Genomic DNA, 57671 nt, shown 5'->3' on the forward strand with positions numbered 1-57671 from the left:
CCCGCCTCATTGAGCAGCATCCTCAACACCCCATTCTCATAGACCGCATTCCCGCAGTAATCCGTTGTTAAGGTAGTAGCACCCGTCTTGTGTACCGTACGAAGCTTCGTCCCGTCGGCAGCATACTCATACCGGATACTGTTACCGTGCAAAGCCAAGAAAGACTCCTGATAACGACGTAAATCCCCCCAAACACGGGAAAAATACCGCTTTGTCCCATTTATCACAGGAAAATAAAGGAAAAGGAAAAAAACTTCCTTTTTATCCGCTCCATTAGTAGAGAAAATATCAACCTCCATAAACCCTGCACATCTTTTGGTTGAATTGATGTAACAATAAAACATAGAACGATAAAATGAGAAAACTATATAAGGAACATACGTTACACATTATACGAGGGAGTTTATCGAAGACTTACGAATAAAACTACCCTAACATAGAGTGATAAAAGTCATATACTAGGGTAATAAGTCATTATTTTTCTATTTTACTTACATAATCTATATTAGATTATATATAGAAGCAAATATAAATCCAACTATAATCAGTATTATTTCCACGACCCAAATAGTTTTAAGCTTTAACTGTGATGCAATTAAACGATCAATTAAAAACATTATACACATTATAAGTGTAAATCCAATGATAAATAACAATCTAAATGGTATCCATCCTGGTTTATAGCATAAATGTAAAGCATATCCTATTATCGATATTGGAAAAAATAATAATATAGGAGTTAATTTTACCTTTTTCATAATATCACTTATAAATTAATTTACCTCTTGGATTATATTTAATAATTGATTTAAATGCAGTACTAGGCACAATAGACCTGCTCGTTAAGGTTGTTATAGAAAAAGATGATTCCCCGAGAGAATGATTGGAGGGTATTCTATATTGAGTGCTTTTTCTATTATATGTTTTAATACCTCCCGCTTCCAATGATTCTTGTACTACTGTAGAACAATTATTTGCAAGTAAGTCATATGATTCATTTGTACTTATATCCATAAATGTACTTCTGATTATTTCATCCTGTTCTTCAGATGTAGGGATTATATATCCTTCTGTAAAGCCATAACTGTTTATAGAAGTGTCACTACCATTACCTTCAGTATTATATTGGCTATTTAAAAAATCTTGCGGACTCTTAAATTCACCTACAGCAATATCATTAAATTTGCGCCCTCCAGTGAATTTTCCTGAAACGTAAACATTATCCCCATTTATTGAGAAATACTGCCATACCTTTTCTTTGTTTTGAATCAATATTGCCATATGTTGTTCTAATCCATATCCCAAGTTTAATACTGTTATACTATCTCCCTTATAATCTACATATCTCATCGGATTGTTGGCACAATAATTATATAAGCTGAAATTATAATATTTCTCACTCATCGGATCCACCACATGCCACCTTCCTATCGCAGCATCATACTGTCTCGCCCCATAATCATACCAGTTCAGCCCATTCTTCTGATCCAGTTCCTTACCATTATACTTGTAAGGCTGAACACTAGCTGTAGAAGTGAAAGTTCCACCAAACGGATAATACGCATTCGTTTCCTCCACATTGCCATCCTTATCCGCCACCACACGGGTATTCCCCTGATGATCCTTCAAATAGAAATGGAACTTCCTGTCCGGGAAACTCACATACCCCGCCTCATTGAGCAGCATCCTCAACACCCCGTTTTCATAGACCGTATTTCCACAGTAATCCGTTGTCAAGGTAGTAGCACCCGTCTTGTGTGTCGTGCGAAGCTTCGTCCCGTCAGCAGCATACTCATACCGGATACTGTTACCGTTCGCAAAGGTTACCTCATCAGGCAAATTTAAAAGATTATATCCGATTTTACTAATATCCTTGTTTAAATTTTTAATCAGATTACCATTTTTATCATAAGTATGTTCCGTTGTCTGATTAGTATAGTCCTTAAACCATAATCCATTATCAATTACCAAGTTCATAACAAAACTGATACCTTCATCATAAATTGTATTTTTAAGTAAGATAAGTTGTTGCATACGAAATAATACCCTGATATATATTTTCCAGTTAAGATAATTAATAGTTCGTTAAAAATTAGCCAATCCTAAGCGGCTCTGGCAGTAAATAAAATGAGTTCTTTGAAAAGTTTGTCAATAACTTGTGAGTCTGGGTTAATCCCAAACACGCAAATAAATCGTTCAAGCATATAAGCATTGTGTATGAATGACTTGCAATTGGATATTGAATATGTTATTCCGAGCCTCTTACATGCCGCTTTTGCCAAGTTGACAGCGGCGAGTGATGCATTGAAGTGAAAATCCAACTTTCTGAAGTCTGTAGACTGATAGTTGGTGATTCGAGCATGCTGCTTGCCATCTCTGAAGCAAAATTCGAGTTGGAACCTGGTTCTGTAATAATCCGGGACTTCGCGTCCATCCATCGAATCGTCTGTAGAGAAGTAAAGCTGCCACTTGTCTGATCTTCCATCCATGGGATACCAGACGGATAAGGAAACGTACCTTTTGAGAGCTTTTGCATATACCCTCAATCCGTATAGCTTTCCCTTATTCACTTCGTATTCCTTGCATCGGGTAAGATCCAGATTGGCAAAGTTAATCCTACCGTCAAACCACTTGGGATGTCCTCGTTTTCCTATTTTCTTTTCCAATGTCGGATAGTATAGGATTACATCATTCCTGAAGCGGCTGATAACATGGAAAAGTTATTCTCACACATAGGCGTAATGAAAGTTTCCTTGGAGAAGAATGCGTCTGCAACCACCGTTACGGATATGCTCTGTATCTTGTCTTTTCTACTGACAAGATAGCTGCTATACCAATCAACGAGGTTTTTGCCCATATTATCCAAGGTCTTACAATCCGGCGTCTGAATGGAACCTAGAGTCATGCATTCATGGTAGTCGATGTCAATGACTCCAATGCCCATGATTTCCAATCCACGCTTATAATCCCCGGCACAGCCTGACCAGAAGTAACCAATCCAATGTGTCTTATGACCGGACTTGGGGATATAGGAAGGGGCAATGGCGATGGCTTTTCTTTTACCTATGAGATGCTTGCTGATGATAGAACCGTTGAACGCAAACCAGTCGAATGTTTCATTCTTAAAAAGGTTACGGTATGTCTGTTCCGAAAAACATCCATACCTGCCCAATTAGAGGAAATTTACACGATCCGGGATGGTCATGAATAATTTCATGGTATCCATGAAGGTCTTTTCAAAAGGTTTGCTTGTATTTACGACTGATTTGAGAGCCGACAGGCACTCGGATTGGTATTGTATAAGGAGTGTTCTTTAGTCATAATCAGAAGAGTTGAGGGACTTCTAATTTACTAAAAAAATAACGAATTATGCAATACTATTTTCTTTATTATCAGCAGGTTAGCTCCTTTTTTAGCACATTTTTTCATGCTAAACTATTCGTTTTTGACAACATTTCAATGATTTCTTTAGTGTTTTCGAACCAGCTTTTGCCGGGTCTATTGTTTAACTTTTAAAATCTCGGTAAAAATTTACCGAAGTATTGGATAATATATATCAGGATAAAACGAAATTTTGGTTAAATCAAAGTGTTACCAAACATCGAGCCAATACATTACATAATTTTCAAATATTACTATTCCTCTGCTATATCCATGTTGCCATCCATTTGGTAAACCAACTCCTGATTTAGAAAGATAATCATTCTTAAGAAAACAACCTTCTTCTGCATTAAATATAAAAATGGTCGCATTTTTATAAAAATCAGGTACGAAATCACCCCAAGTTCTAATATTGGAAATAGGAAACATATTCGAATCCTGACAATATTGAATCGAATCAGTATTAATTATGGTACTATCCTCTTCATAATTATAAGGAATAACCATTAAACAAGAGTCAGTAAAATGATATATGGCTTTAGCCTTAAGTAAAGCATCTTTTTTTAATGTCTCAATTTCTTTGTCATTTAAAATCAACATAACATGGATATAACTTAAGTCCTGTATTTTCGGATACTTAAAAGCTGTTATAAGCACTTTTTCATGAGCAATTTCTTTCGGAAAATGAGACACCAAATCTTCTGGATATAGACTAATGATCTCTTTATAGCCTTGAACTGTTTTTTCATCAGGATACTCTTGTGAAAAACAATTGTATTGAATAAAAAACAATTCTATTAGTACTAAACTTATTAATTTCATAAACTATTATTTATATATTAACAACTTTCCTTTTCCTTCTGTAGCATTATAATAATGATTCCAATTATTATAAATATTAATTGTTCGGTAATCTTGCTTACCCGTCATTATTGTTTCCATTCCATTAAAAACAGCTCCAACAGTACTATAGACATTATCACTTGTTTTTGGCACTCTATATGATATATAATTTCTTTCTATATATTCTGTTTTTTTCCCTCCTGTTAAAAGTACATCTATCACATCTAAGGCACTATACTTTCTCTGTATTAGTGGATCAGTTTTAATTCCTATCATTTTATTTTTATCAATCGGAAATATTCCATATTTCTCATTAATAAGATCGATTTCACCAGTAACAATCACTATGTTATTTTTCCCCGTTGGATAAGATTGTTCTCTAGACTTTTCGGATTTTAATTGTTGTATTGGATTAATACTATATCCATGCTTTTGAGCTAAAGAAGCAGATTCTTCAAAATTGTATAATTTCGATAAAACATCTTTCATACTTCCAAACATATTATTATCACCAATATGAATATAAGTTTGTTCATCATATGTCATCTGTAGTCCAACTGAATCCCGATGAAAATATAAATTTCCTGTCGATTCATTCATGTACCAGTCCCGTCCATCTATATCTATGTTTTTTATTGGATTATTATTACAATAAGCATATGAATTTACATTGTAGTATTTCTCACTTAAAGGATCCACCACATGCCACCTCCCTATCGCAGCATCATACTGTCTCGCCCCATAATCATACCAGTTCAGTCCATTCTTCGCATCCAACTCCTTACCATTATACTTGTAAGGCTGAACACTATTAGTTGAAGTAAACGTTCCACCAAACGGATAATACGCATTCGTCTCCTCCACATTGCCATCCTTATCCGCCACCACACGGGTATTCCCCTGATGATCCTTCAAATAGAAATGGAACTTCCTGTCCGGGAAACTCACATACCCCGCCTCATTGAGCAGCATCCTCAACACCCCGTTCTCATAGACCGCATTCCCACAGTAATCCGTTGTCAAGGTAGTAGCACCCGTCTTGTGCACCGTACGAAGCTTCGTCCCGTCAGCAGCATACTCATACCGGATACTGTTACCGTTGGCAAAGGTTACCTCATCAGGCAAATTTAAAAGATTATATCCGATTTTACTAATATCCTTGTTTAAATCTTTAGTCAGATTGCCATTTTTATCATAAGTGTATTCCGTTGTCTGGTTACTGCCGTCTTTAAACTCCGTACCATTCCCATAGACAGAGTTTGTTGCCGCATCCTTGACTGCCTGCAACTGATTGCCGTTATACGTCAAAGCCAGATGATCGATCAGCCCGTAGCTACTTGCAGCCGTCTGCCCGTAACGCTTCAACCCCAGAATATTCCCCATCTTGTCATACCCCGTAACCTGCTCATTGAATCGGTCCGTATTAGCGGAAAGCGTAGCGCCTTCCCCGTAGAGGGCATCCTTCAACCTGGAAAGACCGTCATACGTGAAACGGTACCCTCTTGGGCTGGTTTCCGATCCCGCCTTCCACGACATGCTGCTGATATTCCCATTATAGCAGGGAGTATTCCCCGTTATCGCCTCCTGATAATTGAGCGTCTGGCTGAACAACGTTCCCGTAATACTCTTCGTCCACGAACGGACGTTATACGCATACTCTGTCTTCAGCTTCGCATTCCCGTTCCTGCTGTCCGACTTCAAACGTCCCACCTCATCATAGGTGTTATCCACGATCGTCACCGCCGCGGCATTGTCCAACTGATAGGTAGTCCTTAACAAACGTTCCGCCTGATCATACGTATGGGTATATACTTCCGTCCGTGTATCCGCCCCGACCGTATGCACCTTCCTGACTTGTGTAGGGTTCCCCGGGAAGTCATAGGCGGTAAATATCTTATCCTCTCCTCCCAAAGAATTGTTTCCCCGCTGCTGGATCAAACGTCCCCGCCCGTCGTAATACATCACAGAGTACAGGTATCCCGATACAGCTCCGCTGCTGTTCAGTTTCGCCGTCAGCGTTCCGGTGAGCAACCCTTTGACTCCCACTGTCCTGAGCTCATCATATCCCGCTACTTTCTCGTAAGCAGTGGCAGTACCCGAAGGGATGCCATTGGAACCGATAAAGTCATACCGGTCATAATAATTTACACTCAATACCGTCGGGGTAGCCAGGGTGACTTGGGAGGGAAGCGTATATCCTTTCAGGTCATTGGTCTGACTCGTTCCCTTGAGCCGGGTAGCCTTTACTACGATGTCCTTCAACGGGTCAGCCGTATAAGCCAGTGTATTCTTGCAGGTCCCCGTCAAGACGATCCTTCCAAAAGCGTCCGGTATACTGAAGGACCATTCCCCTTTGGCCCGCTGTTCGCCGTCCTGTACGAATACAGGACGGTCGGCGGCATCATACACCGTATAGACAGGATCGCACCCGGGAAGTTTCTTGTAAATGCAACGGTTCCGCCCGTCATACTTGTAGACATAGGCATACTTCTGTATCGCTTCCACAGTCTCAATCCATGAAGCGGGAGTGGTGGTAGAAGTCAGCAAGTCCGAAGCCGCCGGAGGCAATACCATCCGCAGGTTCCCGTAGCCGTCATAGACGTAATAGGTATCATGCATCACCTCCCCGTCCATTACGCGTGAAAGGAGTACCCGGTCCGTAGCCCGGTCCTTGAATTCCAATGTGGTGTGACCGTCCTCGTCGGTGGTCTGCGTACAGTCGAGGGTACCTGTCGCATAGTCCTGCCGGTAGGTGAGGCTGTCCGCAGAAAGGGAATAGATTCGCACGCTCAATTTAGGGTAGAAGGTCAGGTAATGCGCCAGCCCTTTTTGGTTCTGGTTGGTAAGGAACGAGGCCTGTACAGGATGCTCCTCCCAGTCCTTTCCGGGACCGAACTGTTGTCTGATCCGGTTCAGCGGGGAGTTCTCGTAGACGGGATGGCTCCAGGGGGCAGTGTCTTCGCCATAATAACCAGCTGCCCGGGCTATGTCACCCACCGCGTAAGGTTCCATGTATCCGCCTCCCGAAGTATTCGCGCCTACAGGCAGGTAGCGGAAAGATTCCCGGTTAAGCCCGTCATAGGTTTGCAGGTTTACCAGGTCCTCCCCGTTAGGGGAGAGGCCATGCAGGATGTTCAGGTTGGGATTACCGAAGCGGTCGTAGTATTGGATTTCACGCCGCATCTGGTTCTCACTCAGTCCGGCAAGCCCGGAGGTCTTTACCCGCGGGGTCACGGTGATGATGTGGGGGTGTCCGGCACTGGTGTGCATGTACAGGGTGTCCCGGGACTGGGCGGAAATACCGCCGGGATACAGGGACAGGACCAGGAACGGTAGGAGGGTTCCCAATGTCCGCATATTTTTGATAGTTCGTAGCGTTTTCATAATGATTCGTTATTTTATGCTGTTATTTTATACTGTTATTTTACACTGTTTTTGATTCAGTTTTTGATTCAGTTTTTGATTCAGTTTTTGGTTCTGTTTTTGGTTCTGTTTTTTGGTTCAATTTTGGATTCTTGCGTTACCCTTGTTACAGGTTTTCTTTATCAGCCATGCCAAAAGCCGCGTCCGCGTCCGGTAAAACCGTCGGCCGGTATCCGCCACAGGCATATCCGGCCTTCAGCATGACCGCTCCCCGTTATTTCTCCCCCAGGTGGTAGAGATACTGTTGCAGCAGCACCTTGTTCGAGGCCGGGTCCAGGTAATAGCTCCTTGTCAGCCGGTTGAAACCGTCGTACTCATGCCGGGTGGTGATTCCATTGGGATCGGTGACGGCTACCACCCCTTGCAACGGTTCGTATTCGCAGGTGTATACGTTCGCTTCCGGTAAAGAAGCACGCAAAAGCTGCAGGGCCTGCAGCATGGCCGGGGCAGGCACCATGTCTCCCGCCCAACCGTCTGCCCGGGCGGCATCCACTCCCATGGCGGCCAGCACCTCCGACCGTGTGGCATTCTCTATCATGGCAACCGGGAAGCGGCCCCGGTATCCCCAGAGATACGTAATGGGAGTTCCGTCCTTTCCCAGCACCTCAGCCACATTGTTATATAAGTCGTAAGCCGTATAGACCACCTCATCCCGAAATTCCGTTTCCCGGTCCGTCGCTGAAACCACCCTATCGGGCAGGCTTGTCCCTTCCCGGAAGAGGATACGGTTCTCTTTCCAGCTACCCCCTTCCGTATGCCGGTGCATCGAGAGGATTCCCGGGAATTGCCCGTCCAGATAATCATACTCGTCAATAGTGAGACCTTCATCACTGCGGACAGTAGTTATCTTACGGGGTTCCAGAGAAGTTCCCGGCAGATGGGAAAACTCATACTCGAATGTCTTATTTTCCTTGTAAGACTCAAACTCATAAGGAGGTTGCTCGCAGGGTACTTGCTCACGGATTTCTATGGTATATTCTTTTGTGAGGAATGTATACGACCCGGGATCCAGATAGAAGGTAGTCTGGGCCGGACCACCGTCTTGGGCAGGATAGAACCTGCCGGCATTGAATACGTTATCCCACGAATATGCTCCCGGATTATCGAGGCAGACATCGGAACTGACAGAGATACGGCGTACCGGAATATCGATACTGACCACACCCCCCGTACCGGCATGTTCGTACTCATACTCCGTAGTAGATAAAAAGAAGCCGTTATCCTTGTAACGGTCCACCCGCTTGAGCTTTCCCGCCAGCCATTGGTCGTCGGACATGCCGGTGTATTCGTCCGCATGCTTTCCCGGATTGTTGGGAAGGGGGCATACGAGGCCTTTCAACTCGCTGTAAGAGTGGCTTAACAGGTAATCATTCACCTGTTTCTCTTTTTGGGCATAGTCCAGCCCGGGATCGTATTGGTCCCATTCCAGCACGTTGTTGTACTCATGGAAAGGCACATGGTAGACATACTCTGTCACGAGGGTGGAGCCGCCGCCTTCGATACTTTCCCTTACATTGCTGTAGAGCACGGGGCTTCCGTTGTGGAATGTGATCTCACCGACAGGATTGTTATGGATGACCGTCATAGTCTGGAGGTTGGTCGGGGAGAAAGGTACCAGCACGCTGGTCTGGTAATCCCGTTCGGTGATGATGTGCGGAATGGCCCCGCCTCCCCAGATGACTCCCCAGCCGATGGAGCCTTCCAGCCCGTAGCTGTATCTTTTGTGCACCGTCTTTTGCTCCTCGGGGTCGTAAGTGCGGATATGCTTGACACGAAGCCCGCCGACCGGACGCAGGTACATCGCGCCTTCTTCCTCCGGGCCCGGGTAGCCCATGGCGAAAGCTGCCTGGTTTCCTTCGTATTCAAAGTGGGTTTCCAGTCCTTGCGGGTCGGTGATCTGGATCAGCATGCCAAGGCTGGTCCAGGTGGCATTGGCCTCCCGGTTGGCTCCTTTGTAATCCAGCAGCAGGCGGATTGGCTGCCCGTCCTTGCTGTAAGCCAGGATCTTGCGGAAGCTGGGGACTGTATTGACGGCATGCCGGTTTTCCGGGCCGTTGCAGAATCCCCAATGGTCTACTACCCGGGTATCGATGGAAGGGACGTTCAGCCCGCCGTTATAATGGAACTTATACGTCTTTGTCTCCACCCCGGGTGCCGAGATGCTGACGGAATCCAGTTTGGTCAGGCTGGTATGGGGGTTGTAGGTGCTGAGGTGGAAACGGATGCTGCGCACCGGCTTTCCATGTTCGTCGGTCACTTCGATGGTATCGTATGCATCGTTCCAGTAGTCAGGACCGCCTACCGAATGGTAACTGATTTTCATCGTATTGCCCAGGAAACGGATGTCGGTCAGCCGGGGGACTTCAACGTCGTTGGGAAGGATGCTGCCCGAATTGTCAATGTAGAGGCCTTCGGAATAAACGGGGCTCAATTCCGCCTTATAATCATAATAGTAAGCTTCCGGGCCTGAGTTATAATCGGGCACCAGGGCATAGTTGTGTTCCTGGAGAGGAAAATGTTCGGTCAGGTTATACCCGTCTTCGGCGGCGTTCTTGTTGATGATTACTTCTCCGAGACCCATGCAGCCTTTGTTGGTCCCGGTTGACTGGTGGGGAAGGATATCGTATTCGAAGGTTACGGACGGGGTGGTCCGGTGTGGCGACCGGATGCCGGTACAGTGCCAGCGGTTGATGGTTTGGGTATAGAAGACTTTCTCCACTACGCCGTCGAACTCATAATAGTATCCTTTATCGTCGGTGATGGTCATTTTGTCGCTTCTATCCCAGTTTACCACATCGTTGGTGCGGGGCAGGTGACCATGGGGCTGCCCTGGTAGAGCATGTAGCCGCTGCCTCCTGCGTGGGGCAGGCTGTAGGTAAAACGGTCGGGCTGGCTGTCGCGGATGCCGCGGACAACCTCGTCCATAAAGTTGATCCGGTCCATTCTCGAAGCTCCGGGAGGGGTACCGCGGTGGTAGCTGCCCTCGCGCAGCCAGCCGTAATTGCCGGTGTCGTCCGTACCGCGGATCTCACGGCTGACGGTGGGCTCGAGGCTGAGGGACCAGTTGGTGCCGGCAAGGCCGCTGCCGTCATGGGGCTTGAGGCCGGAGGCGTGGTAGGACAGGGTGACGGGGAGCGTGATGTCTCCCGCGACGATCTCATAAAGGGGGATGCGGATGTCAGGTACCCCGGTGCAATGGTCCACCGGATAGGAATGGAATTTGTCCAGAACGGCCGCTTCGGGGGAAACGGGGAAGATCTGGGGCATGTCCAGCTTGACCACCTGGCCGAAGGTCGGCACCAGGGGAAGGCATGCGAGGACAAGAAGCCGGAAGAATTGTTCGGGAAGCCGGAGCTTGTTATTTTTGGTAGGATTGGTTTTCATAAGATGTTGTTTTTTATAAATTGAATAATGGGTTGTTTAATGAATATCGGTAAACGGTCCCCCTGATGGAACAGGGCCTGTATCCACAGGGGGATGGTACCGGTGTTGGTGTCTTGAATCTGTTTACAGAATTCAATGACTTGGCCTGTTGAATGCTTGCCCTGTTAGGATGCTACAGGTTCATGGCATTGGCACCTAACGCTCCGAGCACTGCCGAAGCCACAGCGATAATCGCTTTCAGGACGATATCCCATACGGATTTTTTCATTGGCATGGTCGTACACCTCCTTTCCGGTGGTTTTTAATAGTTGTTTTAATTTACGTTCAATAGTAGTCTCCAAGAGTGTAGGATGTTCTTTTATGTTACAAATTGAGTGTACTGTTCCCCGTCATGGCGGAAGCATCCGTCATGATAAATAGATAATATGGTTATTTACAGTGGCTTATCTACTTGGTGAAGTTCTACAGTCTTCGACCGTTCAATCAAGTCATTCTTACACTTTGTGCTGGCGAATAAATCTTACAGGGACGGGAACGGGGGAGGGCGGCACTGTTGCCGATAAAGTTTCCATTGGTTCGGATGGACATTATTAAGCAAGGCATTTGCGGCAGTACGCGAATACGCCTGAATGGGCAGTGCTCCGGCTTGCCCTTTGACGGCAGGAGGCAAGGCTGGCGTTTCCTTTTTGAAGAAGGGGTGCCCGGTTGTCCTATGAATGGTTAATTTGTACATGATGTTATTATTATTAGGGTGTTTATTGTTTATAATATCTGTTTTATTTCCGGCTGTCGCCACATGGTCTTGCGCATAAGCCCGGCAGGAACGGTGCAGGCGGCCGGAATATGGAAGCCGTATAATAAGTATTACTAACGGGACCGTAAAAAATCCGATGGGAGCGGGATTTTTAACAGGATTTATTTCCGGGGCTGCCGGGCAACTCCAAGATGACGGCGGATTATGGGTCAGGTTTCATAGGGGGTCCTCCTTTCTTAATGGCTAAAATGGTTAGCATGTTAGTATATATGACTCGTATACCGGTTTGCGGATCACAGATCTATTTATTATGGACACTAACCGTACACGTTATTACAATGCAAATATACTAACTATATTGTGAATGCCAAATATAATATTAGTATTTTATACTATTTAACTAATAACTATTAGCTAAATAATAGCATACGTAAGCATAATACGCCAATAAATCTAAAGAGGTTATTGCCATAACAGGATGATTGCTAACAGAAAACTAACAATAGCGGATTGTCCGAAGCATGGGAATAAGATATTAAAGCCCGGACAGGATATTGGATGGCTGGGGAGGGGATATCTTACTATGAAGCAGCAATTAACTACGACTGCTAAGCATTATAAAACGGTTATTTTATTGTCATTTGTCACTTTTAAGTGTTATATCCCTGATAACCAACGGTAAATTGGTGACAATAGAGTGGTGACAATAGGGTGACAACAGACATTTGCAGCATTTCTATTGTCACTTTCATTTTGCTGTTTAGCAACAGGACACACTGGCAGTCATGTGTTTAAGATGCTATTATAAGAATAGGGGGATTAGGGCATCTTACAGCCATTCCATGCGTTTTTGGGGAAAATCATAGCCGTGCTATCTTTGCATTGCTTGTTTTGGGGGGAGCGGACAGACGTTTTGACTCACCATTACCCTCACTCAGAAAAAGCGGAAAGGGCCGCGGAAAGAACACGGGAGAATAGGGAAGAAGAGAACCTTGAAGAAATACATGGAAACAGATTAAGGCTAAGATAACATGAATTTAGTTCATGCCGCTATTTCATATTATAATACAAGTTTCATATATTCGAAACTATTAGTTTCACTCTTTGAAACCTTTAGTTTCTCGGTGTGAAACTATTAGTTTCACCGTATGAAACTAATAGTTCGACTATATCTTTTATACTTAGTCTTTTCTATCTTATCAGTTAGAGACATTTACTTACTATCTCTATCTAGATTGTACAGTCATTAGCAAATGAATCGGATAATTATCTTCGGCAACAGTCATTCCATTTGCTGCATAACAATCGCTTTCCGGGTCCGGCATACTCATTTGTGGCTGCAAAAACTCAGGAGATATCAGAACCGGTACTGCCTGTCTGTTTGTTTTTTCATTTTGAGTAGCCACTTTTTTTGAAGACACAAGTTTTTCTACGTTTTGAGTAGCGGTTAATACCTTCATTGGCTGCGTTTCTACTTTTTGATATACAGTATCTATCTTTTCGTGTACGACGATTACTGTATCCGTAATAGCCAACCGATTATCCAGCTGTGATTCTTGTCCACCCGAAAAAGCATAACCGATTATCCAGCCTAACAAACAGGCAGCAGTCAGCCACCAAGGGGAAATTCGCAACTTTTTCTTTTGATTTTGCTTTTCCCTGATAGACTCCATAACAAAAGAAAAAGAGACAGGAGAATAATCCACCTTTTCCTGTTCATATTGTTTCTTCGCAGAACGAATCAACCGTTGTATTTCCTGTGATTCTTCCAATCTTTCTAAATCATCATTTTTCATAATCACTTGTTTGGGGGTTATAGTTAGATAATGAATGCTGCAATATTCTTAATGTATAAAATAAACGGGATTTCACTGTTCCCTCGGGACAATGGAGCACTTGTGCAATTTCCTGGACCGAAAGTTCCTCTTCATATCGAAGAGTATACGCTGCCCGTTGCTCGTCTGTCAGGCTTGTGAGGACCTTTTTCAATTGTTCATTAAACACTTGCCGATCATAAACAGTCTCAAATTCCGGAGAAACGCAATAATCTTTTTCTTCCATATAGGACTGTTGAGACATATATTCTTCTACAATCTCACGATGTCGATATTCATTTTTACAGAGATTGTACGCCATAGAGAAAACCCATGTAGAAAAACATTTTCCTTGTTGATAACTGTCTCTTGCTTCATAAATACGAAGAAACAATTCCTGTAGAAAATCATCTGCCAAAGCTGCATTTCCGGAAAACATCCGCATGAAGAATCCCTTCAGCCGGGGAGCGTATCGCCCATAAAGCTCTTCAAAGGCTTTTTCATTCCTCCTGGTGGCAAACCGCTCCATGAGTTGCTCGTCCGTTTCGTCGCGTTTGAAAGTTCTGAACAACCTCATGGTTCCACTCCGTCTATAAGTTTCTGAAATTCGTCCCTTCTATCTACTATTTTATCAACAGCTTCTCCTTTCTCTTTCATCTCCAATTGACGGGCCATTACTGCTTCTATCATTTTCTCATCTTCAGTAGTAGCTTTAGAAGAACGAGTATGATCCAAAATACCCTGCAACAGATTCTTTAACTTCGCATATTGGTTTTTATCCCCACTTATACGATAGAATTGTAACAATGGTGCAAAGGAGATGATATAATTCCAATTAGCAGCCATAGTGTATGTAATCCCCGGATGATAGCATGACCACGGACGACGCAAATAATCTAATAAATAAACCTGCTCATAATTCTTTCTCGCAACCGCTATGTTATTATATGGCTTCAATGAATACTTTAATACTAATCCTTCGGGATATAACTTGCTCTTCAAAGCTTCTAATAGATCCTTCTGAAATACAAATTGGCTAAAATACACTGGACGTTTCTCTTTTTCCAAAAAATATTCCGCTCTGGGTGCTATCTTTTTACTATCTGAAAAGATTTTTGGATCTACACCCTGCTTCTCCCCAAACCCCTTGCCTTGTTCGGGATTCATCAAATCGATCGAAGATATGATCTCAATATCCTCAAACAAACCTAAACCATATTGAAGCAAATAATGATAAAACAAACTCGAAGCGGGTTCGGAGACAAGTACCGCATTCTTCTCCAGACCGGCTAACTCATTGTAACAATAGGAGAGAAGATCGGAAGAAAACAAACCACTTTTGTACCATTCACGAGCTAACTCTTTCATCTTTTCTATCTGATGCATCTCGTAACAATAACGTATGTCATCCAGAAAATCCCGTTCACAAGTGCGTTTTAAAGAAAGTATCTGTTGATGAATGCGTTCCTGTTCCAGAGAATCACTGTTCTGTACAAGCAAATAACGATAGTAAACGCGAGTATCAGGAATATACTTCTTCATTCTTTTTATACATGTACCCAGTTCCTTTTGAAATTCCTGTTTCTTTGAAGAATCCTCTTCCGTTTGCCACATCGCAAAACAGGCGTACGCATAGTTATCCCAGGTCTTTTCATTCCTTTTATCTTTCTTCAATTCCATTTGCCAGGCTTCCTTCTGCGTTTGATACCAGGATATCCCTAAAGGTATAGGATATCCCATCAAAGATATTTCCAGACGCTCTGTATTCTGTGCAGTTGCCACTTGCTCAAAAATGCTGAGAAAGAATAATAAGTAGATAAGTCGCCTCATATTTCTTATCGGTTTACTCAGGAATTGATACTTTTCAAATACTGCTCCCGTACTTCCTTGGTACAAGATTTCGCATCGTCGATAACAGTCCGCAGAATTGAATACAGTTTATCATAATGATTATGATCTTCGGACTCTTTGTAAAATTGCAACAGAGCTTTAAGGGCAGGGATATAATAAAGATTAAGTCCTTCATTTACTTTAGGATCAAAGGCTGACACAGCAAACGTTTGAGGATAAAAAGACTCACGTAGATAATCCATTAAATACACGTTCTCAAAGTTCCGCCGCATGACTGCCAGATTATCATAAGGTTTGGAGAAATATCTCATCAACAATCCTTCAGAATGCAAATTATCTTTAAGAGCATTTTTAGCCATTTCATCCATTGTTATCGTAAAATAAATAGGCCGATTGCTATACTTAGCAAAATGTTCTATCACTCCTTTGAGTTCTCTGGAGTAGCTTTTCATAAAGTCACCGGGCGAAGCATATGAGATTGTATCATTTTCTGCCTTTCTATATTTAGGTATCCCCAACTCTTCAGTTACTTTATCTATAGAAAAGGAGTTGGTCAAGAAAGGATACATAATAATCTTCTTATCCGCAAACTGGTCTTTTACACTCTGAAGTACCCTAACACCGTACAAATCAAAGCACCCCCCCATAAAAATAATAGCATTTTTCTCTGCCGAAGCTAACTCATTATAGGCAAAGTTCAGTTGCTGGGGAGGAAATTCTCCGGATTCATACCAACGTTTACAGATCTCTTTCAACCGTTTTTCATCTCTCAATGATACAGCCACATAAGTAGGATAATGTAAGACAGCATCAGGCCATTTCTCTATGATCTCGTCAAATGACATTCTCTGTTCACCCGGCTTAATATTCGAGTTCCGCGTAATAGCATAAGTAGCAGTATTAGGTATATTTTGCTTCATACCTTCCAGCATTTCATCCATTTCCTTTTGGATATCCGAGTCCGGAACCGGATACTTTACCGATGGTTTCATTGACTGCATCAATGAAACACTTTTAAGTATTTGAAGTACTCCCGAATATTCCAGCCATGCTCTTTCGTCTTTAGGGTTATCTTTCACTTTTTGTTTTGCTTGGTCCAGCTTATCACGCATAGTTTTTACAACCTTTGCAATTGAGTCCGGAGATAATATGTTGTCATTTAAAGCCGACTCAACTTGAGAATATGACAGTGTAGTGTAACAACAAAACAGGATAAACAACAGATATTTGATAGTTTTCATCATTTACTCTTTTTTAATTCGACATTGTTTTCAATAGAACGGTACCGACAAAGCATACACGCAAAGAAAGGAAACGTTCAAACAAAACAGTATTTTCTTTAAAAAAAAGAGAACTAACACTTAATTCGATCATCAACGCCCGATTATTATTTCGCAAACCTTATCCTGAAAAGCTCTTGCTTTAGCTGCTGAAAGCACATTCTGATTCATAATGGCAAATGCGACTTCATGACCGTTCTTCATTCTCAAATATCCTGCCAATGCATTAATAGCTGTATACGATCCGGTTTTTGCATGTACATTCTTATAAGCAACGGTTCCTTTCATTCGGTTTTGCAACGTCCCGTCAATTCCGGCAATGGGAAGTGATTTATACAACTTCTGAAAAATGTCAGTCTGAGAATAAGCATATTTCAAGAAATCTACAAGCAGGGCAGGAGAGAGATAGTCATAATTCGATAATCCGCAACCATCTGCAATCTTATAGTCTTTCGGATCGCGTCCCAATTGCTCAATCAGATTCATAATCTCAGTAATCCCGTCTTTAGCCGTTACATATTTCTTACCTGTAGCTTGCGCCCCCAGACGACAAAGAAAAGCTTCTGCATTCAAATTATCACTTTCCTTCATCAATTGATTCAAAACGTCTTGCACCGGAGTTTCCCGACTACTCATCTTTTGTACCCCAGCAAGAGGAATTTCAGCAAAACCATACGATTGGGGAACTATAATTCCACGCCCCTGAAGTCGTTCAAGAAATGCGTGCATGAAGTAACACTTTGAATCATAAACATTGACCCAGGATTTACGAATACCATCCATATTACCTTTTACAATGATATTATTCCCATTAGTAAGCCAATCACGTGAAACAGAGAACTTTCCGGCAGACGGAGTATGTGTTTTTGCCTGATTCGTCACTGTATAATAAGAGGAGATCGGTTTACAAAAGACTCTTGCCGAATCTCCCTGTTGAGCTCCTGGGGCAACTTCCACTTCAACAATACCTTTACAATACATTAACGGAGACAAATAAGGTTGATAAGCTTCCGGATTATCATCCCATGCCCAACCGCTTCCCCAATAAAGTGAGTCTTTCATGGACACATCTCCATATACCTGCCCGTTAATCACTGAGAAAGGAAAAGTGATCACATCTTCTATCAGCGAATCCATTGCCAGTTCGTCAAATTCAGGATCAAATCCTCCTACAACATATAGATTGCCTTGCAAAGTATCATGCTCTATCACACCGTCATACCACACCTCTGTACGAAAAGGATCATCAGCTTCGGGACGGGACAGAGCAGTAATTGCCGTGAGTAACTTCATTGTCGAAGCAGGACGGGAGAGTTTATCAGCACGAAAATTATATAATGGAGTCTTTGCCGTCAGATCATAAACAGATATCCCGACTTCAGAGGCTACGGGAAGCATCTTTTTGATTAATGAATCAATTTGAGAAAAGTCACTCTGTCCCCATAAGGGCAAAAAACAGATAGACAATACAACCGATATAAAAGTTTTCCTCACATAAAACTGTTTCTTCATATTTCCTCTATAATCTTCCTCAATTACTTAATATTCTGTTTCACTTTATCTAAAAGCAACCCTTCTCCATATCCCGACCACACATCTTGAATCTTTCCGTCAAGAGTAATAATACGTTTACCCGACAGCCAAAAATCATATACATCAACCTTACAATACCTCCCTGAAGATTTCACCTACAGTAGGGTGAGGGAAGACTATCTTTTTCCATTGTTCAGCCGTCAGTCCTAATTCAATGGCAGTTCCGGCAAGTGTAATAATCTCCGAAGCCGGATTCCCCATTACATGTGCACCTATAATTCGTTCTTGTTCGTCCAGAAGTATTTTACAAACTCCATTCACCCCTTCATTTTCCGCCACAAAACGACCGGAATAAGCCATCGGAAGTTTCGCAATCCGATAATTGATCCCTTTCGCCAGAGCAGATTCTTCTGTTTCGCCTACTCCCGCAATCTCCGGATTGGTATAAACCACTCCCGGAATAGCACGATAACTCATACTGTCTTTTTTGCCTAAAATAGAATGTATAGCTACTTCTGCTTCACGAACAGCAGTATGAGCCAATAAAGAAAAACCGGTCAGGTCACCGCAAACATACACATTGGGTTCGGAAGTCTGCATTTGAGCATTTATTCTAATAGCTCCACGCTCTGTTCTTTCCAGATGAAGGTTTTCAAGCCCGAAACCTTTCGTCACAGGACGGCGCCCCACACTAAGTAGTAAACGATCAGTCTCTCCAAAACTTTCTTCTGGTTGAGAAAGGCAATCTGAAGGTTCGTTCTCCAACATAGGTTTATAGGTATATCTTATCCCTTCTTGAGAGAGTGACGGGGAGAAACTTGTAACCTTCGTACTAAGCAGGAATTTAATTCCCCGCTTTGCATATTCAGCCCGCAACATGCCGGAAAGCTCTTTATCCATGCCACTCAGAATTTCATCCATCATCTCAATGACGGTCACCTCTACTCCCAGACTATTAAAGAACGAAGCAAACTCCATTCCGATCACTCCGCCACCGACGATGGCCAAAGAAGACGGTAATTCTTTATTGTTCAATGCTTCGCGATGTGTCCAATAATCTATCGACTCTACACCGGGAATAGGAGGAATAAAAGTCTCGGAACCTGTACAAAGTACCAGATTTTCTCCTTCAAATACCTCTTCACCACAACGAATTGTGTTCTTATCAATAATTTGAGCTTCACCTGATACAATAGTCACATTATTTGAAGTCAGCTTTGCCTTTACTCCCAGCACTAATTTACGTACTACTTTCGTTTTCCTTGCAATAATTTTGGGTAAATCAAAAGAGACTTCTGATATATTCACTGCATATTTTGAAGCATGTTTGGCGCTATCGAACGTTTTTGCAGAATAAAGTAATGTTTTTGTAGGAATACAACCTTCATTCAAACAGACACCACCCAAACTATTTTTCTCAATCAGCAATACATTCAAACCGGCTTTACCGGCAACTTCGGCAGCTGTATATCCTGCAGGACCTCCACCAATAATGATCACTTGGTATTTCATAGTAAATAATTTATATAAATTTTATATATGATTTATGGTTCATTGATTGAATCTTTTAGAATCAAGTTTCTCACTCAACATCCTTTTTTCAATCAACTGTATAAATTCCTGTTCTTTGACAGGCATTAGTGCCTCATATTTTCTTTCATCATATTTTATCAGCACATAACGAGTCACTGAAAACCGGCCGAATTTCATGGAACGGCATTGCTCAATAGAACCAATCTTGGAAATAGGAATGACTTTCTTACGGCTAAAACGTCCCTGATGTATAATTAGTGTTCCGTCCGAAGTTACAGTATAAACAGTATGAATAATCTGTTCTATCAATACGATCAACAATAACATCATAAACACCGCCGGCAAGATATATTTGCACCATAAAGCAGCAACAGCATTCACTGTAAACAACGCCAAAGCAAAATACTGATACCAGGCAATACGAGCATGAAATATTCGATTCATTTTGTCAGATTTTTGCGTGCAAGGTAGCAATTTTATGAATTAGTGACAACGAAAAGTACAACGAAGTGAGTTATTTTGTAGCTTTGCGGTGAGAAATAACAAAATTATGGTAAGAAAGTTCGATTTCCTCGTCATCGGCTCCGGAATTGCCGGTATGAGTTTTGCGCTGAAAGTTGCGCACAAAGGTAAAGTTGCTCTTATCTGTAAAGCCGGATTAGAAGAGGCCAATACATTTTTCGCCCAAGGCGGTATCGCTTCTGTTACTAATCTTGCAGTAGACAATTTCGACAAGCACATTGAAGATACGATGATTGCAGGTGACTGGATTAGTGACCGTACAGCAGTAGAAAAAGTAGTCCGTAACGCTCCCGAACAAATCAACGAACTGATCAAGTGGGGAGTAAACTTTGATAAGAAGGAGAACGGAGATTTCGACTTGCACAAAGAAGGCGGTCACTCTGAGTTCCGTATCCTTCACCATAAAGATAACACCGGGGCAGAGATACAGGACAGCCTGATTGAAACGGTGAAAAACCATCCGAACATTACTGTATTCGAAAACTTCTTCGCAGTAGAAATCATTACCCAACATCATTTGGGAATTATTGTAACCCGTTATACGCCCGGTATTAAATGCTACGGTGCGTATGTATTAAACGAAGCTACCGGAGAAGTAGATACCTTCCTCTCCAAAGTAACGGTAATGGCAACCGGCGGATGTGAAGCCGTTTATCGCAATACAACTAATCCGTTAGTAGCCACAGGAGATGGAATCGCTATGGTTTACCGTGCCAAAGGTGCAGTAAATGATATGGAATTTATTCAGTTCCACCCCACAGCACTTTTCCATCCGGGAGACCGCCCAAGTTTTCTCATCACGGAAGCTATGCGTGGCTATGGTGCCGTACTCCGTACACAGGATGGCAAGGAGTTTATGCAGAAATACGATTCACGCCTGTCATTAGCACCACGCGACATCGTAGCACGTGCCATCGACAATGAAATGAAACAACGCGGAGACGACCATGTTTATCTCGACGTAACACATAAAGACCCGGAAGAAACCAAAAAGCACTTCCCGAATATCTATAAAAAATGCCTTAGCCTCGGCATCGATATTACCAAAGATTATATACCGGTAGCTCCGGCCGCTCATTATCTTTGCGGAGGCATCACAGTCGATCTGGATGGCCAATCCAGTATCCGCCGCTTGTACGCACTGGGTGAATGTTCATGTACCGGTCTGCACGGTGGAAATCGTTTGGCTTCCAATTCGTTGATAGAAGCCGTGGTTTATGCTGATGCAGCTGCCAAACATGCTTTAAGCGTACTTGAACGCTATGACTTTAATGAAGACATTCCGGAGTGGAATGACGAAGGAACGATTTCTACGGAAGAACGGGTACTGATCACTCAAAGCATGAAGGAAGTCAATCAGATTATGGAATCTTATGTCGGTATCGTCCGCAGTAATCTTCGTCTGACCCGTGCTTGGAATCGTCTGGATATTCTTTATGAAGAGACGGAAAAGCTATTTAAGAGCAGTAAAGCTACCCGTGAACTTTGCGAACTTCGTAATATGATTAATGTAGGTTATCTGATTACACGTCAGGCTATGGAACGGAAAGAAAGCCGGGGACTGCATTATACGATTGATTATCCACGGAAAAAAGAATGATCAACCATCCCCCATACAGAGAGATGATGGGACTCTCCCTGGTACAAAATCAACGTTGTTGCAAAACAATGAGGTGCCCTCCAAAAGTGTGACAGATTAAAATTAATAAACATTTCTACATAAATAGGCATTTCAAAGTTTTGAAAGATTTTGTTTCTTATATAGAATAATAACAATGGAAGCGATCATCTCGTTCCATCGTTATTATTCGTTTCAATGAAGGCAGTGCTACAACCTTACAAATAAAAGAAGGAGGTCGTCTTCATATCTTGAAGCGACCTCCTATTTGTTAATAATTATTCTTATACAGTTTCTTATTTCACCTTAGTGAAATACAAACGAAGCGGAGCCGACAACATGATAGGATCTTCTCCCATATCTTTATACATTTCATAAATATCTGCCATGAAATCTGTCGGTTCGAAATCATCAATTGTACATTCCAATATTTCTTTTCCTTCCGACTGTATAATACGGAAACTGACAACAGCTTCGCGCATGTTTTTATTAGTTGCCGAGAAATTCGCATTAACAGACGGGAACTTCAACGTAGCGACTTTTACAATAACCCGAGATCCCATACCGCTTTGTTCCTCAAGTGTCTTTTCCAGTTCACCTACATAAGTCACTGTACAAGATTCTGTTCCGAAATAGTTTTTCAAATCACCACTCAAAGTCGGAATAAAGGTATATTCCTGATAAGAAGTTCCCTCAAATTTAATCTGATCAGAAGAAGTTCCGGTCGGGAAATCACTTGTATCTATGTACCATGCCGATTCATAATAATCCTTATTCACAATCTTATCAAACGCCCAAGTACCAGCCAATAGATACTGACCTTGAATGGTAATTGTAATAGTCGGATTATTACCATAACCAAACCCGTCTTTTTCTTTCAGACGTAATACCAATTTATCTTTTCCAGCTTCTTTCTTTAAAAATTTAATATTCACAGTTCCCCTATTCTTTTTTACAGGAATCGAAGCATGCTTTCCTCCTACAAATTCAAAGTGAGTACCTTCAACAGCAGTAGACGATCCATCCACTTCCACTTCCAGTTGCATTGCTTCCGTCACTAGATAAGTACCTCCCTGCAATCTCGTAAGGGCGACATTATAAGAACCGCTTTCAGTTAGCACATCGGTAGCATTGTCAAATGACATAATCACAGCATTTGAGCTCAATAACGCTACAGAAGTATAATTCAGAACTCCTATGCGAAATCCCTCGGGAGCAGTCCCCAGATTCACAACAAGTTCTTTGTCCGTTTCACCTATTGATTCTTCAATACGCGTTAATGTAATTGTAGCTTCAGTCTCACCTGCCTTTAAAGTAAAAGCTTTGGCTGAAGCATTAAAATCAGTACCTTCTACTGCTGTTCCAGCAAAGCTGACCGGTACAGATATAGTGGTTGCAGGTGCCGCATCAGCTAACAGCTTCACCTCCACACTACCTTTAGCCAATGTGTAATGAGCTTTATCCAAGTTCAATTGTACGGCTTCTTTCACGTCATCATCATCAGAAGAACAGGAAGCAAATGCTATCACACACGATACAAATAAAAAATAAACCAGTTTTTTCATTTTCTTTCCATTTTATTAAGTTATTAATTTTCTTGAGAAACACTCGCGTTATATTCTTTCTTTATTTCATTCACCTTTTCCGCTTCATCAACATTCAAGACAACAGGATCCGGTGCCCTATAATAAGCGGAAGTCACAGAAGTATTTGTCTGCTGAGGCAGTTCATCGTAATCTTCACAAGAAAAATTGATTCCGACCGATATTATCACTAACACGACTGCCATTACCCATCTGTACATACTCTTTTTCATATTCTACTCCTTTCTTCTTTACCGTTAGTTTGAAATATCCGTATAACCCTCATTCTGTATCAAACCATCTACTAATAAAATGTCATGAGCCGGAATAGGCAAGGTATACATATACTTCTTTATCATGTATTTCAACCCGTCAAACGCAACCCAATATTCCGGTGAACCGTTTCGTTTCAACTCAAAGAAACGGTCCCCTTCCAAAAACAGTTCTTTTCTACGTTCCTTCAAAATCAATCCCATCAACAGTGTTAATTCATGCCCCTCAGCGTCCTTCTTTATTAGTTCCGTACCAGATAATGAAGGTAACGTTTCTTTTGTCAGATCCGTATAATCATTAATGCGATGAGCTCGCAATTCATTGATCGATTTTAAAGCCTTATCCGCTTCTCCTAAATGATAATAGCATTCAGCCTCCACCAACTTAAACTCAGCGGAACGCATTCCACAAAAGAAGGTTTTTATCGACTGACGCCTTTTATTTACCCAAAGAGAATAGCGTATATCCGAAACTTTTTCTTCATCTGTAAACAAACTTAAAAACCGCTGACTGACCGGGCGATACTGCAGCGTACTGTTGGAACTCGAAAAATCGGATCCTCCCGTAGAACTGATAGAACGATAGGACTTCAACAACTGATTACCTGCCAAATCATAAGCAGTCTTCATCATCGTTTTATAAGCATCTCCTTCTAACAACGGATATTTCGTCAATAGTTCCTGTGCCAACGGAAGTGCTTTCGTCCATTGCTTAGTCCAAAAATACAAACGTATCTGATACCCTTTAATCACATCTTCCGTGAAACGGTAAATGTCATCCGAAGGATGGTACGATAATGCCCTTTTCAGATCACCGTCTATCAGATTAATCGTCTCCTCCAAAGTGCTCCGGACGGGCTTCTCCTCCATATCGAACGTCATCACCAAAGGTAATCCTAATTGTTCACTAAAATTCCCAGTCTCGGGTACTTCGCAGAACAAACGCATCAATTGATAATAAGCAACCGCACGCATGGCATATGCTGTGCCAAGTATAACATTCGCCTCATTGGTGCCACTTTCCTCCAATTCATTTAAAACGATATTACAATCACGAATCGTTTCATATAATGAACTATAATAGTCTCTACTCCTGGTACCAAAAGCGACATTCCCCAAATAAGTGTCTAATGTAAATCCTCCCGATGCGGTCAGACAAGTCTCAAAATCATCACCACATCCCGCATCCCATACTAATAATTGACTCGTATTTCCGACAAGTAACTTATCACTTCCAGTGTCAATGTTTTGCAAATGACTATGCAGCAAAGCTGAAAATTCTTCTGCTGTCTTAGGTATAGTCTTTCCATAAGGCTTGATGTCCAAGTAGTTGCTACATGACATACAAAGAAATGCTGACAGCCCATATATTAAAATATTCTTCTTCATATTCTTTTCTTTTTTAGAATCCGACAGATACTCCCATTGAGAATGTACGTGGAGTAGGATAAACCGCTCCCGGTGTTTCAGGATCAATACCGGAATAATTGGTTATTGTAAACAGATTGCTCATACTAATCGAAACGCCTAATGAGCTTATATGAGCTTTCTTAAGCCATTCCATACCATCAAAATTATAACTCAACATCAATGAATTAAGCTTAAAATATGACACATTCTGAAGCATTGAAGCATCGGTGATTTGACTGCTGGTTATCATATAATTGCTAAGTCCCAGGTACTTGCCATAAGCGTCAATAATACGCGGATGACCGTTAGTTATCGGATTATCCGGAGTCCAACGATTAACAGCGTCTTTCGTAACATTCAAGAAATTAACATATAAGTCATTTTCTTGAGACGGTATACTTTCCACGCGATTTCCAGAAAGATAAGTAAAGTCTACCGGACAAACAATGTTATTCTTAACCTTTCCTCCCAACGAATAAGAGCCTCCCAAACTTAAATTCAGTTTCTTATACGAGACCGAAATAGAGTATCCTCCATTGGTCGGTGCTGTACTTGTACCCAAATAAAATGCATAGTTCTTTGTAGAATTACGGTCTGCAGAGGTTTCCATCTTCGCGTCAGGACGCACTTCATAAGTATAAATACCCAACTTATTATCAATGCCTTGCACCTTTCCACTAATAATTGCTCCCAAAGGATATCCAACATAAGTATCCGTAAACATGCTTACGCCACCGTCATACTTCAGCAACTTATTACGGTTGTAAGAAAGATTGGCAGTTATTGACGCACTCCAGTCTTTCGTCTTTAGAACTTGTGCACTTACTGTTACTTCCGCTCCTTGATTCAACAACTCGGAGGTATTATATTTCTGATTACTAAAACCTGTAGTATAAGGCACAGGTACAGAAGTGACAGCATCACGAGTACGACGATCATATAATTCACCTTGCAAACGTAAACGATCATTCAAAAAGCCTATATCTAAAGATACCTTCATATCCTTCGTTTTTTCCCAACGCAATCTGGCATTCGGAGCATTCCGCAAGAATCCCATACGAAAATAATCATCATTCGTTTTACGGAACGAGTTACTGTATTCCATCACCAATTGCGGATACACCGACTTGTTAATATTTCCTGTATACCCGAAAGCCGTACGCAATGATAAACTACTGATGACAGGTTTTAACGACTGCATAAATTCCTCTTGATCAATATTCCATGCAAGTCCCAAAGAACCGGTCGGATTAAATTGTTCATCACTTCCAAAATTATTCGAACCATCCGTACGTCCGGTCAAACTTAAAATATAACGTTGTTTAAAGACATAATCGAGTGAAAAATAGAAAGAAGCAAAAGCGTCCTCTACAATACTCTGTCCGGACAAATCATCTATAATAGCCGCATAAGAAAGCAAATTGGCATATTCTATCTTTGTACCCTCCGGATAAACTGGCATAGAAGAATTGCCAGTCACCGGATCATATCCGTAACGTTTCTCATAAATACTTTTCGAATATTGCCCGCGAATCTCAGAACCTACCAATGCGCTAATGTAATGGTCTTCAGCAAAGGTATTGAAATAATGAAACTGTCCGCGTAGATTATAGTTAGTATTGTAAGCTGACGATTGAGTAATGGAACCATAAGTGCGCTTGGAAGTACTCAATGATGATCCTTCAAAAGGACGGTCTATCCATGCGGCATAAGTTTCCTTACCATTTATATTATCAGACATATTATTGACATAACCGTATGAAGCCATTCCCTCAAAAGACAAGTTATCCAAAATATTCACACTTAAATTTGCAATCAACGAAGCAGATAAATTTTTCGTTTTATTGGAAGTCTCATTTATCTCACGAAATATGTTAAACCCGTCTTCCGGTAACTTTACATCATAAGACCCATTAGCATGAGATAAACTATAATAAGTATTATCTGCCGCATACGTACCATCTTCATTATATACTTTTTCGTAAGGGTTGGCAAAATAAGCATATTTGAACGGATCGACGTTGAGCGAAGGAGAATTGGCATGTTGCATAGCCATATCAGCAGTAAAACCCAACTTCACCCGTTTATTAGGCTTCATATCTATTTTAGCACTTACATTGTAACGATCATAGTCCGTCTTCTTCACCAATCCATTGTTCTGCGAATAACCTAAAGAAATATAATAAGAATTCTTTTGCGAACCGCCTGACAAAGACAAGTAGTGACTTTGAGATACTGAATTCTGAAATAACTCCCCAAACCAATCTGTCGTATGTTCGCCCAATGACGCTATTGTCGCGTCTTGTTGTTCTTTAGTCATACCGGCATATTTCCCATAACCGGAACGAATCATACCTACAATACCAATTACCGGATAACGATCACCTGAGGCAAAACCTTCAGCTGAGAACTCATCCCATAACTCTTGTTCCCAAGCCAGCTTCTCCTTTGAATTCATCAGATCGGCATTACCCGGAGGACTCGTCACGACAGAAACATTCGTAGAATAATTGATACGCATTTTACCTTCCTGTCCCCGTTTCGTTGTCACTACGATAACGCCGCCAGCTGCGCGAGAACCATAAATAGCTGCCGCGGAAGCATCTTTCAACACTGTTACAGATTCAATATCGTTCGGATTAATACCTGCAATACCATTTGTAAAAATATCATTAAAGTCACCAGCACGAATACGATCGGTTGAGATGCTCGGTATATCCTTCTGCAAAGGAACTCCATCCACCACCCACAACGGTTCAGCATTACCCGTAATCGTATTTGTACCACGAATACGAATTTTAGCTGATTCTCCCGGGCGACCGGAAACCGCTTTAATATCCACACCGGCTATTTTACCCTGCATCAACATATCCAAATTGGCTGTCGGAGCCCCCTTCAGATCCTTAGCCGTCAATGTAGCCAGTGAACCTGTAGTACGGCGTTTGGTGGTACGTTGATATCCAGTGATCACGACCTGATCCAACTCCGCCATCTCATCTTCCAAAGTGATATATCCGGAAATTGGCTTTGTCACCCGCATCACCAAAGGCTTCATACCCACATAACTAAATTCAATCTGAGCATCTTTATCGACCCATAGTGAAACTTCACCATTTTCATTCGAAATAACTCCCTGCGCTTTTCCTGTAACTTTTACCGTAGCACCCGGCAACGGATTTTTATCCGAATCCACAATGGATACCTTAACAAGGATTGTAGCATCATTTTGCGGTTTCTGAGCAAATACACCTATAGCCATGCAGCAAAAGCAACTCAATAGAAATACTCTTAATATTCCCATACACCTCATAAGCTTTTATTTATGGTTAATAATATCAATATGTCTTTGTGAAGGCTGAAGCAGATTCTCCACAAAGTAGTAACGAATCAGGTTCTGATAATAAGGGCTCATCACCCCATGGTCTTTCCCTGGAAGAATAAACATATCAAAACGCTTATTCGCTTTAATCAAAGCATCCGCCAACCGATAGGTAGAGGAAGGAGGCACATTCTTATCTACATCACCGGTAATCAGCATCAACTTTCCTTTCAAATTACCTGCTAATTCCATATTAGTAGGAATCTTCACGGAAAAAGTCGTTTTTCCCGTCTTAGTATCTTTTTTCTCATTCAATCCATGAAATGTTTCTCCCCACCATTGAATATATATATTGTTATCATGATTGCCGGAGGCGGCTACTGCCACTTTATAAAAGTCCGGATAAGTAAGGATTGAGGCTACCGTTTGAAAAGCTCCTCCGGAATGACCGTAAATACCCACTCTATCTAAATCAATATAAGGATATTCTTTAGCCAACTGTTCTATCACATATTTGTCATCTGCCAACGGATAATCACGCAAATTACCATAGCTGAAGCAATAAAAATCATGTCCGCGCAATGGCGAGCTCCCTCTCGGGGCTACATTGATCACAATAAAACCTAACTCCGCCAAAGACTGATTACCATTATCATCAAGTACGAAAGACTGGGGAATCTGATCATCCTGAGGACCCGGATATACATTACTTATAATCGGATATTTCTTGTTCTTATCCAAATGGGAAGGCAGATACATCAATCCATATAAATCTGTCTGTCCATCGGCCGCTTTCACTTTCAACAGCGTAGGGGGCTGCCATCCGGCTTGCCGAAGATCACTGCCATCCATTTGATCTACCTTAAAATTCTTCCTGGGATTTTCAATGGACAACACATTTATCACCGGAAACATATCCATACGCGAATACTTATCTACCGCATATTTCCTATCTCCGGAAAGAGTCAGCTCATGATTGCCATTGCCGGGAGTCAGCAAAACTTGTTCCTTGCCATCCAAACGCGCTTTATAGAAAAAAGTATAATAAGGATTTATGCCTTCCTCGTTTCCGTATCCGGAAAAGACCATTTCTCTTTTCAGCGTATCCACATGGACAATGTTACCGGCTACAAGACTTTCACCTTTTGTGATACGATTCAGCAACTTCCCGTTATGATCATAGAGATAATAATTCCCTTTTCCCGTACGCTCCGACCACCAAATAAAATATTTACCTTGCTCCAATATCTTATAGTTAAACAAAGTAAGATTGATATGAGGAACACACTCTTCCGAAATCAGTTCAGTGACCGTACCGTCTTCCACATTTATCCGGCAAAGATCTATTTTGTCGGCCTTACGGCTTCTCCGGGTAATATATAATGCGGTAAGAGAGCGGAAATAATCCATTGCCACAACCTGATCCGGATACTTTTCGATAGGTAGTAGTTTCCCTTGCCCCCGATCGGCATCATACCAAAACACACGATACTGACGTACTCCCGCATCACCCGGCATAGGCATTTTAAAAGTATTCATAGTAGGACGTGAATTACCCAATGAATGAATTAAGCTTATCTCTTTCACTTCACTCATGTCCTGCATCATATATATATACCGATGTCCCAGCCAAAAACCTTTCGAATTAGTAGATACCGTATCCTTCGAATGACGATAAGTATAAGAAGCATCTTCTTTTCCGTCAAACGTGATTCGTTTTACAGACCCTGTCCGATTATCTCGCACAAACAAGTCATACTCGCTTCCTAACATACTATATAAAGAATCAGCACTATGGCAAGATTGTTTAAGATCTAAACGATTTGCCATTTTCTTTTCAACCGGGACCTCAGACAACTTACCTGTATTCATATCATAAACCATTGATTTACCTTTCTTATCGAGATAAAAACGGCTAAAATCATTATTCTTAAATTGATACCCATACAGCTGAATATCTTTTGCATCCAACGTATCTCCAGTAATCTGAGCATATTGACGGACAAACTGTTCATTATCCTTAATCATGCTCTTCCTTTTCCCATTTTCAGCATTCACCAGATAATGCCGGTTCCCATCTTGACTTTTTACGTCATAAGAAAAATAGTGGCTGCCTTTTATCCAATTGGGATAAAGAGTCCTACCTTTTATATATTGTTCCAAAGAATCAGCGGAACATTTTTCAGCCTGCGTCCAATTCGCTTCCTGAGCAAAAACAGACAGGGAAAAAATGCTTGAGAATAATATAAAGGTCAGTTTTCTCATTTCTTATATTCCATTGCTAATTTCACAGCTTGTAATGCGTCCACAATACCCCCACTCGTACAAAGTCCCTCTTCCTGCATCGGACGAACACTCTTTATTAAAATATCCTTGACCTGCGCAGCTTTTAATTTAGGGAAATATGCTCGAAGCATAGCAGCTACGGCAGTTACTACCGGAGCCGCAACACTTGTTCCCTGCGACTTCATATATTCGTTGCCGGCAGTGACTGAAGTAATATCTTCACCCGGAGCAAACACATCAACTTCCTTCCTCCCATAATTGGAGAATGAACACATTTTTCCTTGTTTATCTGATGCTCCCACTCTTAAATAATTGGAGAAAATAGCTCCCGATTTATCTTTTGCCGAAGGGAAATAAGCAATATCATCGATATCTTTCTTATTATTTCCCGCTGCCTGAACCAACAAAACATCTTTTTTTGCAGCATAGGCAATGGCTTCATTTACCATCTCCGCATTAGGAGACGTATATTTACCCAAACTCATATTAATGACCTTAGCACCATTATCTACCGCATATCGGATAGCAGTTGCTATATCCTTATCATATTCGTCGCCATCGGGTACGGCACGAAGTATCATCAACTTGGCTTCCGGATAAATCCCTGTCACTGACACATCACCCACACCTTGTCCGGCAATGACTCCAGCCACAAATGTCCCATGCTCACAACCTTCCACTTGTAGTGTAGCATTTCCGTAAAAACGGTCTTTCGGATCCGTCATATCATCTCCCATCAACAATCGCTTGTCCGTATCATGTTCAATACCATCAATACGTTTTTTCATCAAATTGAACTGTGACCTATGCGTATCCCTGATTTTTTTCCATAACGCATCTTTCCCTCCTTTATACATATCGACAAATAGAGTTTCGCAGGCCTTATTCCATTTCTCATTATCAATGGGCAAATGAGCGAGTCCGTTAATTGTCAACGTGTCTACGGATATTCCCGGTGTCACTTGCAATACGGAATCTACCAATTGATAAGCATCGTCTTTCATGGCAGTATATCCGAAAAACTTTATGTAATTCATGATACCTGCTTTCTTCTTCATCATCTCATAATAAGCATATTCTCCAACATCTTTTACAGAAGCGGAATCCATATCTTTATACTTTGGGAAAAGTCTTTTAAATTCACGATATTCTTCGGTACCGGCACTAGTCATGTTAAAAGTTCCATCCTTGGTTCCTAAAAAATTCCAACCATGTATATCATCCGCGTATCCGTTTTTATCATTATCTTTCCCGTCCCGTTTCTCTTTGCGGTTAGTCCAAAGAGCAGATTGAAGATCGACAACAGTAGTATCAATCCCCGAATCAATAATACCGACAATGATTTGCTTGCGAGGGCTCAGTTTTTTTGCTTTTAGAAAATGCAACGCATCTTCAGATCTCACCCCTTGCAATGTATTATTATACATCTTATGCCATTTCAATGAAAGAGAATCTTGGGCTATAGAAATGTTTGATACACTAAGGTAGACAAAAAAATAAGCCAATAATTTTACTTTTTTCATATATTGCTGCTTTATAGTTGCACGTTTAATAAAGCAATATGCAACCTTTTCACGCAAAAATACGATATTATACAATAATAAACAATACTGTATATTAGTTTTTTTAGCGGAAACATAAAAATAAAGAAAAAGGAATAAATATACACCTGAAAAGAGAAAGAGAAAAAACAGACAAAAGAAAATAAAGAAAGCCGCGATAGAGATCCATCGCGGCTTTCTTCTCCGTATATTACTTTTTAATAGTTTTCCTTCTTCACTTCGAAGTAAGCTTGCGGATGCAGACATGCCGGACAAACTTCAGGTGCTTCCTTACCTACAGTGATATAACCACAGTTACGACATTGCCACACCACTTCACCTTCTTTAGCAAATACAGTCATGTTCTCGATATTATTTACGAAAGCCAAATATCTTTCTTCATGACCTTTTTCAGCAATAGAGATATTACGATACATAGCAGCGATCATCGGGAAACCTTCTTGTTCCGCAACGTCTGCAAAATGAGGATAGTCCAATGACCATTCTTCGTGTTCACCAGCTGCAGCTGCGCGCAGATTTTCAAGTGTATTACCAATTACACCTGCCGGATAGCTAGCAGTAATTTCAACCATACCACCTTCAAGGAACTTAAACATACGTTTAGCATGTTCTTTTTCCTGGTCAGCTGTTTCTGTGAAAATAGCAGAGATTTGTTCGTAGCCTTCTTTTTTAGCAACACTTGCAAAATAAGTGTAACGCATTCTTGCCTGTGATTCTCCTGCGAATGAAGTTAACAGATTCTTTTCTGTCTGAGTTCCTTTAATACTTTTAGTCATAATTCTGATATAATTTAATTGATGAAAAACCAATTTATACGTAAGTTGTCGATAATTATATAATGCAAATATAAGATTTTTGTTCATAATCAGCACCTTTTTCTTTATTAATAAAAACTATCATCTCATTGATAAAACCTATCAACAGACAAATAGTATGTTCTAAAACATACTTATATGAATTATTTTATCTAATTTTGCAACCTCTACATTACAAAAGAGCAATAAATATACAAAGAACCTATAAAAAAATGAAGCTATTTGAATTTAAACCCAAACTGGTTTCTTGTCTGAAGAATTACTCAAAAGAAACATTTATGGCGGACCTGATGGCAGGTATTATCGTTGGTATTGTAGCACTTCCTTTAGCTATCGCTTTCGGTATCGCTTCGGGAGTATCGCCGGAAAAAGGTATCATTACTGCCATCATTGCCGGATTCATCATTTCTCTATTAGGAGGAAGTAAAGTACAAATTGGAGGACCAACAGGTGCTTTTATCGTCATCATTTACGGCATCATTCAGCAATATGGTGAAGCCGGACTGATAATTGCCACTTTGATGGCAGGTGTTCTTCTTATATTATTAGGAGTATTTAAACTGGGAGCTGTCATTAAATTTATTCCTTATCCTATTATTGTAGGTTTCACCAGCGGTATTGCCGTCACTATCTTTACCACACAAATTGCAGATATATTTGGTCTGACATTCGGAGGAGAAAAAGTACCGGGTGATTTCATTGGAAAATGGATCATTTATTTCCAGCATTTTGATACGGTAAACTGGTGGAATACGATTGTAAGCATTGTCAGTATCTTTATCATTGCCATTTCTCCTAAGTTTTCTAAAAAAATTCCAGGTTCATTAATTGCTATTGTGGTAGTGACGATCGCTGTATATTTAATGAAGACTTATGGCGGAATAGATTGTATTCCTACTATTGGTGATCGCTTTACGATCAATTCTGAACTTCCGGATGCTACCGTGCCAGCCTTAAATTGGGAAGCTATCAAAAATCTATTTCCGGTAGCTATTACTATTGCAGTATTGGGAGCTATCGAATCTTTGCTATCCGCTACAGTAGCAGATGGTGTGATAGGTGACCGACACGATTCTAATACAGAATTAGTCGCACAGGGTGTAGCAAACATTATAACTCCTTTATTTGGTGGTATCCCTGCAACAGGAGCTATTGCACGTACGATGACTAATATCAATAACGGAGGTAAAACCCCTGTAGCCGGAATTATCCATGCAGTAGTCCTGCTTTTGATTTTGCTATTTTTAATGCCGCTAGCACAATACATCCCTATGGCATGCCTTGCCGGAGTGCTGGTCATCGTATCTTATAATATGAGTGGATGGCGTGTATTTAAAGCGTTACTGAAAAATCCTAAGTCAGATGTTACGGTATTGTTGATTACCTTTTTCCTGACTGTTATCTTCGACCTGACAATTGCCATCGAAGTCGGGTTGGTCATAGCTTGTGTTCTTTTCATGAAGCGTGTCATGGAAACTACAGAAATCTCAGTTATCACTGATGAGATTGACCCAAACTCAGAATCTGATATCACCTTACATGAAGAACATCTGACTATCCCCCAAGGAGTAGAAGTATATGAAATCAATGGCCCTTACTTCTTTGGTATTGCTACCAAATTTGAAGAAACAATGGCACAATTGGGAGATCGACCGAAAGTACGTATCATCCGTATGCGTAAAGTTCCTTTTATTGATTCTACCGGTATTCATAATCTGACAACACTTTGTCAAATGTCTCAGAAAGAAAAAATAACTGTCATCCTTTCCGGAGTCAATGAGAAAGTGCATCATGTATTAGGTAAATCCGGTTTTTACGAATTGCTGGGAGAAGAGAATATTTGCCCCAATATTAATGTAGCGTTAGATAGAGCAAAAAACATTATTAAAAATAAGTAAGAGTTCTATAGATTATTTAGAAAAAGACCGATTACTTACTTCTTCAATGTATAAATGATCTATTTGCATAATAAAAACTGGTCCGTCCCACAGTTGTTTCCGTTGCGTCCCACATATATGGAACGAAGCGGAAACAACTGTGGGACGAAACGGAAACCTAGGTGGAACGAACCAAAACTAACAATTATGTTCTAGAATTGATGCATTCTTAACTGTTTATCCACCAATATTCCATCCTTTATCTGCCATTCAAACTTCACTTTTCGTTTTGCTTTAAACTTTAAGATGAACAGTTCTTCGGACCCTTCCAGTGATTCCTGCTTTCCTATATTAACAAATGTAGGATAAAGAGATTTCACTCCATTGGTATGTAAGCGGTCATATGTCAGGTTTTCCATCGTTTTCATATTCAACGGTTCAACACCTACAAACTCATAATCATTCTGGTCATAAGGCAAAGCAAAGCTAAACGCATTCACTGATTGTAGTTCGTTACCTTTTACATGGATTTCTACAATTTCATCTTTTTGATAGATTTGTTTTGGAGTAGTAATGGATAAAGAACCTGATACTTTTTGGACAGCTTCTTTATCAACCCCACCTTCCAGCTGTGTTGTTACTACAGAAATATCATAAGCATCAATCAGATTATTCATATTGATATCTCCTTTACTGATATATCCTTCATAATCAGAATCTCCACGACGTAATCCGGTATAATTCATATAAGAAGTCAGATCATTACGGTCTATCTTACCATCATTATTTATATCACCTTGCAAATAACTGCTGGTTCCAGGTACTTTAAATACATATATTTCACGACCTGAACCATAATTTCCAACACCTGCCGTAACAACTAGTTTAATGTATCGAGCAGAAGGATGTTCCGGGAAACTGAATACTTTTACATCTGCATTCCGTTGCCAGTCAAAAGCACCGGCTTCGGTCCAGTTCTCCTTATCCATACTATAGAATACGGTTCCCTTCAATAAGGTTCCATTTCCTGCATCCGTACGAGGTAAATAGTGGAATTTATCCAACTGATTGACTGTCTTAAGATCAATAATCAAATCCAATGGAATGGAATTGACACTATATTTTGTATGCCAAATATCTCCTGACTCAGCAAAGTCGAACAATCGGTTTACTCCGGCACCCCCTTGTGCAGCAGCAGAAGACTCACCTTCAATGCCATGTATAGCAAATTCCAACGGATTTTCTTTCGTCGTCACATGTAGTTCTGCCCAATCGGAAATACCGTCTTTATTAACAGCACGCACTTTGAAACTATAAGGTGTTTCTGCAGCCAGATCTTCAAATAACAATTCCGTATCTTTGATAGTGGTATAAAGCATACCATTAAATTCAATTTCATAATAATCAGCATTAGCTACTTTATCCCATGTTGGTTTCAAAGTATATGCTTCTCTGTTTTGTTCAGATACCTGGACATTTTGCGGAGCTGATAAAGCACCTGTTGTCACACGATAGCTGTTTGACGGTTCAAAACGGAAGCCTTCTACTTTCAACATTACCGGATTCACTGTTACATCTGTAGAAGCAAGTTTAACACGTAACTGAGGATTCTTTGTAATCACCACTTTTTCAAATTCACTTCCTTTGGTTGCAAACTTATTCAAGTTAGGAGCAGCCTCATACCAATAAACATTCTCTCCTTTGAGGAAATCATCAATAGTAGTCACTTCTGTCAATTTCACTCCTTTATTACCTATCTTTGCCACAAGTTTCTTAGGCTTTTCCGAAACATTGATACGTAATTCAGTCTTCTTTTCTTTCACCAATCCGTCAAAATCTCCTTTTACCGGATGTATGGTAATTGTTACACGATTCTTGTTATCTACATCCGATTCAATCAGGGTAGTGGCAAATCTTCCGTCTTTATATGCTTCTGTCACTCCATCATCGTCATACTCCACCATGGAAGAGTGCTGATTGGGATAGAATTCATAAATACGAAGAGAATGGTCTATTTCGGTCACATTATTATTGGGATTAGTCATCGGGATAATAGCTCCGTTTTTGACAAATACCGGTAATTTCCAGATAGGTGCATCAAAGTTATTTATAACACAGTTACCCTCATATTTCTCTCCACTAAAATAATCAATCCAGGCACCTTGGGGAAGATAGATACCATTACGAATATCATTCCCCTCTTTATCCCCTTTGGTAATTTGATAAACAGGAGCTACAAGAAAATCAGTACCATACATAAACTGGTACTGCGTTGCAGATCCATGTGTATAATCATTCGGATATTCGAGGAACATAGCCCGAATAAGAGGGAGCCCATCTACCGCTTCATTAGCATAACTATAAGCATAAGGAATCAATTCTGATTTCAGTTTCAAATACATCCGGTTGATAGATGCAGCAGGTTCTCCAAGAGCATGAGGATATTTCTCATTGGCTCCCCAACCATCCATGTTCAACTGCATCGGAGTAAATGTCTTCCACTGAAAATCACGAATATTAACCGCTTTATCCTTACCACCAAAGATTCCATCCATATCCGAACAGATATTCGGCTGGCCGGAAAGTCCGGAACCAATATATGTCGGTATATGAAAACGAATGTATTCCCAAACACCTCCGGTTTGATCACCTGTCCAGATTCCGGCATAACGTTGAGTTCCTGCCCAGCCATCCAATGAGATGATAAAAGGACGGGCATTATTTCCATAATAAGGCATGATATGACCTACATCTGCTACACCATTCAATCCGAAAGAATATCCGGAACCTACCCATGCTACATCAGTTTTCAGTACACGTACTCCTGCGTCACGAACTTCTTTAACTATATCACGTTGCAACAAAGCACTCACTCCCTCTTTAGGATGTAAATCCGATTGTGTCCATAGTCCGATTTCAACTCCATTCTCACGGGCATATTCACCTAACTTTTTCAAGTTATCAATATTTCCATCCAATGTTTCCGTTTGCCCGTAACCGGCACCGTAACCGTCATTCGGCAACAACCATCCAAGAGGCATATCCTGATTTTTATAACGATCAATTACCCCACGGGCAGAAAACTGATAGTTATTCTTTTCACCATTCAATGATTCCTTAATGCCCCCATTGTCTTTCTGACTCTCTTTATACCGTTTCCCGTCTTCAAACAAAATTCCATTCGGATCTTCTTTCCAATAGTCACGATTATAAGCATTCAAATGTCCTTCATAAAAACCAAACTTAGGAAGCAGCACCGGATTTCCTGTTAATTGATAAAAATCGTTTAACAAAGCAACAGCTCCGTCACTCACCATAAAGAAAATATCCAGATAGGGAGATTCATGAGACAATTTTACCATTCCTTTCTCTGTTGCACCAAAATCATATTCCCCTTTCTTGAAAGTATACCACATCATTCCATAACCATTCGTAGACCAATAGAAAGGAGTAGGTGAAGCTACTCCGCCATCTGTCCAACTATTTTGGTTCTCAATAGCGATTACTTTATTTTTATGAGAAAAACGTCCATTCTGCACACCTCCTCCATAAAAGTATTCTTCTGGCTTCTCTTTCAAAGTAACAGTTACTTTTTTAGGGTCAAATGCCACCGGAACCATCTCTTCAATGACGTATGCATTAGTTGCCAGATTAGCAACTTTCATTAAAGTTGTTTTCTTATCCAATTCAATACGTACTTTTCCAGTAGACACCGTAATGACATTTTCATCTCCTCCTATTTTAAACTGAGAAACTTTACGTCTGGGTTGGCCAACCAGTATCTGTGCTTCCGGAGTTGCTTCAGGATCACGAATAATACCTCCGGTAGGATCTCGAAAAATACGGAATATATTCTCTCCATAAAAATCGATTGTTATCCGTTGCTGATCGGACAACAATACTTCAAAAGTCGTAGGATTAATCTTTTTCACAGCAAGAATACCCGAAGTCTGCTGATTCTCCGTCAAAATACCATCTTTATTGTCCGTTACTGCAAATGTCTGCACTACCGGATACAAGAACAATAATACGAAGATACCTTTAAGATATCGTAAATAAGAAGAATAGGTGTTTTTCATTTTTATTATTATATAGTATAGTATCAAATATTAATAAGAAGCTGTAACCGGAATCCCCGTTTTATTTATCAATTCTACAATCCGGTCTAACTCTTCATGAGTAGCTTTCTGCAAATCATGATCCGGCGTTTCCCGATCAATTGTATAAATCATCACTTGTCGGGGGGCAATTTCTTTCACTGCCTCTAGCCAGGGAAGTACAAAATCATCTGTTGTATTATCCACATCTTTCCCAAGATAACTTCCTTTCAAAAACATAGTTTGAACAATACAATTCCCTTTGAACTCCTTCATCTTTTCAATGATCTGCCTCACTGAATATTTACCATTGGGACGATCCAATAAATGAATATACTCTTCATTTACCGTATCCAACTTCAGAATGTTATTATCTATCCTATTCAGTGCTTCGAAAACAGCCGGACGATTAATGAAGGTAGAATTACTCAATACACTTACTTTTGCATTCGGAAAATATTTATCTCTGAGAGCAAGCGTATCTTCTATAATTTCTGAAAAATGGGGATGAGCAGTCGGTTCTCCATTTCCTGCAAAAGTAAATACATCAGGAGTAGGTCCGTTTGCTTGCATATCTTTCAGCTTTTCTTCAAGAGCCGTACGAACTTCTTCACGAGTAGGAAAAGGTTTTCTTGCACGATGATCGGCATTGAAACCACATTCACAATAAATACAGTCGAATGAACAAACCTTGCCGTCTGCCGGTAATAAATTAATTCCTAAAGAAACACCCAAGCGGCGGGAATGTACAGGCCCAAAAATGGGTGAAGGATAGATAATAGTCATTTTATTTCAAATTTTGACAATTTACAGTTTGACATTTAAGCGTATATTCCCATACATCTTAACACTGCACAAAGATACTAAAACTTGATACGCAGTTGCATCTGTATATCCGCTTTTTTATTTCCACGAATTAAATCGTTACCGGAACCTATCTCATCCCGGTTTAAATAAGTAGTTTCTCCAAATTTAGTTATGAACATCCAATGCTCATTGAAGTCATAACGAAGGTGAGCAACACAACGAAATCCTTGTCCTTGAAACGAAGGAGTATAAAATGTATAAAGTAGTCCTTTCTCAGAGATATATACTCTCGAATCATAATCATCCGTATAAAAGTAACTGCCCTGAACTTCAGCAAACAGCCTGGTTCCGGACAGTCGATAAGATATCATCCCTGTAGCCTGATATCCTAGGCTAGCAGCTTTGTCCTGAGAATAAAAATGATTATATTCTAAAGTTGTACGAAAAGATAACACCTCATTTAAAGAATAGTTCAAGCGATAACGAAGTTGATGATGATAAATTGGAAGTATAATACTACCTTTAGTTCCTGACAGATCCCGCTCTTTTTGTTTATAACGGTACTTTAAATACATCGATAAATTTTTATGTGGAGAAAAGGTTGCCTGAATCAGAGCATCTATCCCATGAGAACCGGTTTTACTGATTCGATACTTTTTCCATGGAAAAGAAAATAAATCGCATGAGGCTAAAAAGTTCCAGTAACGAAAAGGGGAAGTTTCAACACCTAGATAATATCCCTGTTCATTCTGAACTGTACTTCCTTCTCCAAAAGAATGAGCAAACATCGCCCAATAATCAAACGAATAAAACCGTTGTATCAATACCAAATGAGTTCCTTCCATCAATGAATACTGAAAACGATTCAAAGAAGCCCAACCTTGTTTTCCTTTTGCCGTCTCTCCCTGAAAAGAAAAACGATGCCATTGATATGCATAATCAATACCTAAATTATAGAATTGATTACCATGAAGATTATACTTGGAATAGCCTGTTAATTCCGGTTCATAAGGATGGTTGAAAACATAGTAAATACCTGTGATTCCCAGATGAATATGGCTTTGTTGATAACTTATGTTTCCACCTGTTAATTGCAAAGTGAACAAGTTCTTTTTATCCGCTTCCTTTTGGCTTCGATGTAACCCCGCTTTATAAATAGAAGTTATCTTCCCGTCTGTTAATACTCCATCCATCGACCGATGTGAATAAAAGCCGGAAATATTAAGCTTTTCAGTAAGAGACACAGTAGCCGCCACTCCCCGGAAATAATTCATTTCATCTGTTGAAGAGTGCTTCTTGATACCCTTTCCTCTGGATGTAAATGAAGAAGCATAAACAGTCTTTCCCATCAGATAATCAGTGCTGACTACCAATCCTTGTCCAAAACTTAACCGATAGTTACCAACAGATAATGTTTTCAACCGACCGCAATTTTGTAGTAACAGATAAAATGAGTAATAATCATACCCATAGCCGTTATGTAAAGCTCCAAAAGGTTCTCCGGCATCCTTTTCTGCAACTACTCCGACATAAAGTCGATCACTATATCGAAATCCATATTTCACAGAGTTATAAACAGAAGGTCCCAGATAGGTATGTTCATAACCTTTTCGCTTATAAAACGGTATATCCATGCGAGTTAGCACTTCATGCTTTCCATACTTCAATGCATTATTCAACATACTTTTCCACTGAAAAGAAGATCTATTGTTAATTTCTTCAACACATACAAAAGGCAGTAAATATTGAATGGTTCGCTTATCCATCTCCTCTACTAACTGAAGTTCATAAAGAGTCTTCATCGAGCCATGTACATATACATAAGCCAATAAGTGTTCTATCTGCAAACCAGTTAAAAAAGGAAATTGTTCCAATTGTTCACGGGTAGCTGCATTCAGATTAACAGGTTCTTGTAAACGAACAGAAAGTTCTTCCAATTCATTTTCCCAATTCTGTTCATTAACAAAGTTATCAATATCATTATTAACAGATAAATCTTCGAGTACATCATCTAGAAGGCTCTCAGGCTGGTTTTGAGCACTACAAGCAGGAATAATAAACAGGCTGTTTATAATACTTATCAACCATAATAGTTGATTTCTTTTCATTTGAATTTATGTTTCATTTTCCTGTCGTTAGAGGAAAAAGTCCGTGAAGTTACTTTAAATAGGTTAATACCCCAATGAAAAACAAGAATAATAAAAAAGATATGAAGATAATATCTTATTTTTGTCATGTGAATAAACGACTTAACATATTATTAATGATAATGTTTGCTATGTTCTGTTCATTCCGTGTACAGGCTCAGGAAAAGCAAAGCATTAATGGATATCTGGTTCCAATGTGTATCTACGAAGGTGATACCATCCCTTGGATCCAGCTAAGACCTGTTTATATCTTCCGCCCATTAAAATTCAAAAACCAAAAAGAAGAAATAGAATATAACCGACTGGTACGAAACGTAAAAAAAGTATATCCTATCTCTAAAGAAATCCATCGTGCTATCATCGAAACTTACGAGTATCTTCAAACATTACCTAATGAGAAAGCTCGTCAAAAGCATATCAAGCGTGTTGAGAAGGGATTAAAGGAACAATATACTGCGCAAATGAAAAAATTATCTTTTTCCCAAGGAAAGCTGTTAATAAAGTTGGTAGACAGACAAAGCAATCAGACTAGTTATGAACTAGTGAAAGCTTTTATGGGACCATTCAAAGCAGGTTTTTATCAAACATTTGCTTCCTTATTTGGTGCTAGCTTGAAAAAGGAATATGATCCGTTGGGAGAAGATAAACTAACAGAAAGAATCGTCTTAATGATAGAAAGCGGACAAATTTAATGATACGTTATAAACAAGAATTATATGCTGGTTATTAAATGATTAACAGAGATATAAACCACTTATTAACCAGCTATTATCATCTTATCAACTAAGCTTTTTGAATAAATCCCAAATTACAATGCCTGTTGTCACAGAAACATTTAAAGAGTGCTTTGTACCATATTGGGGAATTTCTATACAGCCATCTGAATGGTCAATCACTTCTTGTTGAACACCTTTCACTTCATTTCCCATTACGATAGCATATTTCTTTGTTTTATCCAATTCCAATTTATCTAGCATAATACTACCTTCTGCTTGTTCGATCGAATAAACAATATATCCCTCTTTCCGAAGGTTATCAACTGCATTAACAGCGTTATTAACATACTTCCAATTTACAGTAAATTCAGCTCCTAATGCAGTTTTATGCATTTCCGGATGTGGAGGAACAGCTGTTATACCACACAAATAAATACATTCAATACGAAATGCATCTGAAGTACGAAATACAGAACCTATGTTATGCAGACTACGGATATCATCTAATACAACCACCAGAGGCAGTTTTTCAGCCTGTTTAAACTCTTCCGCAGTAATGCGGTTCAACTCAGTTATCTTTAGTTTTCTCATACAGCTATTTCATTTAATACATTCCGGTTACAAAAGTAATTCTTTTCTGTTAAGAGAGATGTTGATAACGGTTTAAAACCTGTCAAAACAATCAGCAAAGATTTTAAAAAATAATCCTTGCATTATTCAAAAGAAGATGTAGGAAGCCCCTCTTATGAACATTCCAAAAAAGTAAACTATAACTTTCTACCCCACCTTAAACATATTTTTCACCACTTTCATAGCTGTTTATATCTATAAAGTTTTTAACTTTGCAACTTATCAACAGGAAGTGAATAGCTTTTTTCTGTCTAGTCAGAGCTTTATGATAATGAAGTATATAGACAATATATTACCTATTTTTCATCCGTTCATAATGAACTAATAAAGTAGAAGCAGAAGCTAATAACTTATCTGACAAGAAAAACAGGATTTATCTTCTAACACTATTAACAGGCTATTATCACTAACAAAGGTTTTTTTTAAAAGGAAAGAAAAAAGAATATTATTATGAATGAACTAATAAAAGCTATTAACGAGCTGAAAAAAGAAAAGAATGCAATCATTCTGGGTCACTACTACCAGAAGGGTGAAATACAAGATATCGCTGATTACGTTGGCGACAGTCTGGCATTGGCTCAATGGGCAGCAAAAACGGAAGCGGACATTATTGTAATGTGCGGTGTTCATTTCATGGGAGAAACGGCAAAAGTGCTCTGTCCTGAAAAGAAAGTGTTGGTGCCCGACATGAATGCGGGTTGTTCACTAGCAGACAGTTGTCCGGCTGACAAGTTTGCACAGTTTGTCAAAGAGCATCCGGGGTACACTGTTATCTCGTATGTCAATACGACGGCTGCTGTGAAAGCGGTAACAGATGTAGTGGTAACTTCCACCAATGCCAAGCAGATTGTGGAAAGCTTTCCCAAAGATGAGAAAATAATCTTTGGACCGGATCGGAATTTGGGTAATTATATCAACTCAGTTACGAACCGTGATATGTTACTTTGGGACGGTGCTTGCCATGTGCATGAACAATTCTCTGTGGAAAAGATTGTAGAACTGAAAACGGAGCATCCTGATGCAATCGTATTGGCTCATCCCGAATGCAAAAGTACAGTGTTGAAACTGGCTGATGTAGTAGGTTCTACAGCTGCTTTATTAAAATATGCAGTAAACCATCCGGAAAAGAAGTATATTGTTGCTACTGAATCGGGTATTCTACATGAGATGCAAAAGAGGTGTCCGCAGACTACATTTATTCCAGCTCCTCCGAACGATAGTACATGTGGCTGTAATGAGTGTAGCTTTATGCGGTTAAATACGTTAGAGAAGCTCTATGAGTGTTTGAAGAATGAGTCTCCGGAAATTACGGTAGATCCTGAAGTGGCAAAGAAAGCTGTAAAACCTATTCAACGAATGTTGGATATTTCGGTAAAGCTGGGATTGTAATTGCATGGATATGAATAAATAGAAGATTAATAAGTTCATATCACAGTAGTAAAACGGTTTCCTTCATCGTCATATTTATGCATATTTGATTGATATATAGTAAATTACAATGAAGCTTCTTTTTTATGACATTTTAGTCAGTAAGTGTCTTCGTAATAATTACTTATTTTGACCAATAATGTAAATAAAAAGATACTTCATTATAATGGGTTGATATTTAGTGGAATAACTAAAAACATGACGATGAAGGAAAACCATTGTTCACTTGCTAAAGTAGCTACTTTTTATTAGAAAAAAGACTTCGATGTTTATATAAAACCATAGTAATGTTTGAAAAAAAGATCGAAGTGATTGAATTTAAACTTCCCATAGTTTTATTTTAAGTATATCTTTTGATGGAAAGATACGTTCAATCGGACACCATTTACCTATTGATTATAGTAAAAGAAGTGGTTGTTTTACTTAACTCTAGTATATCTTTTATCCAACTCTAGTATATCTCTTGCTTAGTTCTTCTATATCTTTTTACTTACTCTAGTATATCTTATTGAATATTCTTATAGGTGTTTTATAGAGAAAACTTATTTTGATGAAATAAAAAGTAAATAGCATAAACAGTTGCAATAGGTGAATTAGGAATGAAGCAATATCAAACTAATATTCCTTTTTTTACCCCTTGCTCTAAATCTCCGAGTGTTATTTTCTTCTTAATTTTTTTCTTTCGTTTTAGGAGTAAGTTCAATATCATTGGAAATATCCAATCTCCTTCTGAATCAAAATACTCTTCAAAATCAAACTTAGCAATATTAACATCAAATTTTTTGCTAAATGAATTGATAAATTCGTAAGCATCGTCTCCTTTAAGTTTTAAATCTTTTACTAGATCTGTTTCGTGACTAAATTTACCATTCCATCGTTCTTCTTCAATAAATTGAATAATTTGTTTCCATACACTGGATTTATTTCGTTATCTTTTACTACCTTAATCTGGTCCTATAATAGGATAGAACAAATAGTGCTTGATTTCCGAAGTCTGTCTGAAATGTAATAAACCAAGAATATTTCCCTGTTTGTCGTACCCTGTTCGTTGAGTCGATATGCGTTTAATGAAAGATTATTTCCTTTTCTATAAGTAGTATTTTTCAATCTTACCAATTTGATATGTATGAATTTATATTCTTTTATAATAGGTTTATTTCCCGTTTTCTATATCATGTGATATTATAATGGGAAGTTCTATTACAGTTGCATTGATGTAGAACAACGTCTCAGTGAAGTAGGGATTTGAAATAATAGATGATGCTTATTATGCAGTTGTTAAATATATCTTCATCACTTTTTTTATAAAAAATACCTTGATATAAATTGTCTATAATTAAGCAACCTATATCAAGGTAATACAAAAATTGTAATTATATAGAATGTAAACTGATAGTTATTAAGTTTTATAAAATAATGCAGTGAAATTATTCTTGATATTTTGTATATATTATTTTGTAATTTCCTGTTATATTAGCTACTATATTTTTTTCTGGAATACTAAAATCCCAATTACAATTATAAACATCTTCATCTTCTGAAATAGATGTAATAATATTACAAAATATATTAACTAAAAGATTATTTTCAAAATGAAGTTTTAAATCATATTGTGGAGTTAATTCGTAATATAAGAGCTTTCTTCCAATTAATTTTTCTGCATTTTTATTCATATTTCCTATTATCGGTGTTCCATCATCCCAACTAGTTGTTATGACAATTCCATTATCTTCAATTCTCCAAGTGCAATTAATAGTATAAAATGCTTTATTTTCAAATTCAATTATTAAGATAGAACCAGCACCACCACCGGTTCTGCTATAAGTAACTGTTTTATCAATTGCTTTTGATAATAAATTTTGTATATTCATTTTATTGATTTCTCGAATATTAATATATGATGATAATAATTGATTGTCATAGTATTGTTATTCATTAATGATACTGTTGTAATTTGGTGGAATATCGTTATCTTTTGGAAATAGTTAAAAGAATAGTTGTATTAACATTGCAATTGTAAAGTAGAATATACATCCAAAGAATGTCCATTTGCATAGTTCTTTTCCTCGTTTTTGGTATCCAAACATCATAAGTCCAATTCCTATTACAAAAAATAATAAAACAGGAAAAATAAATGCTATTATTTTTATTGATTTAGGTAAAGGTACTTGCAGTTTTTTATTCTCTGTTTCTTTCTCAATTTCTATTAGTTTTTCTACCTTATTAGTGAAGTCTTCATACATTGAAGCAGAAATATTCCTTTTCATTAATTCATCTTTTGCTGCAACAATGGCTTCCGGTTGATAATCTTTTTTTTCTGACGTGGTGATACGAATTAATTCTATATCATCTTTTTTTTCCATTACTGTAGAAAATTTATTTTTTTCCATATTTCTAATATTGAAAGATTATAATTTTAGTATTTTGAATATGAATCAGATGAACCATCTGATTCATATTCTATATTTTAATTACTGGGACAATTTGTAATAATTGTAGGTCCAAAAATTATTATAATTGAAGCAACTCTCCATTTGATTATAGTGGTTTCATTATCTTCAGGCAATACTTCATTTATAAAAGATTGCTTTTAGATCCTTTAAATAACCATCTAATGAATGTGCCAATAATATCTATAATTATCATTTTTCTTCATTTGTTGTTGTATTGGTAATATGTAAAAGTATATTTATTTTATCGATTATTTTTTGAAATGTTTTTGGTTTTCTACTTATTTCTTTGTATTTATTCACTTCACTGTTATAAACTCCTTTTTTGTTTTTTATTAGTATATGAGTATTTTCATTTTTGTACTTATACCAAGAAAGTGGCTTTAATTCTTTTATTAAATTAGAGCTAGGAAACCATGTTGTAAGGACATCAATAGCACCTCCTGCTTTTTCATCTGGAGTAACAGAGGATCCCGACCACGTTCTTCCAGTCATCCATATTTTAGGAGAATTTATCATTGAATATGCAGATGATTTTAAAAAATTATCCATCCACTCAATGGGATTTTTTACAGGTTCATTCAAAGTAAATTCTAAAATACTAAAAAAACTATCTACCTGTTTGATAGTCGCATAACTACCTGTTCGTTGCCATAACCAAAATTCATCTTCAGATAACCGTACTCTTTTATTTCCATAGTCAATATATTCTTGCCTTCCTATGAAAGTGTTATGAAACCAATTGTTATTAGTGGTTTTTTGATAAGTTCCATCAGGATTATAAATTACTTTCATTTTTCCGTCTGGATCAATGAAAGTAATGGGATTATTTCCACAGTATATAAATTGACTTTCAGAAAAATATTTTTCACTCATTGGATCTACTACATGCCATCTCCCTATCGCTGCATCATACTGCCTTGCTCCATAGTCATACCAATCCAAACCATTGGCTCTGTCCAACTCCTTACCATTATATTTATAAGGCTGCACATTTGCAGAAGTGTAAATATTCCTCCGAACGGATAATAATGGTTTGTTTCCTCCACCTTTCCGTCTTTATCCACTATCACCCTGTTATTTCCCTGATGATCCTGAATAAAATAGTGTGATTTAGCGTCTTTAACCGTAATATATCCATCCTCTGTGAGTACTTTTACCAGCACCCCATTTTCATAGATCGCATTGTCACAGTAATCCGTTGTTACCGTATTACTTCCTGTCGTATGTGTGGTTCGGATCTTTGTTCCGTCTGCCGCATACGTATAAGCAATACTTTTTCCACCTTCAAACTGTACCTTCTCAGGCAAATCTAGGCAATTTAATTGAATTCCCGTAATTTTCTTGTTTAAATCTTTAGTCAGGTTGCCATTTTCATCGTACGTATACTCCGTATCCGCATTGGCACCGTCCTTAAACTCGAATCCGTTGCCATATACCCCACTCGTGGCATTGTCTTTCACCGCCTTGAGCCGGTTTCCGTCGTAGGAGAATACAAGATTGTCTATCAACCCATAACCGCTGGCTGAAGTCTGCCCGTATCTGGACAATCCCAGGATGTTTCCCTGCTTGTCATAACCGGTCACTTGCTCGTTGAAGCGGTTCAGGTTGGATGCAAGGGTCGCTCCTTCTCCATAGACGGCATTCTTCAACCGGGAAAGACCGTCATACGTGAACTTATATCCACGAAGCGTTGTCTCACTTCCCGCTTTCCACTTCATACTGCTGATATTTCCATTGTAACAGGGTGTTGCCGTTCCATCGGTATAATGTACGTCTGTGTAAAATACCTGACATTTTAATACATTTCCTTTAAAGTTGTAAACGGTATTGACATAGCTCAGTGGTTTTTGCGGATGATTAGTTGTTTTCCATCTTAGTTTATTATAAATATCTCCATCTTAGAAAATATTTCTACTTGGTAATAAGTAGAAATATACAATTTAAAAATTATAGTCAGATCAAATATATGTGAAATAAATACCCTGACATAGATTGATTAATTTTCTAGTCAACTTATATCAGGGTAATATTATAGTAAATTTTTAATAAAACATAAAAGCATCTCTTATGTTTTATTTATTTCTATAATTTCTAACGAATCTGACCAACTATGATATTTCCCAGCTTTAATTGTTGAATCTTCCATTACATAAAGTACTAAATCTTTGCTTGGAATTGAATATGTCCAATCTTCATAATCGCCAGTTTTTTCTTGGTCTTTATATTCATCGCGAAAAACAAGTAACGTTAGTCCGTCATCTACTTCTATAAATAAATTAAGAAATTCATCTATTTCAATGTTTGACACTTTTTTATTCTCAAAAAGTCGAATGGTTTGTGCTACTAAACCGGTAACAGCTGTAACATCATCTTCTGCGGTTGCTATTAATTTTCCATTCTTCTGAACTTCCCAATAGCAGTATGTCATCACACTGTTTCCATTGTCAAACTTCATGAGAATGATAGAACAATTGCCTCCACCAGAACTGCTATATACGATGTTGCAACCTATATTTTTTTTTAATTCTGTAATAAAATCCATACTATTTAAATAATTCAATTATTAATTCTTCTATTTCGTGATAACCATAGCCTTGACCTCCGATTTCTCTGTACAAAATTTCAACTTGGTCATCATCTAAGATTGAATTGACTCATTTACAGATTAATAAAATCGGATTTTGCTACTCATTTTTTTATAAATAACGGTGATTTCTTTCTGGGTTTTAAGATAATCCAATAGAAATAAGACTAGTTTTCTCTTTTCCTTTTCTAATTTGTTTGCTTTTAATAAACCTTCCAGCTTTTTAATATTTTTATTTAGAGTTCTTATTTTAAAAGGAGCACGTAAATCCATAATAATAGAGATTGAATCCATATATACTTCATTTCCTATATCACATTTTAAAAGTAAAGATATGAAAAAATCTAAATACTCACTATTCCTTTCTGTTGGTTCAATACATTCATTTAAGGAAAAAATTAAATTCCCCTTTTGATTTTTCCATTGTTTATCATGTAATAATTCAAAGAAAAGATTTTCAACATCCTTAGTTTTATAATAATCCGTCAATAACATTCTAGAATAAAATTTGATACCAATATCATTAGAATACCTAACATTATTTATCAATTCTAGAATTTCTTCCCTTATCGATTGATCTTTAAGTAAATAGTCTTTTTTACACTTATCCATATAATTATTTCACTTTAGGTTGTCCCATTTTTATCCATTCTTTATATAGATTATTAAATTCATCTATTGTTGAATCTAAATCACCTTTTTCTTTGTAATATTTATGAAACCATCTCTGAAATTCTTTAGGAAATGATTTTATATTAGAATCTCTAACACTTTGCTTTCCCCCTCTAAATCCTTTTCCAGGCAGTGGTGGAAAACCTATTTTAGGAGCAATTCCGGTAATTCTTCCTTGTAAGTTTACATTCCAAGTAAAAATACCATCAAAATATTTAGTTCCTTCCAAGAAATGATTTGCTTTTAATATAAAACCATCTAAAGGTTCATAAACGAATGCTCCTTTATATCCTATACCTGAAAATGTAACAGGTTTTATATTAGCATCAAAACTGACTCCTATTATATTGATTTCTCCATCTACAATTTCTCCATAACTGCTATAGAACTTTTTCGTTTCATCATTATAAACTAAGTCGTCTATGAAATCTACATCTGTAGCATGTTTCCAGTTACTAAAATCAAATTGTTTGCTTCCAGTAGCCACAGCATTAATAAAAGCAAAAATCTGGTCTCTGTCACTTGTACTCCAATAATCTTTTCCATTCGGATCAATTCGACCAATAGGTTCATTATTACAGTAATTATATGGGCTTAGGCAATAGTATTTCTCGCACATCGGATCCACCCCATGCCATCTCCCTATCGCCGCATCATACTGCCTTGCTCCGTGATCATACCAATCCAGCCCATTGGTCCTGTCCAGTTCCTTGCCATTATACTTATAAGGCTGAACATTGGTCGATCCGGTGAAGACTCCTCCGAATGGATAGTAATGGTTGACCTCTTCCACCTTTCCTGTTTTATCCACTACCACCCTGTTGTTTCCCTGGTGATCCTGCATAAAATAGTGGAGTTTGGCATCCGCCGGAGTCAGATAACCGTCTGCTGTCAGCACCTTGGTCAGTACTCCATTTTCATAGATCGCGTTGTTGCAGTAATCGGTGGTCAGGGTAGTGCTGCCTGTGACGCGCGTAGTCCGTATCTTTGTTCCGTCTGCTGCATACAGGTACGAAATACTTTTTCCACCTTCAAACTGTACCTTCTCAGGCAAATCTAGGCAATTTAATTGAATTCCCGTAATTTTCTTGTTTAAATCTTTAGTCAGGTTGCCATTCTCATCGTACGTATACTCCGTATCCGCATTGACACCGTCCTTAAACTCGAATCCGTTGCCATATACACCACTTGTGGCATTGTCTTTCACCGCCTTGAGTCGGTTTCCGTCATAGGAGAATACAAGATTGTCTATCAACCCATAACCGCTGGCTGAAGTCTGCCCGTATCGGGACAATCCCAGGATGTTTCCCTGCTTGTCATAACCGGTCACTTGCTCGTTGAAGCGGTTCAGGTTGGATGCAAGGGTCGCTCCTTCTCCATAGACGGCGTTCTTCAACCGGGAAAGACCGTCATACGTGAACTTATATCCACGAAGCGTTGTCTCACTTCCCGCTTTCCACTTCATACTGCTGATATTTCCATTGTAACAGGGTGTTGCCGTTCCATCGGTATAATGTACGTCTGTGTAAAATACCTGACATTTTAATACATTTCCTTTAAAGTTGTAAACGGTATTGACATAGCTCAGTGGTTTTTGCGGATGATTAGTTGTTTTCCATCTTAGTTTATTATAAATATCTCCATCTTAGAAAATATTTCTACTTGGTAATAAGTAGAAATATACAATTTAAAAATTATAGTCAGATCAAATATATGTGAAATAAATACCCTGACATAGATTGATTAATTTTCTAGTCAACTTATATCAGGGTAATATTATAGTAAATTTTTAATAAAACATAAAAGCATCTCTTATGTTTTATTTATTTCTATAATTTCTAACGAATCTGACCAACTATGATATTTCCCAGCTTTAATTGTTGAATCTTCCATTACATAAAGTACTAAATCTTTGCTTGGAATTGAATATGTCCAATCTTCATAATCGCCAGTTTTTTCTTGGTCTTTATATTCATCGCGAAAAACAAGTAACGTTAGTCCGTCATCTACTTCTATAAATAAATTAAGAAATTCATCTATTTCAATGTTTGACACTTTTTTATTCTCAAAAAGTCGAATGGTTTGTGCTACTAAACCGGTAACAGCTGTAACATCATCTTCTGCGGTTGCTATTAATTTTCCATTTTTCTGAACTTCCCAATAGCAGTATGTCATCACACTGTTTCCATTGTCAAACTTCATGAGAATGATAGAACAATTGCCTCCACCAGAACTGCTATATACGATGTTGCAACCTATATTTTTTTTTAATTCTGTAATAAAATCCATACTATTTAAATAATTCAATTATTAATTCTTCTATTTCGTGATAACCATAGCCTTAACCTCCGATTTCTCTGTACAAAATTTCAACTTGGTCATCATCTAATCCATATTTTTTAGCCAAAGTTTTAACTTGTTTATTTTGTCTTGTATGATCACCAGGCATTTTCCCTTTAGGATGGTCCATTTTAACTTTTCCCCCTCTAAATCCTTTTCCAGGCAGTGGTGGAAAACCTATTTTAGGAATTCTTCAAATAAACTGTTATATTACCGTTTTCCTCTTCCGTATTTATCTGTTTCCCCGTCAGAGTATATGTTGTATATACTGTCATTTACCTCAAAATTATATCGCTCAAGAATAGTGGGCGTGTAAACCTTAAACTCCTTGTTCCATAGGATTCCCCGGACCGTATCGGGTATTTGAACAGGATGTACCGGAACGTAGAGGATAGAATCATAGAACAGGTCATATAATTTGTGCGCATATTTTTGCGGAGGTGTGTTTTCTAGAATAATAGGTCCTTTTGCGGTAGATAATCCAAAGGTCATTTCTTTATGTGGCTCAATCGAATATAATCCGGAAGAGATTTCATGAAATCCGTCATTTATCCGTATCTTCTTTGGATGCAAAGTTATGGAGTGCTTTCCGTTTTTCATTATAAAGCTACCGTGTAAATCCAGGTCTAATTCCACCAGAAGCGCAGAGTCTGACTTGTTGAATATTGACATGCTAATTGATATCATGTCCGGAGAAGAGAATTTTTCAATTTTCCCACTTTCTCCATGGACATAAAAAAAGTCTGATACCATATCTATTACGTCCGAGTCCTGCTCTCCTCCATAAAAATATCTTAGTTGTGGGTATTTATAGTCCTTAACCTCATTATCAATTTGTTTAAAAGTGGATTTGTTTGACCGCTTGTCTTTCATATATGCCCATACCCGTGTATCTTCCCCCTCATATTCTGGCAGATCACGTTCTGATTTAATGCCTAATATCTCACATATTTTCTTTTCGTCCATCGCTTTCTTCCCTTGTGAATAGGAAAGAATGTATTTATCTTTATATTTTAATGCGTTTGTCGGTAAAATGAATAGACCATCCTTATCTTCTCTGCCTACATAAAACCAGAATCCGGAAAGAAGACTTTTAGGCCATATAAGACACATATGGGCTTTCCACGTATCAAATTGATGAACTTTTAGCGTTTTCCTACAGTCCGGATAGAAATCGATTACGGACTTAACATGTTCCAAAAGTTCCGGATCAATGTTGTTGCTATTTACCCCCTGACAGGCAACTGCCAGGGGGATAGTTAATACTATTAAAAGTTTGATCACTTTTCTCATTTCTCTTTCCAATCACATACTGTATATATCTTAAACATCAAATCCATTGTTTCATCTCTCCAGACATTAGACTCTTTTTTGTCCAATTTGAATATCTTAAAAATAGCTGTATCGCCTTGCTGATAATGACAATCTAGATCTACATTTGGTTTAGAAAGACCGACACTACCTGTCAGGCTATCTTTAATAGCCCACCACTCCTTTTCGAAACTATCATGATAGGAAAAAGGACTATCCGGAATAATATCGATCACAATACGTTTGCTATCCTCTGTAACGGTGGTAGTGACTATGCCAATACAATTCCTGCCTAAACTGTGATATTTTTCCACCCATATTCTTTCAATAGGAAATTCATATCCAGCCATGAGAGTATCCACTTTGAAAATCCTACAATCTCCGACATAAGCATTTATTCGTTTTGATTCTTCAACGCTTTCGGACGTCAAATAAAGACTTATTGGGGGTATTATGAATAATTTCCCCAATAAAAACAGTAATAACACAATAAGCAAACTTATAAATTGCGTTTTTAGAATAAGAAGCATAGACTTCATAATAATATGTCTTAAAATTTAATGCAGAGGGTATGTATCCCCTCTGCAAGTAAATTATGTTTTATGATAATTCAAAATAAGTATTTATACTTTATACTAGGATTTTGTATCAGCCACTTTCCCAGTAAGTTCATAAAGTCATCCCAAGTGCCACCTTTATTATTTTTATTATATTGTCTATTTGCATTCTCTGTCGCTTCAATGATAGAGGCTGCATTTTTTTTAAGAAGATGGTCATATCTTGAATTTGGTCGAGGATCTCCTACTAAAATAAAGTCGGCCTCCGGATTAAACGGTGTGTCCAAATAATAGGGCTTTTCCGCATAAAAACCGGCAGCCCTTAACGCACTTGCTACAGCATCCATACAATCATGATTTAGGACATCATACCAGGAATATACCTCTTTTCGCATAGCTGCATACGCTGCTTCATCCTGCTCTTTCGTTGTTGCAAATCTGGCACGGGTTTGATAGCCATGATGGCGTGCGGCATAATCTGAATTGTCAAACTGTTGGATAGTGGTAAATGGTTTGTCTCCAACCTCAGGCTTGTCAGATAAAGCAAACCTTTCTCCTCCATCCTTAGACAAATAACGCCATCCTTCCTTATCATTTCCGATCAAAATAGCGCTATGCCCGAATCCTCCGGCCCCTTTCCTATCTTGCAATACAATTATATCCTTACCGTTAGGGTCAATTATGTTGATCGGACTATTCTTGCAATACAGGTATAGACTTTCATCATAGTATTTCTCGCACATCGGATCCACCACGTGCCATCTTCCTATCGCCGCATCATACTGCCTTGCACCATAATCATACCAATCCATCCCGTTGGTCCTGTCCAGTTCCTTGCCATTATACTTATAAGGCTGAACATTGGTCGATCCGGTGAAGACTCCTCCGAATGGATAGTAATGGTTGACCTCTTCCACCTTTCCTGTTTTATCCACTACCACCCTGTTGTTTCCCTGGTGATCCTGCATAAAATAGTGGAGTTTGGCATCCGCCGGAGTCAGATAACCGTCTGCTGTCAGCACCTTGGTCAGTACTCCATTCTCATAGATCGCGTTGTTGCAGTAATCGGTGGTCAGGGTAGTGCTGCCTGTGACGCGCGTAGTCCGTATCTTTGTTCCGTCTGCTGCATACAGGTACGAAATACTTTTTCCACCTTCAAACTGTACCTTCTCAGGCAAATCTAGGCAATTTAATTGAATTCCCGTAATTTTCTTGTTTAAATCTTTAGTCAGGTTGCCATTCTCATCGTACGTATACTCCGTATCCGCATTGGCACCGTCCTTAAACTCGAATCCGTTGCCATATACACCACTTGTGGCATTGTCTTTCACCGCCTTGAGTCGGTTTCCGTCATAGGAGAATACAAGATTGTCTATCAACCCATAACCGCTGGCTGAAGTCTGCCCGTATCTGGACAATCCCAGGATGTTTCCCTGCTTGTCATAACCGGTCACTTGCTCGTTGAAGCGGTTCAGGTTGGATGCAAGGGTCGCTCCTTCTCCATAGACGGCGTTCTTCAACCGGGAAAGACCGTCATACGTGAACTTATATCCACGAAGCGTTGCCTCACCTCCTGCTTTCCACGTCATGCTACTGATGTTTCCGTTGTAGCGAGGAGTCCCCGTCCCGTCGGTATAATGCAACGTCTGTGTAAAGTACGGGCTCTCTATTCCTGTCATCCATCCCCGGATGTTATACGTCAGCGTTTCCGTGGCACGCGTCCCGTACTTACGGGCATTCATTCTTCCCGTCGCGTCATACGCATAGCTGATCTTGTCTGCCGACGCACCGTTCCATTTGTATTCCTTGGTCAGCATCCTTCCTCGGTTGTCGTAGGTATACACTGTTTCCATCGTGTTGGTTCCTGCCGTCTCCCTTTGTTTCATCTTGTTTCCCACAAAGTCATAGGTGACATTCACGTAGCTCAGCGGTTTCTGCGGATAACCGGATATTGTCTGTATCACCCGGTATTGGTCGTCATAATACAGGGTAGTGGTCACCCAATCGCCGGTTCCCAGCACCTTCGCCTTTTTAGAGGTGATCATTCCTGTGGCACTCTGATGATGACTTTCGCTGTATCCGCTGACGGCAGTGAAGGGATGGGCCGTTACGGTTTCCGTCGCCTGATAGTTGTCGTATACCATGTATTGCAACGGAGTTTTCGTACCTGCCGGCAGATATTTCTCCTGCTTCCATGCCGCCTGTTGCAGCTGCTGGTGTGTGGAGGCGGCCGAAGTAATGACCTCCCCGTTCTCTACTTCCCGGTTTTGGCTGTCGTACACGAAGTAGCTCCACTTTTTCGCATTTTCGGTACGTTGATTTCCATCCTGTGCCAATACCAACCGATCCTGCCAGTCGTACACCATGTAAACGGGCTTGCATCCCGGCAACCGTTTCACAATCATCCGGTCCAGCCGGTCGTATTCGTAATAATAAGCCAGTTTGTCCAACGCGGAAGTATTGATCGCCGTTTTATTCTGCAGGCTTGCCTCGGGCGGCAACACGTAACGCAGCCTGTTCCGCTCGTCGTACACATAGTATGTTTCCAGCCGTTCGTTTCCGTCTACCGCTACCGTCAATACCGTCAGGTCGTTATTGTCGGTATAACTCTCTATCTGATGTCCATCCTCATCGGTGACTGTCGTTTTCTGCAATCTTCCGGCAGTGTAATTTCCATCCAGCGAAAGTGTCCCGTTGGAGGTCACTTTGTATTGTCTGACTTCTCCGGTCTGATTGGTTCCATATAGAGAGTTTACACTTTTCCCGGCTGTATGCCAGGCTTTTCCCGGTCCTGTCTGTTTCGCAACCCGTGCCAATGGGCTGTGCTCGTATTGAGTCAGGGTAAAAGCATAGTTCTGTTCCTCGGTTC

General features: G+C 39.3%; 39 protein-coding genes and 5 pseudogenes (1 of these 44 cut by a window edge). 4 read left to right on the top strand and 40 right to left on the bottom strand.

The annotated features are described in order from the left end of the window. From CZ225_RS23565 to CZ225_RS01395, 17 genes and pseudogenes are all read right to left on the bottom strand, one after another. Window positions 1-299: pseudogene (locus CZ225_RS23565) on the bottom strand (hypothetical protein); the annotation flags it as partial. Window positions 300-762: 463 nt separating this feature from the next. After that, complete coding sequence (locus CZ225_RS24785; RefSeq protein WP_077152720.1) at window positions 763-2034, bottom strand: RHS repeat domain-containing protein; 1272 nt, start codon at window positions 2032-2034, stop codon at window positions 763-765. Window positions 2035-2102: 68 nt separating this feature from the next. Further along, window positions 2103-2666, bottom strand: coding sequence for a transposase (locus CZ225_RS24790; protein WP_234982972.1), 564 nt, complete (start codon window positions 2664-2666; stop codon window positions 2103-2105). A gap of 17 nt (window positions 2667-2683) precedes the next feature. Further along, window positions 2684-3172, bottom strand: coding sequence for a hypothetical protein (locus tag CZ225_RS24795; RefSeq protein ID WP_234982973.1), 489 nt, complete (start codon window positions 3170-3172; stop codon window positions 2684-2686). Window positions 3173-3591: 419 nt separating this feature from the next. Further along, on the bottom strand, window positions 3592-4203 hold the full coding sequence (locus CZ225_RS01345) for a hypothetical protein (RefSeq protein ID WP_077152721.1): 612 nt from the start codon (window positions 4201-4203) through the stop codon (window positions 3592-3594). A 6-nt stretch (window positions 4204-4209) separates the two neighbouring features. Then, a complete protein-coding gene (locus CZ225_RS24080; RefSeq protein ID WP_083714546.1) occupies window positions 4210-7608 on the bottom strand; it encodes an RHS repeat domain-containing protein in 3399 nt (1132 codons plus the stop codon). Between the two features lie 253 nt (window positions 7609-7861). After that, entirely contained in the window at window positions 7862-10414 is a 2553-nt protein-coding gene (locus tag CZ225_RS01355; RefSeq protein WP_083714547.1) for an RHS repeat domain-containing protein, read from the bottom strand. A gap of 20 nt (window positions 10415-10434) precedes the next feature. Then, the gene (locus CZ225_RS23120) at window positions 10435-11031 is read right to left on the bottom strand and encodes a hypothetical protein (protein ID WP_129585721.1); all 597 of its coding nucleotides are present in this window, start codon (window positions 11029-11031) and stop codon (window positions 10435-10437) included. A 172-nt stretch (window positions 11032-11203) separates the two neighbouring features. Next, complete coding sequence (locus CZ225_RS24800; RefSeq protein ID WP_159441740.1) at window positions 11204-11299, bottom strand: smalltalk protein; 96 nt, start codon at window positions 11297-11299, stop codon at window positions 11204-11206. Window positions 11300-13011: 1712 nt separating this feature from the next. After that, complete coding sequence (locus CZ225_RS01365; protein WP_077152724.1) at window positions 13012-13581, bottom strand: hypothetical protein; 570 nt, start codon at window positions 13579-13581, stop codon at window positions 13012-13014. Beyond that, entirely contained in the window at window positions 13571-14176 is a 606-nt protein-coding gene (locus tag CZ225_RS01370; RefSeq protein ID WP_077152725.1) for an RNA polymerase sigma factor, read from the bottom strand. Before CZ225_RS01370 ends, CZ225_RS01365 begins: the two co-directional genes overlap by 11 nt. After that, window positions 14173-15429: a hypothetical protein gene (locus CZ225_RS01375; RefSeq protein WP_077152726.1), complete on the bottom strand. Its 1257-nt coding sequence runs from the start codon at window positions 15427-15429 to the stop codon at window positions 14173-14175. Before CZ225_RS01375 ends, CZ225_RS01370 begins: the two co-directional genes overlap by 4 nt. A gap of 17 nt (window positions 15430-15446) precedes the next feature. After that, on the bottom strand, window positions 15447-16694 hold the full coding sequence (locus CZ225_RS01380; RefSeq protein ID WP_234982974.1) for a hypothetical protein: 1248 nt from the start codon (window positions 16692-16694) through the stop codon (window positions 15447-15449). A gap of 129 nt (window positions 16695-16823) precedes the next feature. Then, a complete protein-coding gene (gene dacB, locus CZ225_RS01385) occupies window positions 16824-18242 on the bottom strand; it encodes a D-alanyl-D-alanine carboxypeptidase/D-alanyl-D-alanine endopeptidase (protein ID WP_394334015.1) in 1419 nt (472 codons plus the stop codon). A 150-nt stretch (window positions 18243-18392) separates the two neighbouring features. Next, a pseudogene (gene lpdA / locus CZ225_RS01390) lies at window positions 18393-19712 on the bottom strand (dihydrolipoyl dehydrogenase); the annotation flags it as partial. 6 nt (window positions 19713-19718) lie between these two features. Beyond that, window positions 19719-19775: pseudogene (locus tag CZ225_RS24805) on the bottom strand (hypothetical protein); the annotation flags it as partial. Window positions 19776-19814: 39 nt separating this feature from the next. Continuing rightward, window positions 19815-20240, bottom strand: a complete 426-nt coding sequence (locus CZ225_RS01395; protein WP_077152728.1) for a PH domain-containing protein — start codon at window positions 20238-20240, stop codon at window positions 19815-19817. 106 nt (window positions 20241-20346) lie between these two features. Between CZ225_RS01395 and nadB the strand changes: the two genes are divergently transcribed. Beyond that, window positions 20347-21918 carry an L-aspartate oxidase gene (gene nadB, locus CZ225_RS01400; protein ID WP_077152729.1) on the top strand — a complete coding sequence of 524 codons (1572 nt, stop codon included), beginning with the start codon at window positions 20347-20349 and terminating at the stop codon, window positions 21916-21918. Between the two features lie 314 nt (window positions 21919-22232). Here nadB and CZ225_RS01405 read toward each other — a convergent pair whose 3' ends face one another. The 7 genes from CZ225_RS01405 to rbr all read right to left on the bottom strand — a co-directional run bounded on the left by CZ225_RS01405 (window position 22233) and on the right by rbr (window position 33144). Beyond that, window positions 22233-23501, bottom strand: a complete 1269-nt coding sequence (locus tag CZ225_RS01405; protein ID WP_077152730.1) for a Calx-beta domain-containing protein — start codon at window positions 23499-23501, stop codon at window positions 22233-22235. Window positions 23502-23524: 23 nt separating this feature from the next. Beyond that, complete coding sequence (locus CZ225_RS01410) at window positions 23525-23752, bottom strand: hypothetical protein (protein WP_129585722.1); 228 nt, start codon at window positions 23750-23752, stop codon at window positions 23525-23527. Window positions 23753-23776: 24 nt separating this feature from the next. Then, entirely contained in the window at window positions 23777-25180 is a 1404-nt protein-coding gene (locus tag CZ225_RS01415) for a RagB/SusD family nutrient uptake outer membrane protein (RefSeq protein ID WP_077152732.1), read from the bottom strand. Between the two features lie 13 nt (window positions 25181-25193). Then, a complete protein-coding gene (locus CZ225_RS01420) occupies window positions 25194-28511 on the bottom strand; it encodes a SusC/RagA family TonB-linked outer membrane protein (protein ID WP_083714549.1) in 3318 nt (1105 codons plus the stop codon). Window positions 28512-28517: 6 nt separating this feature from the next. After that, entirely contained in the window at window positions 28518-30785 is a 2268-nt protein-coding gene (locus CZ225_RS01425; protein WP_083714550.1) for a S9 family peptidase, read from the bottom strand. Next, on the bottom strand, window positions 30782-32329 hold the full coding sequence (locus tag CZ225_RS01430; protein ID WP_077155637.1) for a S8 family serine peptidase: 1548 nt from the start codon (window positions 32327-32329) through the stop codon (window positions 30782-30784). Before CZ225_RS01430 ends, CZ225_RS01425 begins: the two co-directional genes overlap by 4 nt. A gap of 236 nt (window positions 32330-32565) precedes the next feature. Continuing rightward, window positions 32566-33144, bottom strand: coding sequence for a rubrerythrin (gene rbr / locus CZ225_RS01435; RefSeq protein WP_025076001.1), 579 nt, complete (start codon window positions 33142-33144; stop codon window positions 32566-32568). 251 nt (window positions 33145-33395) lie between these two features. On the opposite strand from rbr, the gene CZ225_RS01440 reads away from it, so the two are divergent. Then, window positions 33396-35081 (top strand): SulP family inorganic anion transporter, encoded by a 1686-nt coding sequence (locus CZ225_RS01440; protein WP_077152734.1) that lies wholly within the window; start codon window positions 33396-33398, stop codon window positions 35079-35081. Window positions 35082-35272: 191 nt separating this feature from the next. Here CZ225_RS01440 and CZ225_RS01445 read toward each other — a convergent pair whose 3' ends face one another. The 3 genes from CZ225_RS01445 to CZ225_RS01455 form a co-directional block, all read right to left on the bottom strand. Next, window positions 35273-39139, bottom strand: a complete 3867-nt coding sequence (locus tag CZ225_RS01445; protein ID WP_077152735.1) for a TIM-barrel domain-containing protein — start codon at window positions 39137-39139, stop codon at window positions 35273-35275. Between the two features lie 30 nt (window positions 39140-39169). Beyond that, complete coding sequence (locus tag CZ225_RS01450; RefSeq protein ID WP_077152736.1) at window positions 39170-39943, bottom strand: radical SAM protein; 774 nt, start codon at window positions 39941-39943, stop codon at window positions 39170-39172. A 77-nt stretch (window positions 39944-40020) separates the two neighbouring features. Continuing rightward, the gene (locus CZ225_RS01455; protein WP_077152737.1) at window positions 40021-42072 is read right to left on the bottom strand and encodes a helix-hairpin-helix domain-containing protein; all 2052 of its coding nucleotides are present in this window, start codon (window positions 42070-42072) and stop codon (window positions 40021-40023) included. A 155-nt stretch (window positions 42073-42227) separates the two neighbouring features. Here CZ225_RS01455 and CZ225_RS01460 point away from each other — a divergent pair, with 155 nt between their 5' ends. Next, on the top strand, window positions 42228-42803 hold the full coding sequence (locus CZ225_RS01460) for a DUF4294 domain-containing protein (protein ID WP_083714552.1): 576 nt from the start codon (window positions 42228-42230) through the stop codon (window positions 42801-42803). 87 nt (window positions 42804-42890) lie between these two features. Here CZ225_RS01460 and CZ225_RS01465 read toward each other — a convergent pair whose 3' ends face one another. Then, window positions 42891-43418 carry an RNA methyltransferase gene (locus CZ225_RS01465; RefSeq protein WP_077152738.1) on the bottom strand — a complete coding sequence of 176 codons (528 nt, stop codon included), beginning with the start codon at window positions 43416-43418 and terminating at the stop codon, window positions 42891-42893. Window positions 43419-43907: 489 nt separating this feature from the next. Here CZ225_RS01465 and nadA point away from each other — a divergent pair, with 489 nt between their 5' ends. Continuing rightward, window positions 43908-44846, top strand: a complete 939-nt coding sequence (gene nadA, locus CZ225_RS01475) for a quinolinate synthase NadA (RefSeq protein ID WP_077152739.1) — start codon at window positions 43908-43910, stop codon at window positions 44844-44846. Window positions 44847-45495: 649 nt separating this feature from the next. Here nadA and CZ225_RS01480 read toward each other — a convergent pair. The 12 genes and pseudogenes from CZ225_RS01480 to CZ225_RS01535 form a co-directional block, all read right to left on the bottom strand. Continuing rightward, window positions 45496-45786, bottom strand: coding sequence for a DUF1493 family protein (locus tag CZ225_RS01480; RefSeq protein WP_129585865.1), 291 nt, complete (start codon window positions 45784-45786; stop codon window positions 45496-45498). A 526-nt stretch (window positions 45787-46312) separates the two neighbouring features. Continuing rightward, a complete protein-coding gene (locus tag CZ225_RS01485; RefSeq protein WP_077152740.1) occupies window positions 46313-46756 on the bottom strand; it encodes a hypothetical protein in 444 nt (147 codons plus the stop codon). A gap of 114 nt (window positions 46757-46870) precedes the next feature. Continuing rightward, on the bottom strand, window positions 46871-47275 hold the full coding sequence (locus tag CZ225_RS01490) for a hypothetical protein (protein WP_077152741.1): 405 nt from the start codon (window positions 47273-47275) through the stop codon (window positions 46871-46873). An 837-nt stretch (window positions 47276-48112) separates the two neighbouring features. After that, window positions 48113-49158, bottom strand: a pseudogene (locus CZ225_RS24095) (RHS repeat domain-containing protein); the annotation flags it as partial. Window positions 49159-49403: 245 nt separating this feature from the next. Next, the gene (locus CZ225_RS01505; protein WP_077152744.1) at window positions 49404-49880 is read right to left on the bottom strand and encodes a hypothetical protein; all 477 of its coding nucleotides are present in this window, start codon (window positions 49878-49880) and stop codon (window positions 49404-49406) included. 123 nt (window positions 49881-50003) lie between these two features. Next, window positions 50004-50534 (bottom strand): hypothetical protein, encoded by a 531-nt coding sequence (locus tag CZ225_RS01510; protein WP_077152745.1) that lies wholly within the window; start codon window positions 50532-50534, stop codon window positions 50004-50006. Window positions 50535-51129: 595 nt separating this feature from the next. Further along, window positions 51130-52161, bottom strand: a pseudogene (locus CZ225_RS24100) (RHS repeat domain-containing protein); the annotation flags it as partial. Window positions 52162-52406: 245 nt separating this feature from the next. After that, window positions 52407-52883, bottom strand: coding sequence for a hypothetical protein (locus CZ225_RS01520; protein WP_077152744.1), 477 nt, complete (start codon window positions 52881-52883; stop codon window positions 52407-52409). A 52-nt stretch (window positions 52884-52935) separates the two neighbouring features. Next, complete coding sequence (locus tag CZ225_RS24105) at window positions 52936-53064, bottom strand: AAA-like domain-containing protein (RefSeq protein ID WP_234982975.1); 129 nt, start codon at window positions 53062-53064, stop codon at window positions 52936-52938. Between the two features lie 80 nt (window positions 53065-53144). Beyond that, a complete protein-coding gene (locus CZ225_RS01525; protein ID WP_077152747.1) occupies window positions 53145-54227 on the bottom strand; it encodes a hypothetical protein in 1083 nt (360 codons plus the stop codon). Continuing rightward, entirely contained in the window at window positions 54224-54595 is a 372-nt protein-coding gene (locus tag CZ225_RS01530) for a hypothetical protein (RefSeq protein WP_129585723.1), read from the bottom strand. The genes CZ225_RS01525 and CZ225_RS01530 overlap by 4 nt, the downstream gene beginning before the upstream one ends. 260 nt (window positions 54596-54855) lie before the next feature. Continuing rightward, window positions 54856-57671, bottom strand: partial view of an RHS repeat domain-containing protein gene (locus CZ225_RS01535; protein ID WP_077152749.1) — the 3' portion only. The gene runs 373 nt beyond the window's last position; 2816 of the gene's 3189 nt are visible here — the last part of the coding sequence; its start codon lies off the right edge, out of view — the gene reads right to left on this strand; its stop codon occupies window positions 54856-54858.

The organism is Bacteroides bouchesdurhonensis, assembly GCF_900155865.1.
Lineage (GTDB): Bacteria > Bacteroidota > Bacteroidia > Bacteroidales > Bacteroidaceae > Bacteroides > Bacteroides bouchesdurhonensis.

Bases quoted from the DNA above. Each gene is read 5' to 3' on its own strand.
- CZ225_RS24785 (WP_077152720.1), bottom strand. From the start codon at position 2,034: ATGCAACAACTTATCTTACTTAAAAATACAATTTATGATGAAGGTATC.
- CZ225_RS01345 (WP_077152721.1), bottom strand. From the start codon at position 4,203: ATGAAATTAATAAGTTTAGTACTAATAGAATTGTTTTTTATTCAATAC.
- CZ225_RS24080 (WP_083714546.1), bottom strand. From the start codon at position 7,608: ATGAAAACGCTACGAACTATCAAAAATATGCGGACATTGGGAACCCTC.
- CZ225_RS01355 (WP_083714547.1), bottom strand. From the start codon at position 10,414: ATGACCATCACCGACGATAAAGGATACTATTATGAGTTCGACGGCGTA.
- CZ225_RS23120 (WP_129585721.1), bottom strand. From the start codon at position 11,031: ATGAAAACCAATCCTACCAAAAATAACAAGCTCCGGCTTCCCGAACAA.
- CZ225_RS24800 (WP_159441740.1), bottom strand. From the start codon at position 11,299: ATGAAAAAATCCGTATGGGATATCGTCCTGAAAGCGATTATCGCTGTG.
- CZ225_RS01365 (WP_077152724.1), bottom strand. From the start codon at position 13,581: ATGAAAAATGATGATTTAGAAAGATTGGAAGAATCACAGGAAATACAA.
- CZ225_RS01370 (WP_077152725.1), bottom strand. From the start codon at position 14,176: ATGAGGTTGTTCAGAACTTTCAAACGCGACGAAACGGACGAGCAACTC.
- CZ225_RS01375 (WP_077152726.1), bottom strand. From the start codon at position 15,429: ATGAGGCGACTTATCTACTTATTATTCTTTCTCAGCATTTTTGAGCAA.
- CZ225_RS01380 (WP_234982974.1), bottom strand. From the start codon at position 16,694: ATGATGAAAACTATCAAATATCTGTTGTTTATCCTGTTTTGTTGTTAC.
- dacB (WP_394334015.1), bottom strand. From the start codon at position 18,242: ATGAAGAAACAGTTTTATGTGAGGAAAACTTTTATATCGGTTGTATTG.
- CZ225_RS01395 (WP_077152728.1), bottom strand. From the start codon at position 20,240: ATGAATCGAATATTTCATGCTCGTATTGCCTGGTATCAGTATTTTGCT.
- nadB (WP_077152729.1), top strand. From the start codon at position 20,347: ATGGTAAGAAAGTTCGATTTCCTCGTCATCGGCTCCGGAATTGCCGGT.
- CZ225_RS01405 (WP_077152730.1), bottom strand. From the start codon at position 23,501: ATGAAAAAACTGGTTTATTTTTTATTTGTATCGTGTGTGATAGCATTT.
- CZ225_RS01410 (WP_129585722.1), bottom strand. From the start codon at position 23,752: ATGAAAAAGAGTATGTACAGATGGGTAATGGCAGTCGTGTTAGTGATA.
- CZ225_RS01415 (WP_077152732.1), bottom strand. From the start codon at position 25,180: ATGAAGAAGAATATTTTAATATATGGGCTGTCAGCATTTCTTTGTATG.
- CZ225_RS01420 (WP_083714549.1), bottom strand. From the start codon at position 28,511: ATGAGGTGTATGGGAATATTAAGAGTATTTCTATTGAGTTGCTTTTGC.
- CZ225_RS01425 (WP_083714550.1), bottom strand. From the start codon at position 30,785: ATGAGAAAACTGACCTTTATATTATTCTCAAGCATTTTTTCCCTGTCT.
- CZ225_RS01430 (WP_077155637.1), bottom strand. From the start codon at position 32,329: ATGAAAAAAGTAAAATTATTGGCTTATTTTTTTGTCTACCTTAGTGTA.
- rbr (WP_025076001.1), bottom strand. From the start codon at position 33,144: ATGACTAAAAGTATTAAAGGAACTCAGACAGAAAAGAATCTGTTAACT.
- CZ225_RS01440 (WP_077152734.1), top strand. From the start codon at position 33,396: ATGAAGCTATTTGAATTTAAACCCAAACTGGTTTCTTGTCTGAAGAAT.
- CZ225_RS01445 (WP_077152735.1), bottom strand. From the start codon at position 39,139: ATGAAAAACACCTATTCTTCTTATTTACGATATCTTAAAGGTATCTTC.
- CZ225_RS01450 (WP_077152736.1), bottom strand. From the start codon at position 39,943: ATGACTATTATCTATCCTTCACCCATTTTTGGGCCTGTACATTCCCGC.
- CZ225_RS01455 (WP_077152737.1), bottom strand. From the start codon at position 42,072: ATGAAAAGAAATCAACTATTATGGTTGATAAGTATTATAAACAGCCTG.
- CZ225_RS01460 (WP_083714552.1), top strand. From the start codon at position 42,228: ATGATAATGTTTGCTATGTTCTGTTCATTCCGTGTACAGGCTCAGGAA.
- CZ225_RS01465 (WP_077152738.1), bottom strand. From the start codon at position 43,418: ATGAGAAAACTAAAGATAACTGAGTTGAACCGCATTACTGCGGAAGAG.
- nadA (WP_077152739.1), top strand. From the start codon at position 43,908: ATGAATGAACTAATAAAAGCTATTAACGAGCTGAAAAAAGAAAAGAAT.
- CZ225_RS01485 (WP_077152740.1), bottom strand. From the start codon at position 46,756: ATGAATATACAAAATTTATTATCAAAAGCAATTGATAAAACAGTTACT.
- CZ225_RS01490 (WP_077152741.1), bottom strand. From the start codon at position 47,275: ATGGAAAAAAATAAATTTTCTACAGTAATGGAAAAAAAAGATGATATA.
- CZ225_RS01505 (WP_077152744.1), bottom strand. From the start codon at position 49,880: ATGGATTTTATTACAGAATTAAAAAAAAATATAGGTTGCAACATCGTA.
- CZ225_RS01510 (WP_077152745.1), bottom strand. From the start codon at position 50,534: ATGGATAAGTGTAAAAAAGACTATTTACTTAAAGATCAATCGATAAGG.
- CZ225_RS01520 (WP_077152744.1), bottom strand. From the start codon at position 52,883: ATGGATTTTATTACAGAATTAAAAAAAAATATAGGTTGCAACATCGTA.
- CZ225_RS24105 (WP_234982975.1), bottom strand. From the start codon at position 53,064: ATGGACCATCCTAAAGGGAAAATGCCTGGTGATCATACAAGACAAAAT.
- CZ225_RS01525 (WP_077152747.1), bottom strand. From the start codon at position 54,227: ATGAGAAAAGTGATCAAACTTTTAATAGTATTAACTATCCCCCTGGCA.
- CZ225_RS01530 (WP_129585723.1), bottom strand. From the start codon at position 54,595: ATGGCTGGATATGAATTTCCTATTGAAAGAATATGGGTGGAAAAATAT.